Here is a 55,674-nt window from a genome sequence, read left to right on the forward strand (position 1 = left end):
GGGTCAAGAGCGCCCCTTTGCCCGGAATCGGCTCGCCCATGATGACGTCGAAGGCCGACAGGCGGTCGCTGGCGACCATCAGGATGCGGTCGTCGCCGACGGCGTAGTTCTCGCGCACCTTGCCGCGGCCAAGCAGCGGCAGGGAGGTCAGGCTGGATTCGTACAAGGCTTGGGGCATGGCGGCGAGCGGAAGGGCAACGCCGCGGATTTTAGGTGCCCCCTCCGGCCAGATAGCCACGTACGGTTGCAGCAAAGCTGTGCACGTCGATCGGTTTGGTCAGATAACCGTCGCAGCCGGCTGCGCGAAAGCGCACCTCGTCGCCCGGCATGGCAAAGGCGGTGAAGGCAATGACGGGCAGATCGGCGAGGTCGGGCGTAGCCTTGATGGCGCGCACCAGGCTCAGGCCGTCGGTGCCCGGCAACTGGATGTCAACCAGGGCCAGGGCGGGCCGGTAGGCGCGCAGCCGCGCCCAGGCCTCGTCGACGTGCAGAGCGCGGTCGACGATGAAGCCGTCGGCCTCCAGCACGTACTGTGCGAGATCGATGTTGAGCTCGTTGTCGTCGACGATCAGGATGCGTTCGCCAGCCATGTCAACCTTTCGTGAGTCGGCCACGCCGGTCCTGGCGGGCGGCGCGCAGCAGCGCATCGCGCACCTCGGCCAGGGCTTCGGCCTCGCCAGCGCKGGCGATGGCCGCGGCCGAGCGCGCCAGGCTTTCGATGTCCTGCCCACTGAGGGTCAGCGCCGTCCAGACGATGACGGGCAGCTCGGCCCAGCGCGGGTCCCCGCGAAGTTCATGCAGCACCTGGAATCCGTCGATGCCGGGCATCATCAGGTCGAGCACGATGGCCCCGGGCTGCAGGGCGGGCAGGCGCTGCAGCGCCTCGGCGCCGCTGCCGACGGCCACGGCCTCGACGCCCGTGGCCTGCAATGCCGCACACATCAGCTCGCGCGACACCGCCTCGTCGTCGACCACCAGCACCGGCCGGCCCGGACCCAACCGGTCGCGCAGCGGCACGAGGGCACGCGCCAGGGCCGGGCGGCGCAGCGGTTTGGCCAGCACGTCGGATACCGTGAAAGCCACGCCCGCCCCCGTCGGGGGCGTCAGCGCCAGCGCCTTGACGGCCGCGTGCATGGACGGCCCGCCGCTGCGCAGCGCCGCCAGCAATGACAGGCCGGGCGCATCAGGCAGGCCGAGGTCGATGGCCAGTTCGGTGTAACGGCGCGCGCGGGTCAGGCGCAGCACCTCGCCGGCTGTGGACGCGGTGTCGGCGCTCACGCCGGCCCGCGACAGATCACGGGCCAGGCCGTCGCGCAGCGGATGGTCGCGCAGGGCGATGAGCTGCTGGTGGGCCGGCCGCCCGACCGGCTCGCCGGCATCCAGCGGCTGGCGCGGCAGCACGGCGTAGAAGCGGCTGCCGCGCCCGGGCTCGCTGTAGACGCCGACACGGCCGCCCTGGGCTTCCACCAGCCGGCGCGTCAGCGCCAGCCCCAGTCCCGTGCCCTGGTGGCGCTTGGTCAGGCCGTCGTCGAGCTGCTGGAATTCGACAAACAGATGGCCGAGGCGGTCGGCCGGAATACCGATGCCGCTGTCGTCGACCTCCAACCGCCACAGCCGCGGGCCCTCGCCCACCACGCGCAGCTCGACGTGGCCGCCGGCGAGCGTGAACTTGATGGCGTTGGACAGATAGTTGAGCAACACCTGCTTGAGCCGAGCGGGGTCCAGCACCAGGTCTCGCAGCCCCGGTTCGATGGAGGACTTGAGGCTCAGGCCACGCTGCTCGGCGAGCACCGCGACGGTGGCCATCACGTCGTCGACCAGGGCCGGCAGTTCGACCGGCTCGGGATGGAAGTCCATCTTGCCGGCCTCGATCTTGGACAGGTCGAGCACGTCGTTGATCATGGCCAGCAGATGCCGGCCGCTGCTGGCAATGTGCTGCAGCCACTCGCGCTGGCGCGGCCCATCCAGCAGATGCGGCGGATGGGCGCTCATGGTCAGCAGGTCGGCGAAGCCGATGACGGCATTCAGCGGCGTGCGCAGTTCATGCGACATATTGGCGAGGAAGAGGCTCTTGAGCCGGCTGCTTTCCTGCACGCGGCGGTTCTCGGCCGCCAGCCAGATGGACTGCTGGCGGGCCTGCTCGGCGGTGCGCATGGCGGTCACGTCGGCCACGATGCCGACCAGCCGTGGCGAACCGGCGTCGTCGTGGGTGACCCGGGCGTCCAGGCGCAGCCAGTGCACGCTGTCATCGGGCCAGACGACGCGGAACTCGGCATGCCAGGGCCGGTGGCCTTCGGGCAGCGCCGCCAGGCCGGCCTCCACCATGGCCCGGTCGTCGGGATGGACGGCAGCAAGCATGCGCTCGCGGTCCCACGGGCCTTCAGAGTCGGGTCGGCCGAAACATTGGTCGTAGCGGCGCGAACGGTGGATCAGGCCGCTGTCCAGCTCCAGCTCCCAGTCGCCGATGGCCGCGGACTCGAGGGCGAAGCGCAGCCGCGCCTCGCTCTGGCGCAGCGCGGTCTCGATCTGGCGCTGGTGGGTCAGGTCGCGGGCGGATTTGATGCCGCCGATGATGCGGCCGGCCGCATCGCGCAGCGGCGAGACCTGGGCGGAGATCTCGACTCGCCGGCCGTCCCTGGCGATGTGAACGGTGCGGAACGGCGGCACATGCTGGCCCTGGGCGAGACTGGCGAGGATGCGCGTCTCCTCGGCTTCACGTTCGGGCGGGATCAGCATCTGCACCGGCTGCCCGACGACCTCCGCGGCCGTGTAGCCGAACATCTTCTCGGCGCCTGCATTCCAGTTGGTGATGCGACCATCCGGCGTCTTGACGATGATGGCGTCGGCCGAGGACTCGACGACGGCCGCCAGGCGGCGCACCTCGGCCTCGGCTTCAGTCAGGCGGCCCACGTCGCGGAAGACGATGGCGACGCCACGCACGCGGCCGTCGGCGTGGTGGGTCAGGTCGGCGTGAACCTCAACGGGCCGCTGGCTACCGTCTCGTGCGACGCAGACGGCCTGGCGCTGGAAAGCGCCTTCGCGGTTGCGCTCGCGCACGACGTCGATGGGGTTGCGCTCCTTCAGGTCGGCCGGCGTGCCTTCGCGCTGGAAGACTTGCCAGACCGGCAGGCCCAGGGCCTCGCGCGCCGGCCAGCCGGTGATGCGCTCGGCCACGGCATTGATGCGCGTGACCCGGCCGTCGCCGTCGGTCGTGATGAAGCCGGCGTCGATGGCCGACAGCGTGGCGGCCAGGCTCTGCTCGGCTTCCAGCTGATGGTCCTCGGCGCTGTGGCGGCGGTCCATCTCACTGCGAAGCGCCTCGTTGGCCGTGCGCATCTCGTCCAGTGACGGCAGGCCCAGCAGCGTGGGCATCAGGCGCCAGGCCACGGCCGCCGTCAGAACGGACGCGCAGGCGGTGAAGACCTTGCCGGCCGTCTGCAGTCCGTAGTCGGGGCGCCAGATCGTCCAGACGTCCAGCACATGGGTCACGCCGCAGGCGAAGATGAAGATGGCGAACAGCGTCGCGATGCTGCCAAGGTTGACCTGGGGGCGTTGGCGGGCATAGCTGGCGATGGCCAGCGGGATGGAGAAGTAGGCCAGCGCGATGGAAAGATCGGCGCCGACCATGGTCCAGAGCAGGCCGGGCGACCACTGGAAGCAATAGCCGTGGGGCAGGAAACCCGCTCGCGCGACGATTCCGGTCAGCTCGTCCATCCCAGCTCCCGACCCCAATGACCAAGGGGTTATGCCGATGCATTGTGACCCCGCGAACAGGGGGGCATCAGGCGAAAACGTGTCTTATTCCCGGGGCTTCAGCGTGGCGTGATCAGCTCGAAGCCCACATAGCGGGCGATGAAGCGCTCCCGGCCCTCCTGGGCGAAAGCGTCGGCGTCCCAGTCCCCAGGGAGCAGCCGGTCGGCGAACTCGGGGCGGAAGCGGTAGACCTGGGCCAGTAGCGCGTTGCCGTCGGCCAGCGCCACGACGACATCGGCGCGCTCGTACTCGACGCCCTCGAAGGCATCCAGCCGCTCCCAGGCGTCAGCGTCGACGTCGCGATACAGCCGCCCCGGCACCAGGCCGCCGGGCGCGGCCCGCAGGCCGGGATAATCCTGGCCGCGCACCGGGTGGCGCGCATGACCCGCCAGCGAGGCCGGCTCGCTGGCGAATTCACGCCCGCAGACGCGGGCCATGATGTCGGCCCACATCAGTGAGCCGTAGGTGAAGCAGTGACGCGTCACTGAACCCTTATTGGACCTTCTGTGCCAGCTCACCGCGCGCATAGGCGCCAGCGATGTCGACCAGCGTGCGGCCCTTGATCTTGCCGGCCTGGCCTTCGCAGCCGAATTGCATATAGCGCTCCTTGGCGATGACCTTGGCGGCTTCGCGGGCGGGCTTGAGCCATTCGCGGGCGTCAAACTTGTCGGGGTTCTCGGCCAGGAACTTGCGCACCGCGCCCGTCATCGCCAGGCGGATGTCGGTGTCGATGTTGATCTTGCGCACGCCATGCTTGATGGCCTCCTGGATCTCCTCGACCGGCACGCCGAAGGTCTCCTTCATCTTGCCGCCATACTGGTTGATGATGGCCAGCAGCTCCTGCGGCACGCTGGACGAACCGTGCATGACGAGGTGGGTATTGGGGATGCGCGCATGGATCTCCTTCACGCGGCCGATGGCCAGGATGTCGCCCGTGGGCTTGCGGCTGAATTTGTAGGCGCCGTGGCTGGTGCCGATGGCGATCGCCAGCGCGTCGAGCTGCGTGGCCTTGACGAACACGGCGGCCTCCTCGGGGTCGGTCAGCATCTGGCTGTGATCCAGCTTGCCTTCGGCGCCGATGCCGTCTTCCTCGCCGGCATCACCGGTTTCGAGGTTGCCCAGGCAGCCCAGCTCGCCCTCGACGGTGACGCCGACCTGGTGCGCCATCTCGACGACCTTGCGGGTCACTTCCATGTTGTATTCGAAAGAGGCCGGCGTCTTGCCGTCTTCCATCAGCGAGCCGTCCATCATCACGGAGCCGAAGCCCAGATCGATGGCGCCGGCGCAGATCTTGGGGCTGGTGCCGTGGTCCTGGTGCATGACCAGGGGAATGTGCGGGTAGGCCTCGCAGGCGGCCTGGATCAGGTGTTTGATGAAGGGCTCGCCAGCGTATTTGCGGGCGCCGGCGCTGGCCTGAAGGATGACCGGTGCACCGACCTCGTCGGCCGCGGCCATGATGGCCTGCACCTGCTCCAGGTTGTTGACGTTGAAGGCTGGGATGCCGTAGCCGTTTTCGGCGGCGTGGTCCAGCAACTGGCGCATGGAAACGAGAGGCATGGGTTGTCCCCGGTGGAGTTGAGAAATCTGGGCCGACTGCGGTACGCACCCTAGGCCGTAACCGCTTCGTAACTGGTTGGGGATTCTATGGAGGCTGCCGGCCTTTGGGACGGGCGCGCGTTGACCCGCATTCGGGGGTCAGGCAAGGCGCAAAGCGGAGCCGGGTGGGTTACCCGGCGAGCATTTGCAACGCCGCATGAGCCTCGAAGGCGGGTCAACCCGTAGGGCCGGGGCGATTTGCCACGCCATCCAGCGTTGCGCCCGCCTCGTGGGGATGACCCCACAGCGGCGGCCGCGCCTTGTCTGGCATGGCAAATCTCCCCGGCGCGCACCCGTCCCAAAGGCCGGCAGCCTCCAGAGTCGGTAGCGACCCCACCCCCCGTGATTGAAGTAGTCAGCACAATGCGTGCTCATGACAAGACTGGTGTTCGACCACCTCACCAACTGGATCACCGCCGCGGCCAGTGAGCACTCGCTGGCGTTGGCGACCCACATCGAGGAGCGCACCGGGGCCAGCCACCGCGCCGTGCTGTCGGCACTGAAGCGCCTGGTGGACGCCGGCTGGCTGACCCGCTCCGGCACCGGCCGCCGACCGGTGTTCTCGCCTGGCAGCCTGCGCCAGGTGGCGCGCAGTTACACCCTTTACGGCCTGCAGGAAGACCTGCCCTGGCAGCGCGACTTCGCACCCCATTTCGCCTTGCCCAAGCATGTGGAACGCATGGTGCAGCATGGCTTCACCGAGCTCGTGAACAACGCAGCCGACCATTCCGGCGGCAGCAGCGTCACCGTGTCGCTGCGCCAGACGCCCACCCATGTGCAGCTGCTCGTCAGCGATGACGGCATGGGCGTCTTCGACAAGATCTGCAGCGCCTTCCAGCTCGAGGACCCCCAGCACGCGATGCTGGAGCTCAGCAAGGGGCGCCTGACCAGTGCCCCCGATGCCCACACCGGCCGCGGCCTGTTCTTCAGCTCGCAGCTGGCCGATGTGTTCGACATCCACGCCAACAACACCGCCTACCAGCGCCGAGCCTGGGAGAGCGCCGGCTGGAAGAAGGGCCGCGCCCTGCCGCGCCAGGGCAGCTCCATCTACATGGCCATCGCGCTGAACACGACGCGCACGCTTGACGGCGTCATGGAAACCTGGAGCCTGGCAGGCGACGGCATCGAGTTCGACCAGACCCGCGTGCAGCTGCGCCTGCTGACCAGCGAAGGCCAGGCCCTGGACTCCCGCGCCCAGGCCCGCCGCGTCGGCTCCCGGCTGTCGGCCTTCAAGCGCGCCGAGATCGACTTCGACGGCGTGACCGACGTCGGCCACGGCTTCACGGACGAGCTGTTCCGCGTGTTCGCCAAGGCCAATCCGCAGATCGAGCTGGTAGCGGTGAACGCGACGCCGCGGATCGAGGCGCTGGTGAAGAGCGCCCGGGCGGGATGAGGCTGGCCGCCCTGCTCCTGCTGGTGTCCCTCACCGGCCTCGCCCAGGCGCGGCCGGGCGAGGCCTGCACTGACGCCGTCGAGGCCGCGCTGCGAGCTGTGGACCGCAAGGCCGAGATTCCGGGCGACGTGGCGGCCAGCGAATGCCGCCCCTGGCCGGCCGCCCCTGGGCGCATCACCGCGGCGGTAATGGCTTTCGAGAAGCCGGGCAGTGGCGACCTCGACCGCGAATGGCAGGTCGTCATCGCCCTGGTCGACCCGGCCCGTGGCAAGGCCCTGAGCAGCCATCGCGTTTCGGTGCAGGAAGACGCCACCACCTTCATCGGCCCCTCCAGCCTGAGCCTGGACCTCGCTCCCTATCTGCTCAGGCCGGGGGTTCGTGCGCTGGGCCTGCGCTTCAGCAGCGACCAGTACAACCGCTCGGCCAACAGTCGCACCGGCAGCCCGCTGCGCCTCTACGTGCCGGAAGGCCTGCGCCTGCGCCCCGTGTTCTGCCAGGCCATGGGCTGGCAGGACGCAGGCAGCGGCGTCATCGGCCAGGATGCCTGGGATGAGGCCCAAACCACGCTGAGCCTGGTGCCGCGCCAGACCCAGGGCTGGCAGGACCTGCGCCTCACCGAGCAGATCGGCCGCCACACGCCCGATGGCGAGGCGAGCAAGCCGACCCCCTCGCACCGGGAGTGCCACTTAGTCAACGGCGTCTATGGTTGCGCCGCGGGGCGCGCCGATGTCTCCACGGACTGCGATCCCGCGGGCTTGTAGACGCGGTGCCTCTCAGGGCTTTCTGAGCGCCGGCACCGGTGGCACCGGGATGCGCGGGCCGGCATAGCCCTCGACGACGCCGAAACGCCCGCCATCCTCGCGCGCCCAGTCCATGGCCCAGTCCTGCATCTCCGCCGGCTCGCGGCCGACAAAGTTCCACCACAGCAGCGGCGGCTCGGCCCAGGGCTCGCCGCCCAGCAGCAGCAGGCGCGACGCGGCCGCGCAGCGCAGTTCGATCGACTCACAACCGGTGCCGAGATAAAGCAGCGTGCCCGGTGTGATCGTCTCGACCGCGTCATGGCCGGCCGGCGCGGCTTCGACCTCGCCCTCCAGCAGCATCAGCCCATGCTCGAAGCCGGGTTGCAGGGCCAGCACCGCATCGGCCGGGCCGTCGGCGACGAGATCCACGCCCAGTAGCGGCGTGAAGCTGGGCACCGGTGAACGCTGGCCGCCGAACTCACCGACCAGCAGCGTCGCCTCGAAGCCACCCTGGCTGAGCCGCGGCAGTTCGGCGAAATGCTGGAAGCTGGGCGCGCGTTCGCGCTCGGCATCGGGCAGCGCGATCCACAGCTGAGCAAGGTGGATGCGGTCGGAGAGCGATTCCTCGCTGTGCGAGATGCCGTGGCCGGCCGTCATCAGGTTGACTTGGCCCGGCCGCAGCACCTGCTCGGAGCCCAGGCTGTCGCGGTGCAGGATCTCGCCCTCGATCATCCAGCTGAAGGTCGATAGCCCCGTGTGCGGATGCGGGCCGACATTCATGCGCCGCTCGGGCGGCAAGGTGGCCGGGCCGGCATGGTCGGCGAAGCACCAGGCGCTGATGATGCGCCGGGCCTTGTTGGGCAGGGCCCGCTGGATGGGAATGCCGCCCACGTCGCCGATGTGGCTGGCGAGGCGCTCGACGTGGACGCTCATGACGTTCTCTTGCGCACGAAGTCGACAAAGCCGTGGACAAAGGTCTGCAACTGCCCCCGCACCCTGTCATCAACGAGACGGCCGTCGGCGTCGAAGACCGAGCCGGCCTTGGAGACCAGCAGCTCGCCGGCCATCCAGTGGTCGCAGCCGAAAGCATGCAGCACCGGCAACAGCGCGCCCTGGGAGCGCACGGTGCCGAAGCCGCCCGGCGACGCGCCGATCACGGCCGTGGGCCTGCCGCCAAACAGCTTGGCGCCTTCGCCGCTGGGTCGCGACAGCCAATCCAACCCGTTCTTCAGCACGCCGGGGATGGAGTGGTTGTACTCGGGCGTGCTGATCAACAGCGCATTCGCGGCACGGATCTCCTCGCGCAGCTTCGTCACGGCCTCGGGAATGCCCTGGGCCTCGACGTCGCCGTCATACAGCGGAATGCCGTGCAGGGTGCGCAGCTCGATCGTGACGCCCTCGGGCGCCATCGCGATGGCAGCGCGCAGCAAGGCGGTGTTGTAGGACGCGCGGCGCAGCGCGCCGCTGAGGGCAATGATGTGCATGGCGATACCGCAAAGGTGGATGCGGGCATGATGCCAGCGATGCACAGCTTCATCCTGCCCAACATGAGCTGCGGCCATTGCGTCGCCGCCATCACCGAAGCGCTGAAGGCGGCCGACGCCCAGGCGCGCGTCGAGATTGATCGCAACGCCAAGGCCGCCGACGTCGACAGCGACCTGCCCCGCGAGGCACTGGTGGCCGTGCTGACCGAGGCCGGCTACCCGCCGGCGCCGGCCAGCACCTGACTCAAGCGAAGCTGAACGGCAACTCGCGCTGGCGCTTGCCAGTCAGCCGCGCCACCGCGTTGGCGAGCGCCGGTGCCAGCGGCGGCAGCCCCGGCTCGCCCATGCCCTTGGGTGGGTCGTTGCTGGGCACGATGCTGACCGTCATGACCTTGGGCGCGTCGGGCATGCGCGGCATGGCCATGTCATAGAAGTTGTTCTGCTCGACGACGCCGTCCTTGAAGGTCACACGGTGGGTCGGCATCGTCGTGGCCAGGGCCATGATGGCCGCGCCCTGAACCTGGGTCTCGACCGCCTTGGGGTTGACGCACAGGTTGCAGTGCACGCCCGCATGCACTTCCTGCAGCACCGGCTGGCGATCCTTGCCTTTGCCCTTGATGCTGGCGACGACGACATAGGCGACGACCGACTCGAAACTCTCGTGCACCGCCACGCCCCAGGCCTGGCCGGGTTTGAGCTTGCGCTTGCCATAGCCGCTCTTGTCGACGGCCGCCTGCAGGGCGGCGCGATGGCGGTCGGCCTTGGCGTTGCCCTCCATCAGCTTGAGCCGGTAGGCGACCGGGTCCTGCTTGGTGGCAAACGCGATCTCGTCGACCAGGGTCTCCATGACATAGGCCGTGTGGGTGGAGCCCACCGAGCGCCACCACAGCACCGGCACGTTGACGTCCGGGTGGTGGACGCTGAGGTTCATCGGGATCTCGTAGGGATCGCGCATGCCCTCGGTCGTCGTGCCGTCCACGCCCTTCTGATAGCCAAAGCCTTCCAGCGGCGAGCCCTTCAGGATGCTCTGGCTGACGATGCGGTGCTGCCAGCCGGAGATCTTGCCCGCGGCATCGAAGCCGATCTCGGCGCGATGCACCGTCATGGGCCGGTAGTAGCCGGCCTTGACGTCATCCTCGCGGCTCCAGATCACCTTGACCGGCATGGGTTTGCCGGCCTGGGCCAGGGCCACCGCCACGGCTGCCGCCTCGCGCGGCCATTCGGTGGCGGGCGTGGCACGCCGGCCAAAGCCGCCGCCCGCCATCTGCACATTGACCTGCACCTGCTCCGGCTTGAGCCCCACCGTCTTGGCCAGGTTCATCGCATCGATGCCGGGCATCTGGGCCGCGTAATAGAAGTCGCAGCGGTCGGCCTTCAGGTCCACCGTGCAGGCCAGCGGCTCCATCTGGGCGTGGTTCAGGTAGGGGAAGACGAAGTCCGCCGTGATCTTCCTGGGCGCCTTCGCCCAGGCGCTGGCATCGGCCTGGAACTCCGGCTTGGGCGCCGGCGTGCCGGGCGTCTTGGCCAGGGCCAGGTACTGCTTGGTCAGCGCCGCGGTGTCGGGCTTGGCCACGCCACCCAGGTCCCAGTCGACCTTGAGCGCATCACGGCCCTTCTTGGCCGCCCAGTAGCCGCTGGCCACCACGGCCACACCCTGGCCGCCGCGGTCCAGCGCCACCGGCAGCACGGCCTTGACGCCCTTGACCTTGAGCGCCTCGGTCGAATCGAGCTTGGCGACCTTGCCGTTGAAGACCGGCGGCCGCTGGATGACGGCCACCGCCATGCCCGGCAGTTGCACGTCCATGCCGTAGGCCTGGGTGCCGGTGCTCTTGGCCTGGCTGACGACCAGGCCGGTGGGCTTGCCGATCAGCTTGAAGGTCTTGGGATCCTTCAACGTGACGGCCTCGGGCACCGTGCCCTTCATGGCGGCGTCGAAGAATTCGCCATAGCCGGCGCTCTTGCTGGCACCTGAAATGACACCGTTCTCGGCTTTCAGCGATGCGGCCGGCACCCCCCAGCTCTCGGCCGCGGCGGCCACCAGCATGGCCTTGGTGCGCGCACCCAGTTCGCGGTACTGCTGGTAGCTGTTCTTGACCGAGTTGGAGCCGCCGGTCAGGTGGATGCCGAACAGCGGGTCGACGTAGGCGGCCTTCTGGTCGCCGAAGCCGGTACGCACCTTGCTCCAGTCAGCCTCCAGCTCCTCGGCGCAGATCATGGCCAGGCCGGTCTCGATGCCCTGGCCCATGTCCATGCGGTTGCACAGGATGGTGGTGGTGCCGTCCTTGGCGATGGTGACGAAGGCCAGAGGCTGCTCGGTCGGCTTGGACCCGGGCTTGGGCGCCTGGGCGCTCGCCATGCCAGGCAACAGCGCCAGGCCGACGGCGCCGCCGACGGTGGTGGTGACGAAGCTGCGGCGGGAAACTCCAAGGGAGCCCGCGGTCAGTGCCTGGTCGATGCGACGGGGATTCAGCATGTCGGCCTCCTCAGGCGAGCTTGGCCGCAGCCGTGTGGATGGCCGCGCGAATGCGGGTGTAGGTGCCACAGCGGCAGAGATTGCCGGCCATGGCTTCGTCGATCTGCGCGTCACTGGGCTTTTTGTTGCCCTTGAGCAGCGCCACCGCGCTCATGACCTGGCCGCTCTGACAGTAGCCGCACTGGGCCACGTCATGCTCGACCCAGGCGGCCTGCACGGCCTGGCCGACCTTGTCGGTGGCGATGCCCTCGATGGTGGTCACCGGGCCTTGCACCGAGGAGATGGGCGTCAGGCAGGACCGCACCGGCGCCCCGGCCACGTGCATGGTGCAGGCGCCGCACTGGGCCGCCCCGCAGCCGAATTTCGTGCCGGTCAGCTGCAATTCCTCCCGCACGGCCCACAGCAGGGGCATATCGGGCTCGGCGTCCAGCGAGACGGCGCGACCGTTGACGGTCATGTTGATCATGGGATTCCTCAGGGGGGTGGGACGCGGGCGACTCTAGCCAGAAGCAGCGTCCCAGTACATCACTCAGGCATTACGCCGGGCGGGCTGAGGGGCTGAGCCAGTAAAAAGGGGCTCCGAGGAGCCCCTTGTGATCACGCCGCGCCGGTGGGGCGCGATCCATTTCACTTGAACTGGTAGCTCGCCGTGGCGTACCAGAAGCGGCCACGCGGGTCGACGAAGGAACCCGCATAGCCGGTCACGTGCGAGCCATAGCTGGACACGGCGGTGAACGGCGGGTCCTGGTCCAGCAGGTTGCGGGCGCCGACACGCAGGGCCAGCGTGGGCATGGGCTTCCAGCCTAGGCCCAGGTTCCAGCGGCTGCTGTCCTTGACCTTGTGCTCGACGAGCGGGCCGACGTTGGCCTCCACCAGGCCGGCCGATTCCGTCCAGCCCTTGACGAAGATGTTCTCCAGCGTCAGGTTCCAGTTGCCCATGTTCCAGTCCAGGCCCAGAGTGTGCTGCCACTTGGGCACCGGCTGCACGCCGGCGCCGTCGCCGGCCGTGCCCTCATAGGACACATAAGGCGTGCCCTTGCCGTTCTGCTGCTTCCATTGGTTGATGAAGCTGCCGGCGTAGCTGGCGCTCAGGCGACCCATGGAACCCAAGCTCCAGCCCGCCTTCACGTCGAGGTCGATGCCGTTGGTCTTCAGATCGCCGAGGTTCTCGACCGGGGTCTCGATGTAGCTGATGAAGCCGCTGGGCTGCAGGCGGTGGATGCGGGTGTTGTAGCGCTGGTAAAGGATCGGGTCGGACATGATGGCGTCGCCGCCGATGGTGCCGATCTGGTCCTTCTTCTGGATATGCCAGTAGTCCAGCGCGATGGACAGGTCGCGCATCGGCTCGAACACCGCGCCAAAGGAATATTGGCGCGACTTCTCGGGCTTGAGCGAGGGGTCACTGGACAGGCGCACGTTGAACTGCGTTTCGCAGCGCGGGTCGCCGGCCTGGCCGGGCGGGCAGTTCGGGTCGACCAGGGAGTTGGCGGTGTTGGTGAAGGCCGTCGGGCTGTTCACGTCCCACAGCGTCGGGGCGCGGAAGCCCGTGCCGGCACTGGCGCGCAGCAGCACTTCGCGGCTGGGCTGGAAGCGCAGCGTCACGCCCGGGTTGAACGTGCCGCCGAAGTCGCTGTATTTGTCGTAGCGCGCCTTGACCGTGGCCTCCCAGCCCTTGGCGAAGGGCATCGACAGCTCACTGAACACGGCATAGATGGTGCGCGAGGCCACGGTCTTGGGCACCGTGCCTTCGCCGCCGATGTGCAGGCCCAGCTCATAGTCGGCATTCACGGCATGGTCGTCGGCCTTTTCCTTGCGCAGATCGGTGCCGACGGCCAGCATCATCGGGCCGCCGCTCATGGCCATCAGTTCGGTGCTGGCCTTGGCGTCGAAGGCATAGGTCGTGCTCTTGGAACGGCGCATCGGGCCTTCCATGCGCGCGCGGTTCAGCGCGGCCAGTCCAGCTTCATCCTGCGGGCCGAAGGGGTTGATGACCCCGGTGGCCAGTTCGGTGATGAAGCGGCCTTCGTGCAGGTAGTTGTAGTAGTCCAGCGAGCCCTTGGCCTGCGACATCGTCAGGCCGGCGTCGTAGTCCCAGCCCTGGAAGATGCCGGTGGCACCGGCCACGAAGCGGGTCTGCTCGTTCAACACGTTGTTGGTGCGCGGGCCGACCGGCACGGAACGCATCGCGATCTCGGTGAAACCGCCGCCCAGCGTGTCGAACTGCGCCGGCGTGTAGCCCAGGCTGGTCAGCAGTGCCGCCGGGAAGTATTTGCTCGAGATGGGGAAGGCGAAGGACGGGTAGGTGCCGTCGGCCTTCACATGACCCGCCGTCGAGTCAATGGGCACGGCGGCCGTGCGGCCGATGGAGTCGTTGCGTGCGTAGCTGGCCTCGAAGAAGACCTGCGAATCACCGCCCGTGTCCAGCGTCAACCGACCGAAGGCATCGGCCTTCTTGGAGTCGGGCAGGTTCTCCTGCATGGCCGGGTAGATGAAGCGGCAGCGCTTGATCGGCGTGCCGTTGGGGGTCGTCGCGGTCAGCGTCTGGATGGTGTTGAAGTTGGGGTCGCAGGGGCTGAAGTTGGTACCCGCGTTGGCATAGGCGCCCGGCGTGATGTTGAAGTCGACGAGGCGACCTGGGAAGGAGCGGCCCGAGGTGGGGGGATCAGAGCCGGGGATCTCGTCGATGCCGCGCAGATACCACTTCTGGTCGAGGGAGCTGACCTTGGTCTGCTTCTTGACGTTGCCGGTCACGAGCAGGTTGTAGCCATCGGTCTTGAGGCCGCCCATGCCGAAGGCGATGGAGGCGCTCGTCTCCTTGCCGCCAATGCTCTTCTCGGGTGCGCCGTACTTCAGCGTGACGGCGCCCTTGTCGTAGTCCTTGCGGGTGATGAAGTTGATGACGCCGCCGACGGCGTCGGTGCCATACACGGCCGAGGCGCCGTCACGCAGCACCTCGATGCGGTCGATGGCCGCGAAAGGGATGCTGTTCAGGTCCACCGACGAATTGCCGCCGATGGAGCCGAAGGCGAAGTTGGCCAGGCGCCGGCCATTGAGCAGCACCAGCGTCGAGTTGGGGCCCAGGCCGCGCAGGTTGGCGAAACTCTGGGAATAGCCGGCGCCCTGCGTGGTGTCCGACTGCACGGCGGTGTTGGCACCGATGCGGCGCAGGATGTCCTCGACGTTGGTGGCGCCGGTCTTCTCGATCTGGTCGCGCGTCATCACCGACACGGGCAGGGCCGTCTCGGATTCAACCCGCTTGATCGACGAGCCGGTGATGGTGATGCGCTCGAGCTGCTGCTGTTGGGCCGGTGCGTTCTGCGCAGCGGCCGAGCCGGCGATACCGGCGGCCAGCAAGGCCAGCGCCAGTCGGGTGTGGCGGTGTTGCATGGAAGCTCACTCCTGTCAGTTGGGGCCTTGTGAAGGGTCGCCCCCGACCCCCGCCGCGGCGCGGCTTGTTGCCCTCATGCAAAGAAGTGTTGAGCCGCAGTTCATGGCTCCTCCCCTGCGGGAAGTCAGGCTGTGGCGCATTCACAGCACTGCGAATTAGGGCCTGACTTCCTTCACGTCCGCGGCCGGCGCCGCAAGGCTCAGACTCGCGCGTACTTGGCCAGGGCCTGCAGCAGCGCTGCGAGGCTGATGGGCTTGGTCAGGTGCGCGTCGCAACCCGCCGCCAGGGACTGCTGCACATCGGTGTCGAACGCGTTCGCCGTCAGCGCGACGATGGGCGTGCGCTGCCTGCCCTCGGCAGCTTCGATGGCCCGCCATTGCCGAGTGGCCGACAGCCCGTCCAGCCCGGGCATCAGCATGTCCATCAGCACGAGGTCGAAATCACCCTCGCCCGTGCCCTCACGCAGTGCGGCCAGGGCCTGCTCGCCGTCGCGCGCCCGCGTGATGCGGTGGCCCAGGGGCTGCAGCATGCCCTCGATGACGAGCACGTTGACGTCGTTGTCCTCGGCCAGCAGCAGCTCAAGCGGACGGCTCGGCGCCATGCGTTCAGCGCGCGTCTCTGCCGGGTCGGCATGCGGCGGTTGCGAGTCGGGCAGATCCAGCCGCACCTCGAAGCAGCTGCCCTCGCCTACACGGCTGTGCACGCTGAYATCGCCGCCCATCAGCCGCGCCAGCCTGCGCGTGATGGCCAGGCCCAGGCCGGTGCCGCCAAATTCCTGCGCGATGGTCGCGTCCGCCTGGGCGAAGGGTTGGAAGATGCGCTCCAACCCGTCGGGTGCAATGCCGATGCCGGTGTCCTGCACGCTGATCAGCACCTGGCCCTGGGTGCTGCGCGACAGCTCGACCGTCACGCCGCCCGTCTTGGTGAATTTGATGGCGTTGCCAACCAGGTTGGTGACGATCTGCGCGACACGCTGCTGGTCGCCCAGCACCCAGCCCGCCGCTTCGGTGCGCGCGAACACGCGCAGCCACAGGCCCTGGCTCTGGGCGCGCTCGCGCAGCAGCTCCAATTGCAACTCGACGAGGTCGATCAGATTGAAGGGATGCGAGGCCAGCTCCAGCCGGCCGCTCTCGATGCGGGCGTTGTCGAGCAGGTCGTTGATGAGGGCGAACACCTGGCGACCGGCATGGCCCAGCACCTCGACGTAATGGGCCTGATCCGGCTTGAGCGGCGAGCGCGCGAGGATGTCGGAGAAGCCCAGCACGGCGTTCATCGGCGTGCGCATCTCGTGGCTGACCTGGGCCAGCAGCTCGGTCTTGGCGCGGCTGCGCGCGTCGGCCAACTCGCGCTCGCGGGTCAGCTCGCGCTCCCGCTCACGGGCATGGCGCTCGTGCTCGACGGCTGTCAGCAGCAGGGCCAGCGCGAGCAGGTAGAAGCCGGGCGCGAGCGTCGGCAGCGTACCGGCCCACGCGGCACTCCATGACGCGAACAGCAGCGCCGCCATCGCGATGCCTGCCGCCAGCGCCTGGCGACGCAACAGCAGGGGCAACGCACCCAGGGCGAACAACAGTGCATCCACAGCCCACACGCCCGCACCGCGCTCGCGCAGCAGCGCCAGCGGCTCGGCGCCCAGGGCTTCGAAGACGGCAGCGTTCAGCGCCGTCCCCGACAACCGGCCCTGGGGCGTCATGACCTCGTCGGCAAAGAAGGCACTGCTGCCGACGAAGACGCTGCGGCCGGCGAGCAACCGGGCCAGCTCGGCGTCCTCGCTCTCGCCCAGGGCCGCGCGCATCAGGCGCTGCCAGGACACGCGCGGTGGCTCGCCGCCGCCCAACGGCAGGCGCAGGCGCAGCTGGCCGGCCTCGTCCACAGGCCAGCGGCGCGCGCCCGCGACAAGCTCGTCACCCTCGCGCCGCCAGCCAAGCGCACCGTCGGCGCGCAGCCGCGCAGCGAAGGCCAGGCTGGGCAGGCTGCGCCCCTGCACGCGATGCAACAACGGCAGGCGGCGCAGCAGCCCGTCGTCGTCCAGAGCCACCGAAATGACTCCCAGGCTGGCGGGCTCGGCGAGCGCGTCCAGCAGTGCATCGGCCGGCGCCGTCAGCGCATCCCAGTCCAGGCCTGGCGCATGGGCCGCGCCCAGGCGGGTCAGCGCGCGCTGCTCGGCCGCACTGGCTGGCGCGAGTTCGACGCCGGCGCGCTGGCGCGTCGCCAGGCCGGCAGCCGCGAGCACCGTCGGCGGGCCGGCGGCCAAGGTCTGCGCCAGCCGTGTATCGCCTTCGCGCGGGCCGGCGAAGACGATGTCGACGACGACGAGGCGGGCACCGGCCTGGCCGAGGTAGTCCAGCATCAGCGCATAGACCTCGCGCGAGTAGGGCCACTCGCCCAGGGGCTGGCGCAGCACAAGCAGCGAGGCGTCGTCGATGTCGACGATGACGCTGGTGGGTGGCGGTGCCGCGGGCGCGGCGGCACGCAGCAACAGGTCGCCGATGGCGCGGTCGATACGCGGCTGCGCGCCGGTCAGGCTCAGCAGCGCCCAGAGCAGCAGTGCTCCGGGCAGGGCGAGCCAGGGCCAGCGTTTCAAAGGACGGGGATCAGCAGCAAGGGCAGCAGCCACAGCCAGCGCGGATAGGGCTGCTCGATCATCTGCGTCTGGCCCCAGGGGCTTGCCGCGCCGGCGGCGTTGAAGGCCTTGGCGCGCAAGAAGTACTTGCCCGGCGATGGCTTCGGGATCGCGAGCTCGGGCTTGTCCGTTGCAAAGCGCTGCACGTCCGCGCCGTCAAAGGTCTCGGTCTTGGACCATTCCAGTTCGTAGCGCGCGACATCCGGGTCGGCGCGCCAGCGCAGCTTCAACCGGTCGCCGCTGACCTCCGGCTCGGCCGGCGGTGGCGCGGGCGGCGGCGGCCTGATCTCGAAGGTCTGCGGGTCGCCGAATGGCCCGGCACGGCCGCTCGCTTCGACGGAGGCGATGCGCCAGTGATAGAGACCATCAGGCAATCGGGCGTCGTAGTTCGCGCCGTCAATGGGTGAGGGTTGCAGGACCAGGTCCTTGAAGCCGGCATCCCGCGCGATCTGCAGGCGCACATTCGGCGCCACCGTGTTGCGCGTCCAGGCGAAGGCCGTGCCACCGGCGTAGCTGACGGCACCGGGCGCAGGCGCCTGGATGAAGGGCGGCTCGGGCCGGGCCAGCAGGCGGATGCTTGCATCGGCAGCGGCGCCCTCCTGGCCGCGCGCGTCGATGGCGCGCACGCGCAGCGTGTAGTCGCCGTCGGCCAGCTCGCGCACCTCGGGCCAGGTGACGGCCGGCTCGCCCACGACGTCATCCAGCAGCAGGCGGTCGAAGTCACCGCCAACGTACAGCTGCACCCGCCAGGTGGCGGCGCCGGCCGGACCGCCCACCCAGGCCAGGTGCAGCGGCAGCCGCTCCGTCACGGGCACCAGGCCACTCAGATCGGGCGCCGGCAGCAGCGGCGCGACGCTGCGCGCTGCCCCGTCGGCGAGCAGGCCCTGGCCGCTCGCCACGTCGGGGCCCAGGCCACCGGCATGCACGGCGCCGGACAGCACCTGCATGCGGCTCTGCGAACCCGCCGTCTGCACGCGGAACTCGGTGCCGCGCACGCCCAGGTTCACATGCGGCGTGCGCACTTCGTACAGCGGCACGCGCTGTGCGTTGGGCGTCACGCGGCTGTCCGCACCGCCCTGCTGCACGCCGATGCGCACCGCGGGGATGGCGCCGCGGCCCAGCACCAGCAGTTGGTCCAGCGTGATGTCGCTGTCGGGCGGGATCAGCAGCCGCGAGCCATCGGCGAAACGCAGGCTGGCGCTGGACTGAGCGCCGGTCTTGATGCGGTCCCCGCCTTGCAGCGTCGTGCCGGCGGTGAGGGCTTCGCTCGCCGCACCACGCTGGCGCGTGACCTGGCCGCGCGCGAACACGGCCTCGGCGACGCTGGCCTCGCGACGCAGCCAGGCAACGGGCATGCGCAGGGTCGAGCCGGGCATCAGCCGCAGCGGGTCAGGCACGCGGTTGAGCTTTTGCAGGTCGCGCCAGGTCTTGGGCGGCGCCAGCCAGGCGTCGGTCAGTGTGATCAGCGTGTCACCGGGCTGGATGCGGTAGCGCCAGTCGGCGTCGGCCGCCTCCGTCTGCGCAGGCGCCTCGGCGCAGGCCAGCAGCAACAGGCCCATGGCGAGCCAGATTCTCATTGCACTCATCGGCGCCTCCCTTCCCTCGCAGGAGCTTGGATCCTAGCGATGCCTGAGAATGCCGAACACAGGAGGAGTGTGCGCAATGCTCACGATTTCGGGCTTCATCGGCTGGCTGCGCCGCCATCGCATCGCCTGCTTCGGCGTCATGGTGTTGAGCTTCGTCGCTTTCGGGCTGCTGACGCTGGATCTCGTGCGGCTGGTGAGTGCCAACGCGGCCCTGCTGTCGGACTACGGCTGGCAAGGGCTGCAGGACGGCGGCCTGCGCCAGCTGCTGGAGCTGCTTGTCAACACCCTCGCAGCAATGGCGGCCTGGCTGCTGTTCAAGGTCTGCGAGACGGTGCTCGTGCAGTCCTGGACCCGTTAGGCCCCGGCCAGCGCCTCTTGAAGCTGGCCACGCAGCCGGCGCAGCCGCTGCAGCTCCTGGTCGGGTGCCTGCAGCGCCGGCCACAGCAGTGCAACGAGATCGCGGGCGCTGGCCTCCACGTCGATCTGGCGGCCGGTGATGACCACCTCCCACAACATGTGCTCCATCGGCCCGAACACCAGCGAGCGCAGCAGGCGCAGCGGGATGTCGCGCCGCACCTCGCCGGCCTCCTGGCCGCGCGCCAGCAGCTCCATCAGCGGCGCGGTGTAGCGCCGCTGCAGCTCGACGAAGCCTTCGCCCAGGTCCTGGCCCTTGGTTCTGCCTTCCGACAGCACCAGCGCGCACAGCCCCGTGCCCTGGATCAGGAACAGGCGCAGATGCGTCAGCACGACGAACTCCAGCTGCTCGCGCACCGAAGCCTGGCGCGGCAGGCCAGCCTCGATGGCGGCGATGATCTCGTCGTACCAGTCCTGGATGACGCGCATGCAGAGCTCGCGCTTGCCGCGGAAATAGGTGAAGACGGTGGCCTCCGAGATGGCCAGGCGCTGGGCGATCTCGGTCGTCGTCGCGCGCTCGTAGCCGCGCTCGGCGAACACCTCGCGGCCCACGCGCAGGATGTCGCGCACGCGCTGCTCGGCCTTGGGGCCTGCGGGGGATCTGCGCTGGGGCGTGACGGCGACGGTGGTCATCGAGGTCGCATTCTGCGCAATTCTTGAGTAACACTCAAGTCGGCATTGCATCCGTGTTCACCCTGGATTATTCTGGCGCCCCTCACGCGGCTCACGAGGCCGTCAATCAATAAGTTGAGCCCTGCTTAGTCATTGACTCGAGCATGGGTTCGCGGAGACACCATGCCGGTCCTCAATACCCAGCTCAACCCCCGCTCGGCCGACTTCAAGGCCAATGCGGACGCGATGCGCGGCCTCATTGACGACCTGAACGCCAAGCTCGCCAAGATCGCCCAGGGCGGCGGCGACGCCGCGCGCGCCAAGCACACGGCCCGCGGCAAGCTGCTGCCGCGCGACCGCGTCGAGATGCTGCTCGACCCGGGCACGCCCTTCCTGGAACTGGCGCCGCTGGCGGGCCTGAACCTGTATGACAACGCGGCGCCCGGCGGCGGCGTGGTGGCTGGCATCGGCCGCGTGTCGGGCGTGGAATGCGTTGTCGTCTGCAATGACGCAACCGTGAAGGGCGGCACCTACTACCCGATCACCGTCAAGAAGCATCTGCGCGCGCAGGAGATCGCCCAGCAGAACCGCCTGCCCTGCATCTACCTGGTAGACWSSGGCGGCGCCAACCTGCCGAATCAGGACGAAGTGTTCCCCGACCGCGACCATTTCGGCCGGATCTTCTTCAACCAGGCCAATCTGTCCGCCGAAGGCATTCCGCAGATCGCCGTCGTCATGGGGTCCTGCACGGCGGGCGGCGCCTACGTGCCGGCGATGAGCGACGAGACCATCATCGTCAAGAACCAGGGCACCATCTTCCTGGGCGGCCCGCCGCTGGTGAAGGCCGCCACCGGCGAGGTGGTCACGGCTGAGGACCTGGGCGGTGGCGACGTGCACACGCGCCTTTCGGGCGTGGCCGACCACCTGGCCAACAACGACACGCATGCGCTGGCCATCGCACGGCAGTCCGTCGCACGGCTGAACTGGACCAAGGCGAGCCCACTGGCGATGCAGGAACCGAAGGCGCCGGCGCACGACCCCGCCGAGCTGCACGGCGTGATTCCCACCGACACCCGCAAGCCCTTCGACATCCGCGAGATCATTGCCCGCATCGTCGACGGCTCGGAGTTCGACGAGTTCAAGGCCCGCTACGGCGCAACCCTCGTCTGCGGCTTTGCGCACATCGAGGGCATGCCGGTGGGCATCGTCGCCAACAACGGCATCCTGTTCGCCGAGAGCGCCAACAAGGGCGCGCACTTCATCGAGCTGTGCTGCCAGCGCAAGATCCCGCTGGTCTTCCTGCAGAACATCACCGGCTTCATGGTGGGCCGCAAGTACGAGAACGACGGCATCGCCCGCGCCGGCGCCAAGATGGTGACGGCCGTGGCCTGCGCCCAGGTGCCCAAGTTCACCGTCATCATTGGCGGCAGCTTCGGCGCCGGCAACTACGGCATGTGCGGCCGCGCCTACAGCCCGCGCTTCCTGTGGATGTGGCCCAACGCGCGCATCTCGGTGATGGGCGGCGAGCAGGCCGCCAGCGTGCTGTCCACCATCCGCCGCGACGCCATCGAAGCCAAGGGCGGCACCTGGAGCGCCGACGAGGAAGAAGCCTTCAAGGCGCCGCTGCGCCAGCAGTACGAAGACCAGGGCCACCCGTACTACGCCTCCGCGCGGCTGTGGGACGACGGCGTCATCGACCCGGCCGACACGCGCCGCGTGCTGGCGCTGGGGCTGTCGGCGTCGCTGAATGCGCCCATCCCTGAGACGAAGTTCGGCGTGTTCCGGATGTGATGACCCCACGCCTGCGCTCCACGCTGACCTCGCTGCTGGTCAGCCTTACCGTTGCTGCCAACGCCGCCACGCAGGAAGACCTGCGGCGCGTGGACGCCGCGCTGCGCCATGCCGCGTCGCCGTGGTGCGGCCGTCTGGCTGAAATCGACGCGCAGGGCCAGCGCCGCTGCACCGTGTCCTTCGAGAGCGTGGGGCCGATCGGCGCAGGCAACGCGTTCGCGGTGTTCGACATGACCCGCATCTCCGATGAGTTGCTGGCCGTGCTGTCTGAGGACGAACTCGCCGCAGCGATGGGCCATGAGCTGGCGCACGTGGTGTTGGGTCACGGCATCTTCAGGATGCGCCGGCAGATCGCCAAAGCCCCAGACGAGGGGCACGCGATGATGCTGTCGCTCAGTGAACAGTTCGGTATCGAGCCCCACGCAGACACTCCTCAAGACCTGCGCGCCCAGGAGCTGGACGCCGACACGCTCGGCCTGGTCTTTGCCGGCTTGGCGGGGTACGACGTGCATCGCGGCGCGGCACTCTGGCGCACGGCCAGTCAACGCATTCCCGGCATGAAGTCGCATGGCGGGCCCACCCACCCCGACAACGCACGCCGACATGCCAACGCGGCCCAGGTGGCACGCAGCTTCTGCCGGGCGGCCGCCGCATCGCAGCCGCCCTGGCCCGCCACTGAACGGCTGCTGCCTCGCTACGAGCTGTCGCGCGATGAAGCCGCGCGTCAGCTCGATCCGGCCCTGCTCAGCCGCGCCTGCGGCAAGCCCAACCCAGCCCGAATGCTGAAGGGATGACGAGATGGTCACCATCCGCCCGCTGAGCAGCAATGACTGCATGCAAACGCTCACCACGCTGCTGCACCTGTCCTACGCCAGCCTCGCGGCCCAAGGCTGGAACTTCACCGCCGTTGACCAGAGCGTCGACGTGACGCGTGAACGCCTGGCCGGCGCCCAGGGCTTCGTCGCCGAACGGGACGGCCGCTTCGTCGGCACGGTCGCCGTGCGCGGCCCCATGCCTGCCGGCGAGGCCTACATCGCCGACCCACCGCCGCCGCTGTACACGACGGCTGGCACGGCCATCCTGTCCCAGCTGGCCGTCCACCCGGACTGCCGTGGCCAGGGCATCGCCGAGCGATTGATGGATGCCGCCGAGGCCTGGGCCTGCGAACAAGGTTTCGCCCGGCTCGCGCTGGACACCGCCGAGCCCGCCGTCGCGCTGCGCCGCCGCTACGAGCGCCGCGGCTACATCACCGTCGGCGGCGTGCAGTGGCAGGGCAAGACGTATGGATCCGTGCTGATGAGCAAGGCGCTTGGCGAGGCCGGCCGGACAATCCCGCACGGAAGAACACTGCCATGAACACCTGCCTGACCGTCATGATCACGGGCCATGTCGCCCGCGTCACGCTGAACCGCCCCGAGGTTCGCAACGCCTTCAACGAGGTGTTGATCGCCGAGCTGACCGCTGCCTTCACCGAGCTGGGCCAGCGTGCCGACCTGCGCGCCATCGTGCTGGCCGCCGAGGGCAAGGCCTTCTGCGCCGGCGCCGACCTGAACTGGATGAAGGCGATGGCTGGCTACTCCTGGGACGAGAACCATGCCGATGCCACCAAGCTGGCCGACATGCTGTGGGCGATCTACTCGTGCCCGGTGCCAGTCATCGCACGCGTGCAGGGCGACGTCTACGCCGGAGGCGTGGGCCTGGTCGCCTGCGCCGACATCGTCGTCGCTGTGGATGCGGCGGGCTTCTGCTTGTCGGAGGCCAAGCTGGGCTTGCTACCAGCCACCATCGGCCCCTACGTCGTCCGGGCCTTAGGCGAGCAGGCCTCGCGGCGCTACTTCGTGACGGCGGAGCGCTTCACCGCTGGCGAAGCCAAAGTGCTGGGCCTCGTGCACGAGATCGTTGCGGCCGATGCACTGGACGCCAAAGTGGACGAACTGGTCGCCGCCGTCACCGCCAACGGCCCCGCCGCCGCGCGCGCTTGCAAGCAGCTCGTCAAAGACGTGGCCAGCCGCGAGATCACACCTGAACTGCGCGACAACACCGCGCGCCGTATCGCGGACATCCGCGCCAGCGCCGAAGGGCGGGAGGGCGTGCAGAGCTTCCTGAGCAAGTCCAAGCCCTCCTGGCTGGCGAGCTGACGGCTGAGGCCCGCCATGACGATCCTCAACTACAGCTTCTCGTTGACGCAGCCGTCAGCGCCAACGGCTGCGGCCAAGCACTCATACGACGACTCGGAATTCCTGCTCGACCTGGCGCACAAGTGGCGCCAGATCCCGACCGACGAAGACGACGGGCTGAACTTCCAATCGGACGCTGACGGCGCCGCCATCATCATCTCCGCAGACTTCTTCGACATCCCCGACGCCAAGGCCCAGCTCTTCGCCGAGAAGTGCCTCAGCAGCCGCATCGAGGCCATTCAATCGGCCAGCCAGGGGCCCGTGCAGGTGCTGCAGCGGGCCATCAAGCCGCACGCCGGCGGCGTCGGGCTGGAGATGTCTTTCGCGGCGCACGCCGAAGGGGAAGCTGTGCACCTCTACCTGGGCTATGTGACCTCGCGCAAGATCCTGAACTTCTCCATGGTCTGCCAGCCCGGCAAACACGAGGCTGTGGCCTTGTTCAACGCGACGGTGCCGGGCTTCCGGCCGCGCCTGCCCTGATGCCCCAGCTCGACGCCATCCAGTTGCTCGCCCTCGCCGCTGCCCTCGGCTGGGCCAGCGGCCTGCGCCTTTACCTGACGGTGCTGCTCGTCGGCATTGCCGGGCACTGGGGCTGGATCGCGCTGCCACCCGGGCTGCAGGTGCTGGCGTCGCCACTGGTGATGAGCTGCGCCGCGGCGCTGGCATTCGTCGAGTTCCTGGCCGACAAAATCCCCCTCGTCGACAGCGCCTGGGACGCGCTGCACACGCTGATCCGCATCCCCGCCGGCGCGGCGCTCGTGGCCGGACTCGTCAGTGGCTGGGCGGGCGACCATGGCCAGGCCTGGGCTGTCGTTGCAGCGCTGTTCGGCGGTGGCCTCGCGGCTGTGGCGCACACGGCCAAAGCCAGCACGCGCGCGGCGGCCAACACGTCGCCCGAGCCGTTCTCCAACATCGGCTTGTCGCTGATGGGCGATGTGGCCGTGCCGACCATGCTGTGGCTGGCCTGGGCGCACCCTTTCATCTTCTTCCCGCTGCTCGTCCTGGCCCTTGCCGTCATGGGCGCGCTGATCTGGCTGTGCTTCAAGTTCCTGCGCGCGCTGCTCAAGCGCGTGCGCCGCCCCTCTCCCGCATGACCTCTCCCTCCGATCTCGCCGCACGCAGCCGCGCCGCCGTCTGGCACCCCTGCACGCAGATGGCGCGCCTGGCCGACGTGCCGCCCCTGCCCATCGCCCGCGGCGATGGCCCCTGGCTGTTCGACACCGACGGCCGGCGCTATTTCGACGCCAACTCGTCCTGGTGGGTCAACCTGTTCGGCCATAGCGACAAGCCGCTTCACGACGCCATCAAGGCCCAGCTCGACACGCTGCCCCATGTGATGCTGGCCGGCTGCACCCACGAACCCGCCGTGCGCCTGGCCGAACGGCTGTCGGCCCGCACCGGCGGCGCGCTGGGCCACGCCTTCTTCGGCAGCGATGGCGCCAGCGCCGTCGAGATCGCGCTGAAGCAGAGCTTCCTCTCATTCAAGAACCGCGGCCGGCCCGAGAAGCGCGAGTTCGTCTGCCTGAAGAACAGCTATCACGGCGAAACGCTGGGCGCTTTGAGCGTGACCGATGTGCAGGTCTTCCGCGACGCCTACGACCCGCTGCTGATGCGCGCCCACATCGTCGCGTCGCCGGATGGGCGCCTGGGCAACGAGGCCGAGGCTTTGGAAGCCATGCGCGCGTTGCTGGCCGAGCGCCATGACCAGATCGCTGCCGTCATCGTCGAGCCGCTGATCCAGGGGGCGGCGGGCATGGTCATGTACGCGCCGGCCTATCTGAAGGGCCTGCGCGAGCTGACGCACGAGTTCGGCGTCCACCTGATCGCCGACGAAATCGCCGTGGGCTGCGGCCGCACCGGCACGTTCTTCGCGTGGGAGCAAACCGGTGCCGATTGGCCCGACTTCATCCTGCTCAGCAAGGGCATCACCGGCGGCACGCTGCCGCTGTCGCTGGTGCTGACGACCGACGACGTCTTCGCCGCCTTCTGGAGCGAGGACGTCACGCGCGGCTTCCTGCACTCGCATTCCTACACCGGCAACCCGCTGGCCTGTGCGGCCGCGAATGCGGTGCTGGACCGCTTCGACGCCGGCCAGCTCGACGACAACCGCGCCCAGGCCGAACGGCTGACCCGCGCTTTCGCGCCACTGGCCCCGCGCGTGACCCATTTGCGCCAACGCGGCATGATCCTGGCCTTCGATGTGCCGCAAGCGCCACCACGCTTCGCGGAAGCCTTCCACCTGAAGGCGCGCGAGCACGAACTGCTGATCCGCCCGATCGGCAACACCGTCTACCTGATGCCACCCTACCTGATCGACGATGCGACTGCGGCCTTTTTGGCCCAGGCCGTGACGGCGACCTTGAACGATGTCCTTGCTTGATCACCTCCAGGCCAAGCTCCACGCGATTGCCGCGCAGAGCCTGACCCGCACGCTGCGCCGCGCCGACAACGGCACCGCACCCCGCCAGACCATCAACGGCCGGCCACTGCTGATGTTCTGCTCCAACGATTACCTGGGCCTGGCCGCCGAGCCCGCCATCGCCGAGGCGATTGCCGAAGGCGCGCGGCTGTGGGGCGGCGGCTCGGGTGCTTCGCCGCTCGTCAGCGGCCACAGCGCCGCTCACGAGGCCGTCACCGACACGCTTGCGCGCTGGTACGCGCCGCACATCCCGCAGGCGCGAGCCATCGGCTTCTGCACGGGCTATATGGCCAACCTGGCCGTTGTGACAGCCCTGGGCGACGAGCACACCGAGATCTTCTCGGAGCAGCTGAATCACGCCTCGCTGATCGACGCCGCACGACTGGCCAAGGCCCAGGTCACGCGCTACGGCCATGCCGACGTGGCCGGCCTGCGCACGCTGCTGGCGGCCAGCACCGCCAAGGTCAAGCTCATCGTCACCGACGCCGTGTTCAGCATGGACGGCGACCTGGCGCCGCTGCCGGCGCTGCTGGCCCTCGCCAACGAGTTCGACGCCTGGCTCATCGTCGACGATGCCCACGGCTTTGGCGTGCTGGGCGAAAAGGGCCGCGGCTCGCTGGAGCACTTCGGGTTGCACAGCGAACGCCTGATCCTCGTCGGCACACTGGGCAAGGCCGCCGGCCTCGCCGGCGCCTTCGTCGCGGCCCACGCCACCATCGTCGACTACCTGCTGCAGGCCGCGCGCAACTTCATCTTCTCGACCGCCTCCCCGCCGGCCGTAGAACATGCGCTGCTGACCAGCTTCGAGTTGATTGAAGGGCCGCTCGGTGCCGCCCGCCGTGCCAACCTCGTCGCGCTGCAAGCCCAGTTGCGCGACGGCCTGCTGGCGCTGATCGACCAGCACCCGCGCCTGGGCTGGTCGCTGACCGATTCGGCCACGCCCATCCAGCCGCTGATCGTCGGCGGCAATGCCGAGGTCATGGCCCTGGCCGCTGCACTGGAGAGCGCCGGCCTGCGCGTGCCCGGCATCCGCCCGCCCACCGTCGCCGCGGGCACGGCGCGGCTGCGCATCACGCTGTGCGGCACGCACACCGCTGCCGACGTGGACGCGCTGCTGACTGCACTGCAGCGCGCCGCGGCGGCTCAGGAGCAGGCCGCATGACCGCCCTGAGAAGAGGTTTCTTCATCACCGGCACCGACACCGAGATCGGCAAGACCGCCGTCACGGCCGGCCTGGCCCACGCCTTCGCGCAGACCGGCCGGCGCGTCGCCGCGCTCAAGCCCATCTCGGCCGGACAGGACTTCATCGGCGGCCACTGGCTCAACGACGACGTCGAGCGCCTGCGCGCCGCCGGCAACCTGGACCTCACGTCGGCCGAAGTCGGCGCGCTGCAGTTGCGCACCGCCTGCGCACCCCATATCGCCGCCCGCATCGAGAGCGAGGCCATCGCCCGCGAGCCCGTGCTGCACGCGCTGCGCACGGTCGCCTTCCGCGCAGACGTCGCCCTCATCGAAGGCGTGGGCGGTTTTCGCGTGCCGCTCAACGACGAGTGGGACACGGCCGACCTGGCCACTGACCTGGGCCTGCCGGTCATCCTCGTCGTCGGCCTGCGCCTGGGCTGCATCAACCACGCGCTGCTGACAGCCGAGGCGGTGCGCGCACGCGGCCTCACGCTGGCCGCCTGGGTGGCCAACACGGTGGATGAGCGTCAGCCTCACGTCACCGACAATCTGCAAGCTCTGCAGCGCGGCCTTGCCGCCCCCTGCCTCGGCCATGTGCCGCGCCTGGCCCACGCCGACCACGCCACGATGGCACGCCATCTGTCGCTCGAACCTCTGCTCGAACACCTCCCAGCATGAACCAGATCCAGACCCTCACCCCCACCTCCGACGCCGACCGCCGCCAGGCCAAGCCCTGGACCGTGAGCGAGATTGCGGCGCTGTTCGAGCTGCCCTTCAACGACCTGCTGTTCCGCGCCCAGCAGGTCCACCGCGAGCACTTCGACGCCAACGCGGTACAACTCTCGACGCTGCTGTCCATCAAGACCGGCGGCTGCGAGGAGGACTGCGCCTACTGCCCGCAGTCGGCCCACTTCGACACCGGCCTGAAGGCCGAGAAGCTGATCCCGCTGGAAGAGGTCATGGAAGCCGCCCGCGCGGCCAAGCAGAACGGCGCGACGCGCTTCTGCATGGGCGCCGCCTGGCGCAGCCCCAAGCCGCGCCACCTGGACGCCATCGGCGAGATGATTGCCGAGGTCAAGGCCCTGGGCCTGGAGACCTGCCTGACCGCCGGCATGCTGGAAGACGGCCAGGCCGAGCAGCTGAAAAGTGCCGGCCTGGACTACTACAACCACAACCTCGACACCGCGCCCGAGTTCTACGGCCAGATCATCACGACGCGCACCTACCAGGACCGCCTGGACACGCTCGAGCGCGTGCGCCAGCAGGGGCTCAAGGTCTGCAGCGGCGGCATCGTCGGCATGGGCGAGACGCGCCGCCAGCGCGCCGGCCTGATCGCCCAGCTCGCCAACCTCGACCCTTACCCCGAGAGCGTGCCCATCAACAACCTCGTGCAGGTCGAAGGCACGCCGCTGGCCGGCACCGCGCCGCTGGATCCGCTGGAGTTCATCCGCACGATTGCCGTCGCCCGCATCACCATGCCGCGCGCCATGGTGCGCCTGTCCGCCGGCCGCGAGCAGATGCCCGAGACGATGCAGGCGTTGTGCTTCCTGGCCGGCGCCAACTCCATGTTCTACGGCGACAAGCTGCTGACGACGAGCAACCCGCAGGCCGAGAAGGATCGTGCGTTGCTGGAGCGGCTGGGCATGCGCTGTTCGACGGAAGCCGAGCTGACGCCGTCGGACGCCGCGGCCAAGGTACAGGTCTGCACGCACTGACATGAAGCAAGCCCTCCTGCTGATTGCCGTCCTCGCGCTGTCCGGCTGCGCCTTTGTCTACGACCAGGTGCAGGACATCGCGCAGACCCAGTGCGCCGGCAATGGCAACGCGCAAGACCGTCGCGCCTGCGAGAAGCGCAACGCACCGGCCTATGACGATTACGAGGCCCGCCGCAAGCGGCTGCAGGAAGGTAACAAGCCGGGCTGACCGCCCTCGCCTGTTTACCTTGCCTCAGCGCCAGTGATCCTGGCCCCGCCTGAACAACCGTGTAGAAGGTTCACGAGACCGGAGACAAGAAGAGATGTTCAAGAAAATCCTGATCGCCAACCTCGGTGCTCGCGCCGAAGGCGCGGTCGCGCCAGCGACAAATTGCGTGCTGGTCGGCGTAGCCGGACAGGCAGGCGAGTTCACCCCGGGAGCGCGCCATGTTTAAGAAGATCCTCATCGCCAACCGGGGTGAAATTGCCTGTCGAGTTGCGGCCACGGCCAAGCGCCTCGGCATTCAAACCGTGGCCGTCTACTCAGACGCTGACCGCGACGCACGGCACGTGCAGGCCTGTGACGAAGCCGTCCACATCGGCGGCCCGGCGCCGCGCGACTCCTACCTGCAGTGGCAGCGCATCCTCGAAGCTGCCAAGGCGACCGGCGCGCAAGCAGTCCACCCAGGCTACGGCTTCCTGAGCGAGAACGAAGCCTTCGCCCAGGCCTGCGCCGACGCCGGCCTCGTCTTCATCGGCCCGCCGCCCAGCGCCATCCTCGCGATGGGCCTGAAGGCCGAGTCAAAGCGGTTGATGGAAGCGGCCAACGTGCCGCTGGTGCCGGGCTACCACGGCGCCGACCAGGACCCGGCGCTGCTGAAGCGCGAAGCCGGCCGCATCGGTTACCCGGTGCTCATCAAGGCCAGCGCCGGCGGCGGTGGCAAGGGCATGCGCGCGGTCTACAACGCCGACGACTTCGACGCGGCGCTGGCCTCGTGCAAGCGCGAGGCCATCAACAGCTTTGGCGACGACGCGGTGCTGATCGAGCGCTATGTGCAGAAGCCCCGCCACATCGAGATCCAGGTCTTCGGCGACTCGCACGGCGACTGCGTGTATCTCTTCGAGCGCGACTGCTCCGTGCAGCGCCGCCACCAGAAGGTGCTGGAGGAAGCCCCAGCCCCCGGCATGACGCCAGAGCGCCGTGCGCAGATGGGCGAGGCCGCCGTGGCCGCTGCGAAGGCCGTCGGCTATGTCGGTGCCGGCACCGTGGAGTTCATCGCCGAGCAGGACGGCCGCTTCTATTTCATGGAGATGAACACACGGCTGCAGGTCGAGCATCCGGTGACGGAAGCGATCACGGGCCAGGATCTGGTCGAGTGGCAATTGCGCGTGGCCTCGGGCGAGCCCCTGCCGCTGAAGCAACACGAGCTGCGCATGCACGGCCATGCCATCGAAGCGCGCATCTGCGCCGAGAACCCGGACGCCGGTTTCCTGCCCGCCACGGGCAGGCTGGACGTGGCACGCTGGCCCGAGCATGTGGCTTTCCAGCGAGGCAACGTGCGCATCGACGCCGGCGTGCGCGAAGGTGATGCGATCAGCCCCTTCTACGACTCGATGATCGCCAAGCTCATCGTCTGGGGCGAGGACCGCGCGCAGGCGCTGGCCCGCCTGGACCTGGCGCTGCGCGACACGCACATCGTTGGCCTGCACACCAACGTCGCCTTCCTGCGCCGCTGCGCGGCCACGGCCTCGTTCGCGGGCGCCGATCTCGACACCGGCCTCATCGAGCGCGAGAAGGCGGTGCTGTTCGACCAGCCCGGCCTGCCGCTGCGAGTCAGCGCGGCTGCGGTCATCGCGCACACGCTGGCCGTCGAGGGCACGCGGCAAAGCAACGACCCGTGGAGCGCTCGCGATGGCTGGCGTCTCTTCGGCTCGGCGACACGGCGCTTCGATCTGGAGGCCGGCGGCGTGCATCACGAGGTTCTGCTGTCCCGCCACCACCGCGGCGGCATGACGCTGACGGTCGAGAGCGAAGCCATCGAGTTCGCGGTTCAGTCCGCCGACACCGAGACACATGAACTCTTCCTCGGCGCCGATCGCCTCCGCGTGAAGACCTATGCCCAGGGCGAACGCGTCGCCGTCTTCGCCGCGAACGGTTCCGCCGTGCTGACCGAGGTCGACCTCATCGCCCACGCGGGGGACTCGCCCAGCGAAGGCGGCCGCCTCACGGCGCCCATGCCCGGCAAGCTGATCGCCTTCCTCGCCCAGGCCGGCGACACCGTCACCAAGGGCCAACCGCTGGCCGTCATGGAGGCGATGAAGATGGAGCACACCATCTCGTCGCCCCGCGACGGCAGAGTGGCGGAGCTGCTGTTCGCCGTCGGTGATCAGGTCGGCGATGGCGCCGAACTCCTCAAGCTGGACGCCTGAACCATGGCCCTCCCCACCCACGTCAAGATCCTCGATGTCGGCCCGCGCGACGGGTTGCAGAACGAGAAGGAAAACGTCTCGACCGAGCACAAGGCGCGGCTCGTCGCGATGCTGCAGGACGCCGGTTTGAAGGAGATCGAGGTCACCAGCTTCGTCAGCCCGAAGTGGGTGCCGCAGATGGGCGACAACGCCGCCGTGATGGCGGCCATCGAGCGCCGCACCGGGGTGCGCTACTCGGTGCTCGTGCCCAACCTGAAGGGGCTGGAGCCGGCGCTGGCATCCAGGCCCGACGAGATCCTCGTTTTCACGGCCGCGAGCGAAGCCTTCACGCAGAAGAACATCAACTGCTCCATCGCCGAAAGCCTGGAGCGCTTTGCGCCGGTCATAGCAGGCGCACACGCCGCCGGCATCAAGGTGCGCGCCGCGCTGTCCTGCTCGCTCGGCTGCCCTTACGAAGGTGAAATCACCGCCGACCAGGTCGAGCGCGTCGTGAAGCCGCTGCGCGAGCTGGGCGTGGACGCGATCGACATCGCCGACACCATCGGCGTCGGCACGCCGCGCAAGGTGCAGGCGGCCATGGAGCGGGCGCTGAAGCACTTCCCGCTCGCCGAAGTGTCGGGGCACTTCCACGACACCTATGGCCAGGCGCTGAGCAATGTCTACGCGAGCATGGAACTGGGGCTCCACAGCTTCCACGCCAGCGTGGCCGGCCTGGGCGGCTGCCCCTATGCCAAGGGCGCGACCGGCAATGTCGCCACCGAGGACGTGGTGTTCCTGCTCAATGGTCTCGGCATTGAAACCGGCATCGACCTCGACAAGCTCGTGGACGCCGGCGCCTACATCTCCAACGTGCTGGGCCGCCCGCCGGTGTCGCGCGTGGCGCGCGCCGTGCTCGCGAAACGAGCGAGTTAAGCCCGCCGCGCCTTGCGGCGTCAGCCCAGCCGGTCCAGCGCGTTCTCGATCTGACCGCGCTCGTGGTCACCCAGGCCGCGCCCGGCGCGGCGCACGCGCTCAACGAGACCGGCATCGACCGGCTTGGCCTGGCCCAGCTTCTCGGCCACGCGCAGCAACACCTGCAGGCGCTCGAAGCCGCCTTCCATGCTCTCGGCGCTGGCCAGCACGCGCTCCAGGCCTGCGGCCGCCAGCTTGGGCCGGTCCAGCAGGCGGTTCAAGGCCTCGCGCCGTTCGAAGCCGCCCGAGATGCCGCCGGCTGCACGGGCATAGGCGTCGACCAGCTCGGCCTCGTCGCCCTGCATGCGTTGCGCGACGGCGCCGAGGGCCTCGCGCTTCTCGAAATCACTCTGGATGCGCGCCGCCGCCTGCACGGCGGCCGCGAGCACGGCGGGTTGGGGCGTCGCCGACACCTGGTTGTCGATGGCCGTGCGCAGCTCGAAGTCGCCGCCGATACGGCCCAGCGCCTCGGTCCAGGCCGCGAGCACGGCAGGGCTGTCGAGCAGCTTGGGCGCCAGCGCCCCCAGGGCCTCACGGCGCTCGAAGTCGCTGTCGATGCCGGCCACGGCGGCCAGCCAGGCCAGCTGCTGGGGTTCGTTCAGCGGCTGGCGGGCAATGGCGCTCAAGGCCTCGCGACGCTCGAAGGCACCTTGCAGGGTCGTGGAGGCGGTGATCAGGCGGTCCAACGCCACCGCGGGCAGCGGCGCGTCGAGTTGCAGCGCGGCCTCGATGCGGCGGCGGCGCTGGAAGTCCTCCCGGGCACGCTCGATGTCGGTAAGCACCGCATCGACACCGCCCTTGGCGAACAGCTTGCGGGCACGCACCTGCGGGTCGGTCAGGTCCTCGGCCATGCGCTGCACGGCCTTGGCCCACCACTGGCGACCGGCCTGATCCAAAGGCAGGCTCTCGTTGCCGACCCGGTACTCACGCTCGATGCGACCCTCGCCCATGGACTTCAGCACCATCTCGCGCGTCAGCCCGCCCTCGCGCTCCTTCACGGTCAGGGTGCCCGTCAGCGTCTGCACTTCATCCTCGGCGTCGTTGAACACCGCCTTGCCGTCCAGCGTCACGGAGAAGCTGCCGCCGGGATAGCGGCTGTAGATGCGCGTGCCGCGCACCGAGAAGGACATGCCGTCGCTCAGGCCACCAAGGTCGAAGCGATCCAGAAGACTGCGTCCATCGGTGTGGCTGACGACGACCGCCGGCAGCGCGACCAGGGCGATCACCATGGCGCCCACCAGTCCCAGGCGCAGGCCGCGGCGCTCGCGCGGAGCGTCCTCACCCTCGACCTCGGCCTTGAGCAGGCGGCGCACACGGGCGAACAAGGGCGAGCCCGCGCTGGCGGCACCGCAGGCCAGGGCGGGGCCGTGGCCGCCTCCCTGGGCCTTCAGTGCCTCAGCGCAGCGCAGCAGGCTTTGCGCCAGGGCCAGGCGCTGGCCGGTCGGTGCAGCGGCCGCAGCATCGCAGGCCAGCTCGGCCAGCAGGTCCAGGCGCTGCAGCGCGACGCGGTTCAGCACCTGCGGCCACAGCAGGGTCTTCATGACGGCGGCAAGCAGGCGCCAGGCGGGGTCGCGGCGGCGCAGATGAGCCAGTTCATGGCCGAGCACGGCACGAGCTTCGTCGTCCGGCAGGTCCAGGCACCAGGCCGGCAGGCAGAGCACCCGGCCCGGCGCCAGCAGCGGGCTGGCCCAGTTGGCGCGTGCATGGCGCAATGAGGGCAGGGGCAGGCGCATGTCGGCAGCGAGGCGCACGGCCAGGGTTCGCCAACGCGCGTCAGCCAACTCGGGCAGGCAGCGCACGGTGCGGCGCAGCCAGGCCCACTGCAGGGCCAGGCCCAGCAGCATCAACACGGCACCCGCCAGCCACAGCGCCATGAAGCCGATGGCGACGTCATGGGCCTGCGGCGCCAGCGGCGTCGTGATGGGCAAGGCGCCGAGCTGAGCGCTGGGCCGCGCGGCGGCGGGCGCCTCGACGACGATGAGCCGAACATCGGCGGGCACCGGCGCGGCCTCCTGCACGACGACGGCGGGCCGCACGACATCGGCCGGCGCGGTCTGAGGCAACGTGGGCAGCAGCGGCAGGCTGGCGCTGACGAGGCCGCCCAGCAAGGCCAGGCGCCACAGCGTCTCCTGCGTCGACAGGGCCAGGCGGGCCAGCACGCCGGCGCGCTCGGCCGCCCACAGCGCGCCGATCAACAGGCTGCTGTGCAGCAGGTAGCTGCACAGCCAGGTCAGCAGCACATCGGTCATCGCGTCTCTCCCTTGCGTTGTTTCAGCAGCGCCTGCAGCTCGGCCAGTTCGCCGGCATCGACGCCGCGGGCGTCCAGCAGGTGGCTGACGAGGGCGCTGGCGCGGCCGGCGAACAGGCTGTCGACCAGGCTGCCCACCATGGAGCGCTGCACGTCGGCCTGCGTCACGAGGGGCTGATAGAGCAGCGCACGGCCTTCGCGGCGGCTGCTGAGCAGGCCGCGCTTTTCAAGGCGCGTCAGCAGCGTCGCCACCGTCGTGTGCGCGAGATCACGCTCGCCGCGCAGCGCTTCCGCCACATCGGCCGTACTGGCCTCGCCACGCGCCCAAAGCACGCGCATCAGGCTGAGCTGCAGCTCGCTCAGCGACACGTCCCCACTGCCGGTGTCCTCATCCATCACGATCTTCTACAGTTGTCGTACTACAAATGTAGAAGACCGCCATGAAGGCAGCAAGTGTCTTTCGGCAGGGGGTCAGACAGGCGGGTTGCGCAGCCGCTGGCTGAACCACCACAGATGGCCGTCCGGGTCGAGGCAGCCATAGCTGCGGTCGGTCCAGTACTCCGCACCGTAGTCGTTGTCGGTCAGCTCGTAGGTCACGTTGGCGCCGGCCGCGCGGGCCTGGGCGCAATGTGCATCGACGTCGTCGACATAGAGGAACAGCGTCTGCGTGTTGACGCCGTCGACGGCCTTGGGGGAGCGCCCCGCCACGCCAAAGCGCGCCTCGCGCTCGGCGCTGCCCTCGGCCACCATGACGATGGCTTCGCCATAGCGGATCTCGCTGTGCATGACGCTGCCGTCCGGCGCGTCGACGACGATCTCGACCTCGAAACCGAAGGCTTGGCAATACCAGGCGACGGCTTCGCGGGCGTTCTCGCAGTACAGGGCCGACGACAGGCGCGGCCAGCCGGGTGGGGTGGGTTTGGCGAAACCAAGGGTTTTCATCGCGGTCTTGCTGAAGCTGGGGTGCGGTTCAATCCTCGCACCCCGACTGACGCGCCACCACCACCATGAAACTGTTTGAACTGCTTGCCGCCTGCGCTCTCACCCTGCTCTGCGCCCTGCCCGTCCAGGCCCAGGAGGCGCCCATCTACGACGCCGCCAAGGCCCAGGCCTGGGGTGCCAACGACCAGGGCCTGCGTTCGTACACCTTCGTGCTGCTGAAGACCGGCCCCAAGCCCATGCCCGCCGGCCCGGCGCGCGACGAGATGTTCAAGGGCCACTTTGCCAACATGACCCGCCTGGCCAAGGAAGGCCTGCTCGTCTACGCAGGCCCCTTCGACGGCGTAGACGGCTGGCGCGGCCTCTTCATCTTCGCGACGTCGGACATGGACGTCGCCCGCAAGGCCGTGGAGACCGACCCCGTCATCGCCAGCGGCGAGATGGTGGCCGAGCTGCACAAGCACTTCGGCTCGGCAGCGCTGCTGGCCGTGAACGAGTGGCATCCGAAGCTGATCAAGCCCAAGCCGTGAGGGCATTCAGCGCGCCGCTTTGGCCGGCACGGCGCCGCAGGCCGCACTCGGCACCAGTTCGGGCGCGAGCAGCAGGGCCGCCGCTGGCGAAGTACACATCTCGGCCAGCATGTCCATGAAGGCATTTGCCTGCGCGGCGCTGACCCGCTTGCGCACGAGGCCGATGCGATAGGTGTCCGTATGGGCGACGCCCGCCTCCCGCAGCCCCGTCAGGTGCGAGCGGTCTGCCAGATGCCAGGCCACGTCGCGGTTGATCAGGGCGACGCCGTCTTCGCCGTAACGACCGGCCAGCAGCTTGCGCAGCACCGTCGTGTTGTCGGGCTCGACGACCATGGTGTTGGGGTTGGCGGCGACGATGTCCTGGAGCACGGTCGCCGTCCCGGACGGCCCGAACACACCGATGATCCTCTGGGTGCCCAGGCTGGCCGGATCACGGTAGAAGAAGTCCTGCTCGACGCGTGTGAAGAAGACCATCTGGACCCCCACGACGGGCTGGCTCAGGTGGTAGATCTGGCGGCGCTGCGGGGTGTCCAGCAGGGGGAAGATGCCCTCGGCCTCGCCGCGCTCGACAGCGGCCTGGGCGCGACGCCAAGGCAGGACTTCGACCGAGCATTTCCAGCCCAGGCGCGCACAACCCTCCATCACCAGCCGAACGAACGGGCCACGGGCCTGCTGCCCCTCTCGCTCGACGTAGGGCGGAAAGTCCTGGCTCAAAAAGCGCAGCGTGACCTCCGCGGCGGCCGCCGGCCCGGCCATCGCCACCGCGATCGCCAGCAGCAGCCGCGGGGAGATCGGTCTCACGGCTCGCGCCGCAGCACCTTCTCCACCGGGTTCGGCCTCAGCCTGAACGCGTCCGGCATGCCAGAGCCCAGCAGCGGGCGCAGGTAGAGGCGGAAGGCATCGGTCACGTCGGTGCCACTTGCGCTGATGAACTCGTCTTCCATCGTGCGCGTCTTGCCGGCGACGGCGGTGAGGGGCAACAGTTCGTAGTCCACCGCGTAGTAGCCGACGCGCTTGATGGCGACCGAACCGTCGCGGTCGCCGTGGAAGGCGTACTGCACGGCCTTCTCGCCGACCTCGCGGGCCTCGCGTTGGTCCACGTCGGACACGCAGCCCAGGAAGCTGCGCTGCAGATAGCCGAAGGTGTCGCCGCGCACGCGCTTGATGCCGAGCTTGGTCTTGATCTCCTCGCAGAGCAGGTCGGCCAGCGCGCCGGTGCCGCTGAGCTGCACATTGCCGTGGGCGTCGCGCTCCAGGTCACCGGCCAGCTTGGACAGCATCGGCGTGCCGCTGGCGTCGTGGATGCCCTCGCTGACGGCGATGACGCAGCGGCCGAAGCGCTCGTAGGTGGCCTTCACGTCGCGCAGGAACTGCTCGTTGTCGAAGTGGCGCTCGGGCAGGTAGATGAGGTGGGGGCCGTCGTCCTCGAACTTCTTGCCCAGGGCCGCGGCCGCCGTCAGGAAGCCGGCGTGACGGCCCATGACGACGCCGACGTAGACGCCCGGCAGGGCCGCGTTGTCGAGGTTGGCGCCGGCAAAGGCCTGGGCGACGAAGCGCGCGGCGGACGCATAGCCCGGCGTGTGGTCGTTGCCCACCAGGTCGTTGTCGATGGTCTTGGGGATGTGGATGCAGCGCAGTGGGTAGCCGGCCGCCTGCGCCTCCTCCGAGACGATGCGCACGGTGTCCGACGAGTCGTTGCCGCCGATGTAGAAGAAATGCGTGATGCCGTGCGCCTGCAGCACCGTGAAGATCTCGCGGCAATAGGCGGCATCGGGCTTGTCGCGCGTGGAGCCCAGCGCCGAGGCCGGCGTGTTGGCCACCAGCTCGAGGTTGTGGCTGGTCTCCTGGGTCAGGTCGACGAAGTCCTCGTTGACGATGCCCCGCACGCCATGGCGGGCGCCGTAAACCTTGCCCACACCGGCCTGACGCCGCGCTTCGAGCACGACACCGACGAGGCTCTGGTTGATGACGGCGGTGGGACCGCCGCCCTGGGCGACGAGGATCTTGGCGAGACTCATGAACGCTCCTGGCTGTCGTCAATCGACGGCGCGGAGTTTAGGGGTCTCAGCGGTTCATCCAAACTTCAAGTTGGTCCGCGGGCATGGGCCGGGCGAACAGCCAGCCTTGACCCTCATGGCAGCCCAGGCCGATCAGGTACTGGCGCTGCTCCTCGGTCTCGATGCCTTCGGCGATGACGGTCAGGCCCAGGCCGCGGCCGAGGTTGATGACCATCTGGGCGATCGTCGAGCCGGCGGACGAGGCCTGCGCCTCCTGCACAAAGGCGCGGTCGATCTTGAGGCGGTCGACCTGCAGCTGGCGCAGCTGGCTTAAAGATGAGAAGCCGGTGCCGAAGTCGTCGATGGCGACGCTGAAGCCGAGCTGCTTGATGTCGGCCAGCACACGCAGCACGAGGTCGGCGTCTTCCATGGCCATGGACTCGGTGATTTCGAGCTCGATGTTCTGGCCGGCGACGCCGCAGTCCTGCAGCGCGCGGCCCAGCATGTCGATGAAGCCGGGGTGGCGGAACTGCGCCATGGACACGTTGACGGCCATGCGGAAGTCGGCATGGCCCAGGGCCTGCATCTTCTTCAGCTGGGCGCAGGAGGTGCGCATGACGAACTCGCCGATGGGAATGATGAGGCCGCTCTGCTCGGCCAGCGGAATGAACTGGTCGGGCGGGATGAAACGACCATCCAGCGTCTTCCAGCGCAGCAGGGCCTCGGCACCGACGATGCGGCTGCTGCTCAGCTCGACCTGGGGCTGGTAGACGACGAAGAGCTGGCTTTCCTCGAAGCCGGTCCGCAGGCCCTTGAGCAGCTTGAAGCGCTCGCGCGCGTCGCTGCCCATGGCGGCAGAGAAGTACTGAGATGAGCCGCGCTGCTGCTGCTTGGCGCGCTTGAGCGCGATCTGGGCATCGAGCAGCAGTTCGGAGCCGACGGCCTTGGATTCACCCAGGCGCACGAGGCCCGTGGTGGCGGACAGTTGCAGTCGCTCGCCGGCAACGATGAAGGGGTCGGCGAAGACGCTGTTCACGGTCTCGGGGCAGACCTTGGCATGCTCGCCCAGCACGCCAAAGGTGTCGGCGCCAACGCGGGCCATCGCGGTGTTCAGGCCCAGCGTCTCGCTCATGCGGTGCACGACGGCCTGCAGCACCTGGTCGCCGAAGTGGTGGCCAAAGGCGTCGTTGATGTCGGAGAAATCGTCGATGTCGATCAGCGCGAGCGTGACACCGGACGGATCCTTCAGGTTCTTGTCGAGCAGCTCGACGAAACGGTTGCGGTTGGGCAGGCGCAGCAGCGGGTCGTTGTAGGCCTGGTCCAGCAATTGGCTGTAGAGCACCACGTTCTCGAAGCCGACCGAGATGTTGGAGCAGAAGGCGCGCAGCAGCTGCTGGTCGAGCTCGTCGAGCTCGCGGCCGACATCCACGAGCGCTGCCATCGCGCGGCCCTTGCCCATGCCGAAATAGAGGACCGTGCCGTCGTCGTAGAGGTTGCGTTCCTGCTGCAGGCAGCGCTCCAGGCGGTCCCGCACGGTGGCGATCTTGACCTGGGCCAGCGGCCGGTCGATGAGGCCGCTGTACTGGCCGGCGGCCGCGACGATGCGGACTTCGTCGCCGGTTTCGCCGCTGACCTGAGCACAGACCAGGCCCTCGGGCAGGATGCCGAGCAGGGCGCAGAGCTGGGTGACGACGCCCTCGGCGAATCGGGAGAGCCCACGCATGCGCGACAGCGAGGTGCTGCTCTCGACGATCATCTCCAGGCCGCGGCGGTTGGCCTCCAGCGCGCAGATCTGGCGGTAGGAGCGCACCGCGGCCGTCAGCACCGTGTACAGCCGCGTGCGGGTCAGCTCCGACTTGGTCTTGTAGTCGTTGATGTCATAGGCCTGCACCGTCTCGATTTCGGGCGCATAGCCGGGCTGGCCGGTGCGCAGCACGATGCGCAGGGCGTTCAGACACAGCTCATCGCGGATATGGCGCACCAGTTGCAGCCCGGCGTCTTCGCTCTCCATGACGACGTCGAGCAGCACGACGGCGAGGTCGTCCTCGCTGGCCAGCAACTGGCGGGCCTGGGCGGCGGAAGAGGCGTGCAGGAAGACGAGGGGCTGGCCTTCGACGGTCAGGCCCTGCATGGCCAGTTCGGTGGCCTTGTGGACGTCACCGTCGTCGTCAACGATGAGGATGCGCCAGGGCCGGTCTTGCGGGCGATGCTCGCCTTCAGCGTGCTCGGGGTCGTCGAGCAGCTCGAGCAGGTCGTCGTCAACGGCGGGCGTTTCTTGCATGGGGGCGAGGGCTCCGGGGCTGGGGCATCACGGCGCGGCCGCGGCTCCTACTCGTCAAGTAGCCGCAAGCGTACGGCATCCTCGGCCTTGTAGTCACGAAAAGCAGGGGCAAAAGTCCTGCGAATCGCCTCAACGTTTTGCGGGTTTGCCCGGACGCGGCGCGCTGTTACGACTTGCGCCGGTCACGCGCGGCGGCAGGCCAGTGTGCTGGGTCAAGAGCTGGCCCTTGCGTGGGGTGGCCGGCTTCATCGGCGCCGCACTTGCTGGTTTGGCCGCCGGCGTGACGCCGGTCGAGTTCTTGCGCCGCGCGCTTTCGTAGCTGCCGTCGGTGATGGGCTGGTAGCTCGGGATCAGGTGATGCTTGCCGTTGCCGATCAGGTCGGCCCGGCCCATGGCCTTGAGCGCCTCACGCAGCAGCGGCCAGTTGTTGGCGTCGTGGTAGCGCAGGAAGGCCTTGTGCAGGCGGCGGCGGCGCTCGCCGCGCACGATGTCCACGCTCTCGCCGCGCGTCTCGTCACGGCTGATGCCCTTGAGCGGGTTCTTGCCCGAGTGGTACATCGCCGTCGCCGTGGCCATCGGGCTGGGATAGAAGGTCTGCACCTGGTCGGCGCGGAAGCCGTTCTTCTTCAGCCAGACGGCGAGGTTCATCATGTCYTCGTCRCTGGTGCCGGGGTGGGCGGCGATGAAGTAMGGGATCAGGTACTGCTTCTTGCCGGCCGCCGCACTCGCCGCCTCGAACATCTGCTTGAAGCGGTCGTAGCTGCCGATGCCCGGCTTCATCATCTTGGACAGCGGGCCGTTCTCGGTGTGCTCGGGCGCGATCTTSAGGTAGCCACCGACGTGATGCGTGACCAGCTCCTTCACGTACTCAGGCGATTGCACGGCCAGGTCGTAGCGCAGGCCCGAGCCGATCAGGATCTTCTTGACGCCCGGCAGCGCGCGCGCGCGGCGGTACATCTTGATCAGCGGATCGTGGCTGGTGTTCAGGTTCGGGCAGATGCCCGGGTAGACGCAACTGGGCTTGCGGCAGGCGGCCTCGATCTCGGGGCTCTTGCAGCCGATGCGGTACATGTTGGCCGTCGGGCCGCCCAGGTCCGACACGATGCCGGTGAAGCCCTTGACCTTGTCGCGCATCTCCTCGATCTCGCGGATCACGGAGTCTTCCGAGCGGCTCTGGATGATGCGCCCCTCGTGCTCGGTGATGGAGCAGAAAGTGCAGCCGCCGAAGCAGCCGCGCATGATGTTCACGCTGAAGCGGATCATTTCCCAGGCCGGGATCTTGGTCGCGCCGTCGTGGCCGCCCTTCTCGTCCGCATAGCTCGGGTGCGGGCTGCGCGCGTATGGCAGGTCGAAGACGTGGTCCATCTCCGGCGTCGTCAGCGGGATGGGCGGCGGGTTGATCCACAGGTCGCGCTCGCCGTGGCGCTGCACGAGGGCACGGGCGTTGCCAGGGTTGGTCTCCAGGTGCAGCACGCGGTTGGCGTGGGCGTAGAGCACCGGGTCGCTCTTGACCTTCTCGTAGGCCGGCAGGCGCACCACCGTGTGGTCGCGCGGCGGCATGGTGATGCGGCCGGTCTTGTGGATGGTGATGGGCTTCGCCCCATCGGGCGCGTCGTTGGACGCGCAGGCCTTGTTCTCTTCGACGATCTGGTAGGGGCTGATCAGATCGTCAATGCGGCCGGGACGGTCCACCTCGGTCGAGTCCAGCTCGAACCAGCCTTCGGCCGTCGGGTCGTCATCGCGGCGCATGAAGGCAGTGCCGCGCACATCGGTCAGGCTCTCGATGGGCTCGCGGCGCGCCAGGCGGTGGGCGATCTCGATGATGGCGCGCTCGGCGTTGCCGTAGACCAGCAGGTCGGCCTTGCTGTCCACGAGGACGGAGCGGCGCACCTTGTCCTGCCAGTAGTCGTAGTGCGCGATGCGGCGCAGCGAGGCCTCGATGCCGCCGATGACGATGGGCACGTCCTTGAAGGCTTCCTGGCAGCGTTGGGTGTAGACCAGGGTCGCGCGGTCGGGGCGCTTGCCGCCTTCGCCACCGGGCGTGTAGGCGTCGTCGCTGCGGATTTTTCGATCAGCCGTGTAGCGGTTGATCATCGAATCCATGTTGCCGGCCGCGACGCCGAAGAACAGATTGGGTTTGCCCAGGGCCTTGAAGGCGTCGGCGCTGTTCCAGTCCGGCTGCGCAATGATGCCGACGCGAAAGCCCTGCGCCTCCAGCGTGCGGCCGATCACGGCCATGCCGAAGCTGGCGTGGTCGACGTAGGCGTCGCCGGTGACGATGATGATGTCGCAGGAATCCCAGCCGAGCTGCTCCATCTCCGCCCGGCTCATGGGCAGGAAGGGTGCGGGGCCGAAACGCTTGGCCCAGAACGGGCGGTAAGCGGTCAGGGCCTTCGGGGCAGTGACGGGCAAGGCGGACATAAGAGGTGGATTGTCGACGGCGGACCCAGAAAGCACAAAGCCCGCGCAGGGCGCGGGCTTGACTCAACGGCCAAAGCCGTGAGGGATTACAGCGAACGGATGTTTGCTGCTTGCAGGCCCTTGGGGCCCTGCTTCACTTCGAATTCGACCTGGGCGCCTTCAGCCAACGTGCGGAAGCCGCCGTTGTTCTTGATTTCGCTGTGGTGGGCGAACAGGTCCTTGCTGCCGTCGGCCGGCGTGATGAAGCCGAAGCCCTTGCCGTCGTCAAACCATTTGACAGTGCCGGTTTGGAGGGTGCTCATGGAATTTCCTTACTGTTGTCGTGCTGCGTGGCCCGCCCCAGATCGGCTGCGGAATTCACAACGACGTTCAGGAAATCAGACCAACAAAAAGGCGCCGGATGTCGGCGCCGGGGAGCATTCTAGTTCATGCCGCCAGTCGGATCGGGACGACCACCATGCCGCGTGCCCGCGGAGCGGCGCCTTCGACACGACTTTCCTCGAAAACCGCACAGGCGCAGTCCCGGCAGGCGCCGCAGGCCGTGGCCACGCGCAGGTCATCCTGCAGGGCCTCGAAATCCGGGCAGCCGCTGGAGGCGGCAATCGCGATGTCGCGATCAGAGACTCGGTGGCAGACACAAACAATCATGGGTGCGAAGTCTAATGCGAATCGGTCTCATTTGCAGAAAGAGCGGTTTTGCCGTGGGGCTTTCACTGGGGATACTGCGGCTTAATTTCACGATCCGGAGCTCCCCATGAAAGGCGACCCCCAAGTCATCGCCCACCTCAACGCCCAGCTGAAGCTGGAGCTGACGGCCATCAACCAATACTTCCTGCACGCCCGCATGCTGAAGAACTGGGGCCTGCTGAAGATGGCCAAGCACGAGTACGAGGAGTCCATCGAGGAGATGAAGCACGCCGACAAGCTCATCGAGCGCGTGCTGACGCTGGACGGCCTGCCCAATCTGCAGGACCTGGGCAAGCTCTACATCGGCGAGAACGCCGTCGAGACCATGAGCTGCGACCTGATCATCGAAAAGGCCTCGCACGTCCACCTGAAGGAAGCCGTCGCCTACTGCGAGCAGGTGCGCGACTACGTGTCCCGCGAGATCTTCGTGCAAATCCTCGACGACACCGAGGAACACATCGACCACCTCGAAACCCAGCTGGAGCTGGTCACCACCGTCGGTGAACAGAACTATCTGCAGTCGCAGATGAGCGAGCCCAGCTGAGCACCCTCACCCTCGCGCCGAGCCGCCTCTTGCAGGCGGCTTTTTCTTGTCTCAGAGGAAGCGTTCCAGCAGCCGCTTGGAATGCTTGTCCAGCGCCCAGCGATCCGGCACCTGCAACTGCACGCCATGGGTGGACGTGATCAGCAGGCGGCCCTCTTCCAGGCGGCGGATGTCTTCCTCGCTCTTGAGCACGAAGTCGACCTCGCCGCGGTCGGTCTCGATGCGCCAGGTGCTGGGCGTGGCAAAGGTGTTGACCGAAATCAGGCGCTTGAGCGTCGGATGGAATTCGCGGGCGGCCAGTTCGGCCTCTAGCAACCGGCGCGGCCCCTCGGGCAGGGCCGACAGGCGCTCCACCCAGGCCAGTTCATGGCCGTGCGAGCCGACCAGGGACAGGCCCTCGTCCGGTGCCGAGATCGGGTGGGCACGTACCGGCGTGACACCGACATGGCTGTCGCCGTTCAGATCGGTCAGCAGCAACCGGCCAAGGGCGTCCAGATGCAGGTCGCGGAAGGGCAGTGTGGACATTCAGGACTCCGCGGAGGTCGCGATCAGGTCGAGTTCGACCGCCGCGTTCTTGGGCAGCTGCAGCACGCCGACCGAGGTGCGCGTGTGGGCACCAGCCGTGCCCAGCACGCGCCAGACCAGGTCGGAGGCACCGTCGGCCACTTCGCTGTGCTGGGTGAAGCCGGCGTCGCAATGCACGAAGACGGTCATCCTGACCACGGCCTGCAGCCGATCCAGGCTGCCGAGCTCCTGGCGCAGCAAGGTCAGCGCTCGCAGCACGCAGATGGCCGCGGCACGCTTGGCGCGCTCCAGGCTGACCTCAGCGCCGACGACGCCGGCCACGGCAACATGGTCACCGATGCGCGGGATCTGGCCACTCAGGTAGAGGGTTCGGCCGTCACGCACCAGCGGGCTGTAGCGCCCGCCAATCTGCAGGGGAACGGCGGGGTCGAAGCCGTGTTCCGCGCTGGCGGCATCCAGCTCGCGGTCACGGTCGTGCAGGGCGGTATCAAGCATCGGTGGTGTGGGCGCTGGGGTTGGGGGTCACGGCATGTTCCTCCAGGTCTTCCTGGTCCACGCGGCGGACCTGAGCTTCCCAGAGGCGCCAATAGTGGCCCTGGCGGGCGATCAGTTCGTCGTGCGGGCCCAGCTCGACGATCTCGCCGCGGTCCATGACAACCAGGCGGTCGGCCTTGCGCAGCGTKGAMAGRCGGTGGGCRATGGCRATSGTGGTGCGGCCCTTGACGAGGTTGTCCAGCGCGCGCTGGATCTCCTTCTCGGTCTCGGTGTCCACGGCTGAGGTCGCTTCGTCGAGGATGAGGATGGCCGGATCGATCAGCAGCGCCCGGGCGATGGAGATGCGCTGGCGCTCGCCGCCTGACAGGCCCTGGCCGCGCTCGCCGACGAGGCTGTCATAGCCATGCGGCAACCGCAGGATGAACTCGTGAGCATGCGCGGCGCGCGCGGCTGCGACGATCTCGTCGCGCGTGGCCTCCGGCTTGCCGTAGGCGATGTTCTCGGCGATGGTGCCGAAGAACAGGAAGGGCTCCTGCAGCACGAGGCCGATGTGGCGGCGGTAGTCGGTCACCCTGATGCGCCGCAGGTCCACGCCATCGACCTTGATGGCGCCCTCGGTCACGTCATAGAAGCGGCAGATCAGGTTGACGAGCGTGCTCTTGCCCGAGCCGCTGTGGCCCACGAGGCCGACCATCTCGCCGGGGCGGATGTCGAGGTTCAGGTTGCGGATGACCGAGCGCGAACCGTAGCGGAAGTCCAGGCCCTGCATCGAAATCGCGCCGGTCACGTTCTCGAAGGGCTGGGGGTTGACCGGGTCGGGCACGTTGGAGACGTGGTCCAGGATGTCGAAGATGCGCTTGGAGCCCGCCGCGGCCTTCTGCGTGACCGAGACGATGCGGCTCATCGAATCCAGCCGGCCATAGAAGCGGCCGATGTAGGCCAGGAAGGCTGTCAGCGTGCCGACCGTGATGCTCTGGTGCGAGATCAGCCAGATGCCGACACCCCAGACGACGAGCAGGCCCATCTCGGTCAGCAGCGAGACCGTGGGGCCGAACAGGCTCCAGGTCTTGTTGAGGCGGTCGTTCACGACCAGGTTCTTGGCGTTGGCCTCCCGAAAGCGTTGCGCCTCGCGCCTCTCCTGGGCAAAGGCCTTGACGACGCGGATGCCCGGGATGGTGTCGGCCAGGATGTTGGTGACCTCGCCCCAGACGCGGTCGATCTTCTCGAAGCCGGTGCGCAGCCGGTCTCGCACCAGATGAATCATCCAGGCGATGAAGGGCAAGGGCACCAGGGTGGCCAGCGCCAGGCCCGGGTGGATGTTGAACAGGATCGCCGAGATCATCAGCAGCATCAGCACATCGGTGATGAAGTCCAGCGCATGCAGGCTCAGGAACACGCTGATACGGTCGGTCTCGGAGCCGATGCGCGCCATCAGGTCGCCGGTGCGCTTGTTGCCGAAGTATTCGAGCGACAGGCCGAGCAGATGGTCGAAGGTCGCCGTGCGCAGATCGGCGGCAATGCGCTCGGACACCAGCGCCAGCAGATAGGTCTTGGCCCAGCCCAGCAACCACGAGAACAACGCCGCACCCAGCAAGCCACCCAGCAGCGACCCGACCAGCCTGGTGTCGATCGACTGGCCGTTCTGGAACGGGATCAGCACCCTGTCCATCAGCGGCATGCTCAGGTAAGGCGCCACCAGGGTTGCGCCAATCGAGCCGAGCATGAGCGAGAAGCCCAGCAAGAGCTGGCCCCGGTAGGGCCGCGCAAAGCGCCACAGCCGCAGCAGCACCCAGGTGCTCGGTGGTTTGCTGGCCTCGCCGAAATCGAAGGTCGAGTCCTCGCCGTCATCGGCCTCTTCGAGCACGACATGGCCCGAAAGGCGCTGCACCTCGCGGCCGAAGGCGTCGGCAAAGCGCACCGCCGCCGGATTGCAGGCCAGCGTGAAGCGCCAGCGCGCCAGGCGCCGGTCGGCGTCAAACAGCTCCATGAAGGCCAGGCCGCCATGGTCACTGAGCTTGAGGCTCAAGCCCGGCACCAGCGTGTGTTCGACCCAGCTGGCGCTGGTGGGATCGAGGGCCAGCAGGCGTGAATTCGTCAGCGCGATCAGCCCTTGCGCGAAGTGGCCCTGGGCATCCAGGTCAACCTCCAGCAGGGCCACCACGTTCTCGCCAGCCATGAGCCGCCCCTGAAGGACGGCTGTTTGGGGATGAAGCACTGCAGCGGGAGGAAGGTCTTGCATGTTGTTGTTGGCTCTTACGGGCTGCGGCGATTCTCCGCCATGAGTTCAGCGCACAATTCCACGCGATTGCACCGCGCACAACCCCTTACTCGATACGCTCCATGAGCCAGAAGAACGACATCCGCCTGCTGCGCATCAATTACCTGCGCGGGCCCAATATGTGGACCTACCGGCCGGTGCTGGAGGTCTGGCTGGACCTCGGCGAGCTGGAAGACCACCCCAGCCATGTGTTGCCGGGCTTCAACGAGCGGTTGACGGCCGCCCTGCCCAACCTCGTCGAGCACCACTGCGGCGTCGGTGAGCGCGGCGGTTTCCTGGAACGGCTGACCGAAGGCACCTGGTGCGGCCATGTGCTGGAGCACATCGTCATCGAGCTGCTCAACCTGGCCGGCATGCCGACCGGCTTCGGCCAGACCCGCTCCACCAGCCAGCGCGGCGTCTACCGCATGGTGTTCCGGGCGCGTGACGAGCAGGTCGCCCGCGCGGCCCTGGCCGAGGGTCATGCCTTGATCATGGCCGTCATCAACGACCAGCCCTTCGACGCGCCCGCCGCGGTGGCCCGCGTGCGCGACAAGCTGGACGACTGCTACCTGGGCCCCTCCACGGCGGCCATCGTCGCCGCGGCCACGGACCGCCGCATCCCCCACATCCGCCTGAACGACGGCAACCTGGTGCAGCTCGGCCACGGCGCGCGCCAGCGCCGCATCTGGACGGCCGAGACCGACATGACCAGCGCCATTGCCGAAGGCATCGCCAGCGACAAGGACCTGACCAAGACGCTGCTGAAGGCCGTGGGCGTGCCCGTGCCGGAAGGCCAGGAGGTCAAGACCGCCGCCGAGGCCTGGACGGTGGCACAGGACACCGGCCTGCCCGTTGTCGTCAAGCCCAGCGACGGCAACCATGGCCGCGGCGTCTCCCTGGACATCGCGACCGAGGCCGACTGCGAGGCCGCCTTCGCGCTGGCGGCCCGCCACGGCTCCTCGGTGCTCGTTGAGCGCTACATCCCCGGCAATGAGCACCGCGTGCTCGTCGTGGGCGGCCAGGTGGTGGCGGCCGCGCGCGGCGAAGCCGCCTGGGTGCACGGCGACGGCCGCCAGACCGTGGAGCAACTGGTCGAAAGCCAGATCAACACCGATCCGCGCCGCGGCCTGAGCGAGGACTTCCCGCTCAACCGCATCCGCGTGCACGAAGACACCGCCCTGCTGCTGGACCTGCAACGCCAGGGCATGTCGCCCGAGGCCGTGCCCGCGGCCGGCAAGGCCGTGCTGATCCAGCGCAATGGCAACGTGTCCATCGACTGCACGCCCGAGGTCCACCCCGAAGTGGCGCATGCCGTGTCGCTCGCCGCCCGCACCGTGGGCCTGGACATCGCCGGCGTCGACCTCGTCACCGAGGACATCTCCAAGCCGCTGTCCGAGACCGGCGGCGCCATCGTCGAAGTGAACGCCGGCCCGGGTCTGCTGATGCACCTCAAGCCCGCCGGAGGCGCGCCGCAGCCCGTCGGCCAGGCCATCATCGACCACCTCTTCGCCGAGGACGAGACCGGCCGCATCCCCATCGTCGGCGTGGCTGGCTCGCGCGGCGGGCGCCAGATCACGCGCCTGGTCGCCTGGCTGCTGCACCTGAACGGCCGCCATGTCGGCCTGGCCTGCCGTGACGGCCTCTTCCTGGGCACGCGCCGCGTCGAGAAGCGCGACAGCGCCCGCTGGGACGCCGCCCACCGCCTCCTGATGAACCGCGGCGTCAACGCCGTCGTCATCGAGAACGATGCTGCCTCCATCCTGCGCGATGGCCTGGCCTATGACCGCGCCGCCGTCGGCGTCGTCACCGATCTGGACGGCATCGCCGCGCTGGCGGAGTTCGACGTGCAGGACATCGACCAGCTCTACAAGGTGCTGCGCACGCAGATCGACGTCGTGCTCAGCGACGGCGCCAGCGTGCTCAATGCCGCCCACCCGCGCCTGGTGGACATGGCCGAGCTGAGCGACGGCGAGGTCGTCTTCTACGCGGAGGACGGCAGCCTCGAGGCCCTGCAGCACCACCGCGACCGCGGCGGGCGCGCCGTCTTCCTGCGCGGCGGCGCCGCCGTACTGGCCCATGGCCCGGCCGAGACGCCGGGCGCCAACATCGAGGCCCTGCTGCGCCGCTTTGGCGACCAGGCCATCGATGCCTCGACGCTGCTTGCCGCCGTCGCCGCCGCCTGGGCCCTGGGCATCTCGCCCGAGCTGATCGCCGCCGGGCTCGACACCTTCGTGCCCAACCTGCACCTCGCCTGAAAAGAACACGACTCATGGACGTTTCCCGCACCCGCGCGCTGCGCGGCCCGAACATGTGGAGCCGCCACACGGCCATCGAAGCCGTCGTGCATTGCAACGAGTCCGAGCGCTCGCTCGAGCGCCTGCCCGGCTTCGAGCCGCGGCTGCGCCAGCTCTTTCCCTCAGTCGGCGAGCTGCGCAGAGACGCCTCGCTGGCCCAGGTGCTCGAGCAGGCCACGCTGGCCCTGCAGGCCCAGGCCGGCTGCCCGGTGACTTTCAGCCAGACCCATGTCACGCCCGAGGCCGGCACCTATCAGATCGTCATCGAGTACAGCGAGGAAGACGTCGGCCGGCTGGCCTTCGAGCAGGCGCTCAAGCTCGTGCTCGCTGCGCTGAACGGTGGCGAGTTCGATGCCGACGCGACGCTGGCCCGGTTGCGCGAGCTCGACGAGGACATCCGCCTCGGCCCCTCGACCGGTTCCATCGTCAATGCGGCCCTGGCGCGCGGCATTCCCTACCGCCGCCTCACGCAAGGCAGCCTGGTGCAGTTCGGCTGGGGCGCCAAGCAGCGCCGCATCTGGGCCGCCGAGGTCGACGCCACCAGCGCGGTCAGCGAGTCCATCGCCCAGGACAAGGACCTGTGCAAGCGGTTGCTGCAGGCCGCCGGCGTGCCGGTGCCCATCGGCCGGCCGGTCGAATCGGTGGACGATGCCTGGGCCGTGGCCCAGGAGATCGGCCTGCCCGTCGTCGTCAAGCCGCAGGACGGCAACCAGGGCAAGGGCGTGACCGTCAACGTGACGACACGCCTGGGGCTTGAGGCTGCCTACAAGGCGGCCGACGAGATCGGCCCCGTCATGGTCGAGAAGTTCCTGCCTGGCTCCGACTACCGGCTGCTCGTCATCGGCGACAAGCTGATCGCCGCGGCGCGACGCGATCCGCCGCACGTCATCGGCGACGGCGTGCACACGGTCAAGCAGTTGGTCGACAAGGTCAATTCCGACCCGCGCCGCGGTGACGGCCACGCGACGTCGCTGACCAAGATCCGCTTCGACGACATCGCCGTCGCGCGCCTGACCCAGCAGGGCCTGGCGCCGGAGTCGGTGCCCGACAAGGGTCAGCGCGTCATCCTGCGCAACAACGCCAACCTGTCCACCGGCGGCACCGCCACGGACGTGACGGACGACGTCCACCCGGAGGTGGCTGCACGCGCCATTGCCGCGGCCCAGGTCGTCGGCCTGCACGTCTGCGGCGTCGACGTCGTCGCCGAGAGCGTGCTGCGGCCGCTCGAAGAGATCAGCGGCGGCATCGTCGAGGTCAACGCGGCACCGGGCCTGCGCATGCACCTGAGCCCCAGCTATGGCAAGGGCCGCAATGTCGGCGAGGGCATCGTCGGCCATCTGTTCGGCACCGGCAACAAATCGGGCGGCATGGCCGAGGACGGCCGCATCCCCGTCGTCGCCGTCACCGGCACGAATGGCAAGACCACCGTCACGCGGCTGATCGCGCACTTGTTCGCCAGTTGCGGCCTCAAGGTCGGCATGACCAACACCGACGGCGTGTATGTCGATGGCCGCCAGATCGACAGCGGCGACTGCTCCGGCCCCAAAAGCGCCCGCAATGTGCTGATGCACCCGGACGTGGAGGCCGCCGTGCTGGAGACCGCCCGCGGCGGCATCCTGCGTGAAGGCCTGGGCTTCGACCGCTGCCAGGTCGCCGTGGTCACCAACGTCGGCGCGGGCGACCACCTCGGCATGAACTTCCTGCACACGGCGGAAGACCTGGTGCTGGTCAAGCGCGTCATCGTGCAGAACGTCGCGCCCAACGGCTACGCGGTGCTGAACGCCACCGACCCGCTGACGGCCAGCATGAGCTCGGTCTGCCCCGGCCAGGTCATCTATTTCGCCGCCGACCGCCACCACCCGCTGATGGCAACCCACCGCGCCCAGGGCAAGCGCTGCGTCTATGTGGACGGCGACCAGCTCATTGCGGCCCAGGGCGTCTGGCGCGAGAGCATCCCGCTGCGCGACATCCCCATCACGCGTGGCGGCCTCATCGGCTTCCAGGTCGAGAACGCGATGGCTTCGGTGGCCGCGGCCTGGGCCGTGGGCCTGGACTGGGACACCATCCGCCGCGGCGTGGCCAGCTTCGCCAATGACGCCGACAACGCGCCGGGCCGCTTCAACGTCATGGACTACCGCGGCGCCACCGTCATCGCCGACTACGGCCACAACGGCGACGCGATGAAGGCCCTGGTCGGTGCCGTCGCGGCATTGCCGGCCAAGACCCGCAGCGTCGTCATCAGCGGCGCTGGTGACCGCCGCGACGAGGACATCCGCGTGCAGACCGAGATCCTCGGCGGCGCCTTCGACGAGGTCATCCTCTACGAAGACGCCTGCCAGCGCGGCCGCGCGGCCGGCGAGGTCGTGGCCCTGCTGCGTGCCGGGCTGGAAGGCGCGTCGCGCACCCGGCATGTCGAGGAGATCGTCGGTGAGTTCACGGCCATCGACCGTGCACTGGAACGCCTGCAGCCGGGCGACCTCTGCCTGGTGCTGGTGGATCAGGTGGAAGAGGCGCTGGCCCATCTGGCCCAGCGCATTGCCGCGGGCTGAGGTTCAGCGGTACCTGGCCAGCAGGCGATTCAGTTCGCCTTCGCTGACCAGGCCCTGGATTGCGGTGTTCAACGCCGCCAGGCCCACCGGGCTGCTCGGCGACAACGCGCACTGGGCCAGCACTTCCGACACGACCAGCGGCGGATGCAGAGGCAGCTTGAAGTGACCGATGCGCTGCTGGTACTCCAGCACGCGCCGGCCGGTCAACGCATGGCGGATGCGGCCGAGTTCGAGTTTCTGCAGATTGGCCACCGCATCGGGCGCGTCGTCGCGCAGGAAGCCTGATCGCAGTGCGTCGGCCATCTCCGGATAGACGTAGCCGCGCACCGTGCCGATGGGCTGCCCTGTCAACGCTGTCAACGAGGCCGGTGGCGGCACCGCGGCGGCACTGACGAGCAGGGCCTGGTCAGGCAGGAAGGGCCGGCTCCACGCGAAGGCGCCGGGCAGCCAGTCGCTCTGGTAGTCGCACAACAAGTCGCCCTCGCCGCGTTGCAGGGCTTCGGCCAGGCGCTTGCGCGGCGTCGGGCGGGCCACCAGGTCGCGGCCCAGGCGCCGCGCCAGGGCCTGGCCGATGTCCAGGTTCAGGCCTTCGATGACGCGGTCGCCCTCGATGCGGGCATGCGGCATCAGCGCGCTGGTCTCCACCAGCATCACCAGCGGCCGGGCAGGGTCGGCACCGGCAAGCGGGCACAGCAGCAGCGCGGCCATGCCGCCCACTCCCCTTCGCACCCAATATCGCCGCGTCCCGACCATGGGACTGCATCATGCCGTGCCCGCCAATCCAGGGCGAGCGCAGGGTGGCCAGCCGGCCAGCGGACCGTGACCGGCGCACGAAAACCTGCCGACCCGGCACGCCACGCCCAGGGTCGCATCGCTAGACTCGCCGGTCACCTGCCACACCCCCGATGAAGTCCCGCCTGTCGTTCGCCGCCCTCACCCTGGCCTGGGCCCTGGCGGTGCCGTTGGCCCATGCCCAGACGCAGGCCAGCACGGTCCGCCCCGGCGTGGCCCCGATTCCCCACGATGACCTGCTCTACCAGCAGCTCGGCGGCCAGGAAGCCATCCAGCGCTTCACCAACGATTTCTACGACACCCTGCTGCAGGACGCGCGCATCGCGCGCTTCTTCGACGGCATCAACATGAAGCACCTCAAGCGCGTGCTGGCGGACTACTTCTGCGTCGTTGCCGGCGGCCCCTGCGTCTACGACGGCGTGGGCATGAAGGACGCGCACGCCCACCTGGGCATTGGCAAAGGCGACTTCAACACCCTGGTCGAGCACCTGCAGCGCGCCATGGACAGGGCCAACGTGCCCTTCGGCGTGCAGAACCAGTTGCTGGCCCGCATGGCCCATTTCCACCGCGACATCATCACGAAATGAAGCTCCCAGGCCCGGCATTCGCCCAGCCCGACTCACACTGGACGCGGCCCGGCGTTTCCTCATGAGCTTGCCCCCGCACCACCGCAACGGCGGCTTCCAGAACAACCACGGCGACTTCGAGCCCAAGTCGCTGGCGGACGTGATCCGCTGGCGCTGGAACGCCTCCCGTCGCGGCCTGCCACCGCGCCCGGCTGAGCCCATCCCGACGCAGCCGGCCGATCTCGGCTTCATCCGCACCAACCACGGCGCTGCGCAGCAGCCGGCGGTGACCTGGATCGGCCACGCCACCGTGCTGACCCAGCTTGGCGGCCTGAACCTGCTGACCGACCCGATCTTCTCCGGGCGCGCCTCGCCGCTGCCCTTTGCCGGGCCGAAGCGCGAGCAGCCGCCAGGCGTGGCGCTGGCCGAGTTGCCCCACGTCGACGCCGTGCTCGTCTCGCACAACCACTATGACCACCTCGACCTGGCTTCGGTACGCAGCCTCGCGCGCCAGCCCGGCGGCAGCCCGCTCTTCGTCGTGCCACTGGGCCTCAGGGCCTGGTTCCAGGCACGCGGCATCGAGCGCGTCGTGGAACTGGACTGGTGGCAGGCCGAGCGCCTCGCCGGCGTGGACATCGTGCTCGTCCCGGCCCAGCACTGGTCGGCGCGTGGCCTGAACGACCGCATGAAGACGCTGTGGGGCGGCTTCGCCGTGTTCGCACCGGACTGCCAGCTCTTCTTCGCCGGCGACACCGGCTATTCACGCGACTTCGCCGACATCCGCGAGCGCTTCGCCGAGCGCCAGCAGCCTCATCAAGGCGGCAGCTTCGACATCGCGCTGATCCCCATCGGTGCCTACGAGCCGCGCTGGTTCATGCAGAGCCAGCATGTCAACGTAGAGGAAGCGCTGAAGATCCACGCCGACCTCGGCGCCAAGCGCTCGCTGGGCGTGCACTGGGGCACCTTCGAGCTGACCGACGAGGCGCTGGACGAGCCGCCCCGCCAGCTCGAACGGCAGCGCGCGGCGCTCGGGCTGGCTGAGGAAGCCTTCTTCACGTTGGCCATCGGTGAGACACGGCGTCTGCCGCTTCGCCAAATCCGACAGCCGCCCGAGGAACTTGCCGACAGGCTGCCCCCATCCTCGCGGCTAGGCTAGCCGCGCCATGACTCTCCTTGCCCGTCTTCGTCGGCCTTTCCATGAGCTCGGCCCTGGGCTGATCACCGGCGCGGCGGACGACGACCCGAGCGGCATTGCCACCTACTCCCAGGCCGGCGCGCAGTTCGGCTACGGCATGTTGTGGAGCGTCGTCTTCACCCTGCCGCTGATGGCCGCGATCCAGATCGTCAGCGCCCGCATCGGCTATGTATCCGGCCGCGGCCTGGCGGCCAACATGAAGCGCACGTTCCCGCGCCCTGTGCTGCTGGCGCTGGTGGGCCTGCTGCTGGCAGCCAACACGCTGAACATCGCCGCCGACATCGCCGCCATGTCCAGCGCGCTGCACATGCTGGTGGGCGGCCCGGCGCTGATCTACGCGATCGCCTTCGGCGTGGTCAGCGTGCTGATGCAGGTCTTCCTCGCCTACCAGAGCTATGTGCGCTGGCTGAAGTGGCTGACGCTGGCACTGCTGGCCTATGTCGGCGTGGTCATCGTGCTGGGCCTGGACTGGGGCGAGGTGTTGCTGCACACGATACGGCCCGAGCTGAAATGGAACCGTGACACGGTGCTGATGCTGGTGGCGCTGTTCGGCACGACGATCAGCCCCTATCTGTTTTTCTGGCAGGCGGGCCAGGAGGTCGAGGACTGCGCAGGCCGCCCCTGCAAGCCAGCCGACGTGAAGCGCCA

At 68.7% G+C, this 55,674-nt stretch carries 51 protein-coding genes (2 of these 51 running past the window's edge); 25 read left to right on the top strand and 26 right to left on the bottom strand.

Translation table 11 applies throughout. The features are described from left to right. The 5 genes from ACXJKM_RS11820 to fba all read right to left on the bottom strand — a co-directional run. A protein-coding gene (locus tag ACXJKM_RS11820; RefSeq protein ID WP_457352516.1) for a phosphoribosylaminoimidazolesuccinocarboxamide synthase crosses the window boundary here: on the bottom strand, nucleotides 1-178 show its beginning. It extends 719 nt beyond the left edge of the window; the window shows 178 of its 897 coding nt (coding positions 1-178); its start codon is at nucleotides 176-178; its stop codon lies off the left edge, out of view. A 31-nt stretch (nucleotides 179-209) separates the two neighbouring features. Beyond that, nucleotides 210-590, bottom strand: a complete 381-nt coding sequence (locus ACXJKM_RS11825; protein WP_057298198.1) for a response regulator — start codon at nucleotides 588-590, stop codon at nucleotides 210-212. Nucleotide 591: 1 nt separating this feature from the next. Next, a complete protein-coding gene (locus ACXJKM_RS11830; protein ID WP_457352518.1) occupies nucleotides 592-3,714 on the bottom strand; it encodes a PAS domain S-box protein in 3,123 nt (1,040 codons plus the stop codon). A 98-nt stretch (nucleotides 3,715-3,812) separates the two neighbouring features. Then, nucleotides 3,813-4,238 (bottom strand): gamma-glutamylcyclotransferase family protein, encoded by a 426-nt coding sequence (locus ACXJKM_RS11835; RefSeq protein ID WP_457352520.1) that lies wholly within the window; start codon nucleotides 4,236-4,238, stop codon nucleotides 3,813-3,815. A gap of 7 nt (nucleotides 4,239-4,245) precedes the next feature. Beyond that, complete coding sequence (gene fba / locus ACXJKM_RS11840) at nucleotides 4,246-5,310, bottom strand: class II fructose-bisphosphate aldolase (protein WP_056205053.1); 1,065 nt, start codon at nucleotides 5,308-5,310, stop codon at nucleotides 4,246-4,248. A gap of 412 nt (nucleotides 5,311-5,722) precedes the next feature. Between fba and ACXJKM_RS11845 the strand changes: the two genes are divergently transcribed. Both ACXJKM_RS11845 and ACXJKM_RS11850 read left to right on the top strand, forming a co-directional pair. Beyond that, a complete protein-coding gene (locus ACXJKM_RS11845; protein ID WP_457352522.1) occupies nucleotides 5,723-6,742 on the top strand; it encodes an STAS-like domain-containing protein in 1,020 nt (339 codons plus the stop codon). Continuing rightward, nucleotides 6,739-7,503: a PA3715 family protein gene (locus tag ACXJKM_RS11850; protein WP_457352524.1), complete on the top strand. Its 765-nt coding sequence runs from the start codon at nucleotides 6,739-6,741 to the stop codon at nucleotides 7,501-7,503. The genes ACXJKM_RS11845 and ACXJKM_RS11850 overlap by 4 nt, the downstream gene beginning before the upstream one ends. Nucleotides 7,504-7,515: 12 nt before the next feature. On the opposite strand, the gene ACXJKM_RS11855 is transcribed toward ACXJKM_RS11850, so the two are convergent. Then, entirely contained in the window at nucleotides 7,516-8,415 is a 900-nt protein-coding gene (locus tag ACXJKM_RS11855; RefSeq protein WP_457352526.1) for a pirin family protein, read from the bottom strand. Further along, nucleotides 8,412-8,966 (bottom strand): NADPH-dependent FMN reductase, encoded by a 555-nt coding sequence (locus ACXJKM_RS11860; protein WP_457320107.1) that lies wholly within the window; start codon nucleotides 8,964-8,966, stop codon nucleotides 8,412-8,414. The genes ACXJKM_RS11855 and ACXJKM_RS11860 overlap by 4 nt, the downstream gene beginning before the upstream one ends. 27 nt (nucleotides 8,967-8,993) lie before the next feature. Between ACXJKM_RS11860 and ACXJKM_RS11865 the strand changes: the two genes are divergently transcribed. After that, the gene (locus tag ACXJKM_RS11865; protein ID WP_457352528.1) at nucleotides 8,994-9,209 is read left to right on the top strand and encodes a heavy-metal-associated domain-containing protein; all 216 of its coding nucleotides are present in this window, start codon (nucleotides 8,994-8,996) and stop codon (nucleotides 9,207-9,209) included. A 1-nt stretch (nucleotide 9,210) separates the two neighbouring features. Here the strand turns inward: ACXJKM_RS11865 and ACXJKM_RS11870 are convergent, their stop codons facing one another. The 5 genes from ACXJKM_RS11870 to ACXJKM_RS11890 form a co-directional block, all read right to left on the bottom strand. Then, nucleotides 9,211-11,439 (bottom strand): molybdopterin cofactor-binding domain-containing protein, encoded by a 2,229-nt coding sequence (locus ACXJKM_RS11870; protein WP_457352529.1) that lies wholly within the window; start codon nucleotides 11,437-11,439, stop codon nucleotides 9,211-9,213. A 10-nt stretch (nucleotides 11,440-11,449) separates the two neighbouring features. Then, nucleotides 11,450-11,905 carry a (2Fe-2S)-binding protein gene (locus ACXJKM_RS11875; protein ID WP_056205070.1) on the bottom strand — a complete coding sequence of 152 codons (456 nt, stop codon included), beginning with the start codon at nucleotides 11,903-11,905 and terminating at the stop codon, nucleotides 11,450-11,452. A gap of 161 nt (nucleotides 11,906-12,066) precedes the next feature. Further along, on the bottom strand, nucleotides 12,067-14,826 hold the full coding sequence (locus tag ACXJKM_RS11880; protein ID WP_457352531.1) for a TonB-dependent receptor plug domain-containing protein: 2,760 nt from the start codon (nucleotides 14,824-14,826) through the stop codon (nucleotides 12,067-12,069). A 200-nt stretch (nucleotides 14,827-15,026) separates the two neighbouring features. Continuing rightward, complete coding sequence (locus tag ACXJKM_RS11885) at nucleotides 15,027-17,408, bottom strand: CHASE2 domain-containing protein (protein ID WP_457352533.1); 2,382 nt, start codon at nucleotides 17,406-17,408, stop codon at nucleotides 15,027-15,029. Next, nucleotides 17,405-19,033 (bottom strand): FecR domain-containing protein, encoded by a 1,629-nt coding sequence (locus ACXJKM_RS11890; protein ID WP_457352535.1) that lies wholly within the window; start codon nucleotides 19,031-19,033, stop codon nucleotides 17,405-17,407. The genes ACXJKM_RS11885 and ACXJKM_RS11890 overlap by 4 nt, the downstream gene beginning before the upstream one ends. 76 nt (nucleotides 19,034-19,109) lie before the next feature. Here ACXJKM_RS11890 and ACXJKM_RS11895 point away from each other — a divergent pair, with 76 nt between their 5' ends. After that, entirely contained in the window at nucleotides 19,110-19,391 is a 282-nt protein-coding gene (locus ACXJKM_RS11895; RefSeq protein ID WP_457352537.1) for a hypothetical protein, read from the top strand. On the opposite strand, the gene ACXJKM_RS11900 is transcribed toward ACXJKM_RS11895, so the two are convergent. Continuing rightward, nucleotides 19,388-20,080 (bottom strand): TetR/AcrR family transcriptional regulator, encoded by a 693-nt coding sequence (locus ACXJKM_RS11900; protein WP_457352539.1) that lies wholly within the window; start codon nucleotides 20,078-20,080, stop codon nucleotides 19,388-19,390. The two genes, ACXJKM_RS11895 and ACXJKM_RS11900, sit on opposite strands and share 4 nt — an antisense overlap. A 162-nt stretch (nucleotides 20,081-20,242) precedes the next feature. Here ACXJKM_RS11900 and ACXJKM_RS11905 point away from each other — a divergent pair, with 162 nt between their 5' ends. From ACXJKM_RS11905 to ACXJKM_RS11970, 14 genes are all read left to right on the top strand, one after another. Beyond that, complete coding sequence (locus ACXJKM_RS11905; protein ID WP_457352541.1) at nucleotides 20,243-21,850, top strand: carboxyl transferase domain-containing protein; 1,608 nt, start codon at nucleotides 20,243-20,245, stop codon at nucleotides 21,848-21,850. Continuing rightward, on the top strand, nucleotides 21,850-22,644 hold the full coding sequence (locus ACXJKM_RS11910) for a M48 family metalloprotease (RefSeq protein WP_457352543.1): 795 nt from the start codon (nucleotides 21,850-21,852) through the stop codon (nucleotides 22,642-22,644). The genes ACXJKM_RS11905 and ACXJKM_RS11910 overlap by 1 nt, the downstream gene beginning before the upstream one ends. 40 nt (nucleotides 22,645-22,684) lie before the next feature. Further along, nucleotides 22,685-23,206, top strand: a complete 522-nt coding sequence (locus tag ACXJKM_RS11915) for a GNAT family N-acetyltransferase (protein WP_457352545.1) — start codon at nucleotides 22,685-22,687, stop codon at nucleotides 23,204-23,206. Continuing rightward, the gene (locus tag ACXJKM_RS11920) at nucleotides 23,203-23,988 is read left to right on the top strand and encodes an enoyl-CoA hydratase/isomerase family protein (protein WP_457352547.1); all 786 of its coding nucleotides are present in this window, start codon (nucleotides 23,203-23,205) and stop codon (nucleotides 23,986-23,988) included. Before ACXJKM_RS11915 ends, ACXJKM_RS11920 begins: the two co-directional genes overlap by 4 nt. Nucleotides 23,989-24,003: 15 nt before the next feature. Next, on the top strand, nucleotides 24,004-24,507 hold the full coding sequence (locus ACXJKM_RS11925; RefSeq protein ID WP_457352549.1) for a hypothetical protein: 504 nt from the start codon (nucleotides 24,004-24,006) through the stop codon (nucleotides 24,505-24,507). Next, nucleotides 24,507-25,121: a DUF4126 domain-containing protein gene (locus ACXJKM_RS11930; protein ID WP_457352551.1), complete on the top strand. Its 615-nt coding sequence runs from the start codon at nucleotides 24,507-24,509 to the stop codon at nucleotides 25,119-25,121. Before ACXJKM_RS11925 ends, ACXJKM_RS11930 begins: the two co-directional genes overlap by 1 nt. Then, nucleotides 25,118-26,407 (top strand): adenosylmethionine--8-amino-7-oxononanoate transaminase, encoded by a 1,290-nt coding sequence (gene bioA, locus ACXJKM_RS11935; protein WP_457352553.1) that lies wholly within the window; start codon nucleotides 25,118-25,120, stop codon nucleotides 26,405-26,407. Before ACXJKM_RS11930 ends, bioA begins: the two co-directional genes overlap by 4 nt. Next, a complete protein-coding gene (locus tag ACXJKM_RS11940; protein WP_457352555.1) occupies nucleotides 26,394-27,608 on the top strand; it encodes an 8-amino-7-oxononanoate synthase in 1,215 nt (404 codons plus the stop codon). The genes bioA and ACXJKM_RS11940 overlap by 14 nt, the downstream gene beginning before the upstream one ends. Then, the gene (gene bioD / locus ACXJKM_RS11945; RefSeq protein ID WP_457352557.1) at nucleotides 27,605-28,306 is read left to right on the top strand and encodes a dethiobiotin synthase; all 702 of its coding nucleotides are present in this window, start codon (nucleotides 27,605-27,607) and stop codon (nucleotides 28,304-28,306) included. The genes ACXJKM_RS11940 and bioD overlap by 4 nt, the downstream gene beginning before the upstream one ends. Further along, nucleotides 28,303-29,343 (top strand): biotin synthase BioB, encoded by a 1,041-nt coding sequence (bioB, locus tag ACXJKM_RS11950; protein WP_457320134.1) that lies wholly within the window; start codon nucleotides 28,303-28,305, stop codon nucleotides 29,341-29,343. Before bioD ends, bioB begins: the two co-directional genes overlap by 4 nt. A 1-nt stretch (nucleotide 29,344) precedes the next feature. Next, complete coding sequence (locus tag ACXJKM_RS11955; RefSeq protein ID WP_056205118.1) at nucleotides 29,345-29,551, top strand: hypothetical protein; 207 nt, start codon at nucleotides 29,345-29,347, stop codon at nucleotides 29,549-29,551. A 94-nt stretch (nucleotides 29,552-29,645) separates the two neighbouring features. After that, nucleotides 29,646-29,777: a hypothetical protein gene (locus ACXJKM_RS11960; RefSeq protein WP_457352559.1), complete on the top strand. Its 132-nt coding sequence runs from the start codon at nucleotides 29,646-29,648 to the stop codon at nucleotides 29,775-29,777. Next, nucleotides 29,770-31,752, top strand: coding sequence for an ATP-binding protein (locus ACXJKM_RS11965; RefSeq protein WP_457352561.1), 1,983 nt, complete (start codon nucleotides 29,770-29,772; stop codon nucleotides 31,750-31,752). Before ACXJKM_RS11960 ends, ACXJKM_RS11965 begins: the two co-directional genes overlap by 8 nt. A gap of 3 nt (nucleotides 31,753-31,755) precedes the next feature. Then, the gene (locus tag ACXJKM_RS11970) at nucleotides 31,756-32,664 is read left to right on the top strand and encodes a hydroxymethylglutaryl-CoA lyase (protein ID WP_457352563.1); all 909 of its coding nucleotides are present in this window, start codon (nucleotides 31,756-31,758) and stop codon (nucleotides 32,662-32,664) included. Nucleotides 32,665-32,684: 20 nt separating this feature from the next. Here the strand turns inward: ACXJKM_RS11970 and ACXJKM_RS11975 are convergent, their stop codons facing one another. The 3 genes from ACXJKM_RS11975 to ACXJKM_RS11985 all read right to left on the bottom strand — a co-directional run bounded on the left by ACXJKM_RS11975 (nucleotide 32,685) and on the right by ACXJKM_RS11985 (nucleotide 35,893). Further along, complete coding sequence (locus ACXJKM_RS11975) at nucleotides 32,685-34,952, bottom strand: M56 family metallopeptidase (protein ID WP_056205126.1); 2,268 nt, start codon at nucleotides 34,950-34,952, stop codon at nucleotides 32,685-32,687. Next, the gene (locus tag ACXJKM_RS11980) at nucleotides 34,949-35,347 is read right to left on the bottom strand and encodes a BlaI/MecI/CopY family transcriptional regulator (protein WP_056205129.1); all 399 of its coding nucleotides are present in this window, start codon (nucleotides 35,345-35,347) and stop codon (nucleotides 34,949-34,951) included. Before ACXJKM_RS11980 ends, ACXJKM_RS11975 begins: the two co-directional genes overlap by 4 nt. A gap of 75 nt (nucleotides 35,348-35,422) precedes the next feature. Continuing rightward, nucleotides 35,423-35,893: a VOC family protein gene (locus ACXJKM_RS11985; protein WP_056205131.1), complete on the bottom strand. Its 471-nt coding sequence runs from the start codon at nucleotides 35,891-35,893 to the stop codon at nucleotides 35,423-35,425. Nucleotides 35,894-35,958: 65 nt separating this feature from the next. On the opposite strand from ACXJKM_RS11985, the gene ACXJKM_RS11990 reads away from it, so the two are divergent. Further along, on the top strand, nucleotides 35,959-36,420 hold the full coding sequence (locus ACXJKM_RS11990) for a YciI family protein (protein ID WP_056205133.1): 462 nt from the start codon (nucleotides 35,959-35,961) through the stop codon (nucleotides 36,418-36,420). Between the two features lie 6 nt (nucleotides 36,421-36,426). Here ACXJKM_RS11990 and ACXJKM_RS11995 read toward each other — a convergent pair whose 3' ends face one another. The 6 genes from ACXJKM_RS11995 to ACXJKM_RS12020 form a co-directional block, all read right to left on the bottom strand. Further along, nucleotides 36,427-37,221: a substrate-binding periplasmic protein gene (locus tag ACXJKM_RS11995; protein WP_157282191.1), complete on the bottom strand. Its 795-nt coding sequence runs from the start codon at nucleotides 37,219-37,221 to the stop codon at nucleotides 36,427-36,429. After that, complete coding sequence (locus tag ACXJKM_RS12000; protein ID WP_056205139.1) at nucleotides 37,218-38,438, bottom strand: 6-phosphofructokinase; 1,221 nt, start codon at nucleotides 38,436-38,438, stop codon at nucleotides 37,218-37,220. The genes ACXJKM_RS11995 and ACXJKM_RS12000 overlap by 4 nt, the downstream gene beginning before the upstream one ends. 46 nt (nucleotides 38,439-38,484) lie before the next feature. After that, the gene (locus ACXJKM_RS12005) at nucleotides 38,485-40,698 is read right to left on the bottom strand and encodes a putative bifunctional diguanylate cyclase/phosphodiesterase (RefSeq protein ID WP_056205140.1); all 2,214 of its coding nucleotides are present in this window, start codon (nucleotides 40,696-40,698) and stop codon (nucleotides 38,485-38,487) included. Nucleotides 40,699-40,827: 129 nt separating this feature from the next. Next, nucleotides 40,828-43,119 carry a YgiQ family radical SAM protein gene (locus ACXJKM_RS12010; protein ID WP_457352566.1) on the bottom strand — a complete coding sequence of 764 codons (2,292 nt, stop codon included), beginning with the start codon at nucleotides 43,117-43,119 and terminating at the stop codon, nucleotides 40,828-40,830. Between the two features lie 86 nt (nucleotides 43,120-43,205). Next, entirely contained in the window at nucleotides 43,206-43,421 is a 216-nt protein-coding gene (locus ACXJKM_RS12015; RefSeq protein WP_056205145.1) for a cold-shock protein, read from the bottom strand. A 124-nt stretch (nucleotides 43,422-43,545) separates the two neighbouring features. Beyond that, a complete protein-coding gene (locus ACXJKM_RS12020; protein WP_457352568.1) occupies nucleotides 43,546-43,767 on the bottom strand; it encodes a (2Fe-2S)-binding protein in 222 nt (73 codons plus the stop codon). Nucleotides 43,768-43,873: 106 nt separating this feature from the next. On the opposite strand from ACXJKM_RS12020, the gene bfr reads away from it, so the two are divergent. Continuing rightward, nucleotides 43,874-44,350 carry a bacterioferritin gene (gene bfr / locus ACXJKM_RS12025; protein WP_056205148.1) on the top strand — a complete coding sequence of 159 codons (477 nt, stop codon included), beginning with the start codon at nucleotides 43,874-43,876 and terminating at the stop codon, nucleotides 44,348-44,350. Nucleotides 44,351-44,401: 51 nt separating this feature from the next. Here bfr and ACXJKM_RS12030 read toward each other — a convergent pair whose 3' ends face one another. The 3 genes from ACXJKM_RS12030 to ACXJKM_RS12040 are packed head-to-tail and all read right to left on the bottom strand — an operon-like array spanning nucleotide 44,402 to nucleotide 47,609. After that, nucleotides 44,402-44,875, bottom strand: coding sequence for a cyanophycin metabolism-associated DUF1854 family protein (locus tag ACXJKM_RS12030; RefSeq protein WP_056205159.1), 474 nt, complete (start codon nucleotides 44,873-44,875; stop codon nucleotides 44,402-44,404). Then, nucleotides 44,876-45,370, bottom strand: a complete 495-nt coding sequence (locus ACXJKM_RS12035) for a RidA family protein (RefSeq protein ID WP_056205161.1) — start codon at nucleotides 45,368-45,370, stop codon at nucleotides 44,876-44,878. Further along, nucleotides 45,363-47,609: a cyanophycin metabolism-associated ABC transporter gene (locus tag ACXJKM_RS12040; protein WP_056205165.1), complete on the bottom strand. Its 2,247-nt coding sequence runs from the start codon at nucleotides 47,607-47,609 to the stop codon at nucleotides 45,363-45,365. The genes ACXJKM_RS12035 and ACXJKM_RS12040 overlap by 8 nt, the downstream gene beginning before the upstream one ends. A gap of 101 nt (nucleotides 47,610-47,710) precedes the next feature. Here ACXJKM_RS12040 and ACXJKM_RS12045 point away from each other — a divergent pair, with 101 nt between their 5' ends. Both ACXJKM_RS12045 and cphA read left to right on the top strand, forming a co-directional pair. Beyond that, entirely contained in the window at nucleotides 47,711-49,885 is a 2,175-nt protein-coding gene (locus ACXJKM_RS12045; protein ID WP_056205168.1) for a cyanophycin synthetase, read from the top strand. Between the two features lie 14 nt (nucleotides 49,886-49,899). Beyond that, the gene (gene cphA, locus ACXJKM_RS12050) at nucleotides 49,900-52,473 is read left to right on the top strand and encodes a cyanophycin synthetase (RefSeq protein WP_457352571.1); all 2,574 of its coding nucleotides are present in this window, start codon (nucleotides 49,900-49,902) and stop codon (nucleotides 52,471-52,473) included. Nucleotides 52,474-52,476: 3 nt separating this feature from the next. Here the strand turns inward: cphA and ACXJKM_RS12055 are convergent, their stop codons facing one another. Next, nucleotides 52,477-53,181: a substrate-binding periplasmic protein gene (locus tag ACXJKM_RS12055; protein WP_457352573.1), complete on the bottom strand. Its 705-nt coding sequence runs from the start codon at nucleotides 53,179-53,181 to the stop codon at nucleotides 52,477-52,479. A gap of 197 nt (nucleotides 53,182-53,378) precedes the next feature. On the opposite strand from ACXJKM_RS12055, the gene ACXJKM_RS12060 reads away from it, so the two are divergent. The 3 genes from ACXJKM_RS12060 to ACXJKM_RS12070 form a co-directional block, all read left to right on the top strand. Beyond that, nucleotides 53,379-53,852, top strand: coding sequence for a group I truncated hemoglobin (locus ACXJKM_RS12060; protein ID WP_056205179.1), 474 nt, complete (start codon nucleotides 53,379-53,381; stop codon nucleotides 53,850-53,852). A gap of 61 nt (nucleotides 53,853-53,913) precedes the next feature. Continuing rightward, nucleotides 53,914-54,987 carry an MBL fold metallo-hydrolase gene (locus ACXJKM_RS12065; RefSeq protein WP_457352575.1) on the top strand — a complete coding sequence of 358 codons (1,074 nt, stop codon included), beginning with the start codon at nucleotides 53,914-53,916 and terminating at the stop codon, nucleotides 54,985-54,987. 7 nt (nucleotides 54,988-54,994) lie between these two features. Further along, nucleotides 54,995-55,674: the 5' portion of an NRAMP family divalent metal transporter gene (locus ACXJKM_RS12070; protein WP_056205184.1), read on the top strand. 568 nt of this gene lie beyond the right edge of the window; only the first 680 of its 1,248 coding nucleotides appear in the window; the start codon lies at nucleotides 54,995-54,997; the stop codon falls past the right edge of the window.

The organism is Roseateles sp. P5_D6 (genome assembly GCF_054049415.1).

Coding starts and splice junctions, on each gene's coding strand:
- ACXJKM_RS11825 (WP_057298198.1), bottom strand. CDS start 590: ATGGCTGGCGAACGCATCCTGATCGTCGACGACAACGAGCTCAACATC.
- fba (WP_056205053.1), bottom strand. CDS start 5,310: ATGCCTCTCGTTTCCATGCGCCAGTTGCTGGACCACGCCGCCGAAAAC.
- ACXJKM_RS11845 (WP_457352522.1), top strand. CDS start 5,723: ATGACAAGACTGGTGTTCGACCACCTCACCAACTGGATCACCGCCGCG.
- ACXJKM_RS11850 (WP_457352524.1), top strand. CDS start 6,739: ATGAGGCTGGCCGCCCTGCTCCTGCTGGTGTCCCTCACCGGCCTCGCC.
- ACXJKM_RS11855 (WP_457352526.1), bottom strand. CDS start 8,415: ATGAGCGTCCACGTCGAGCGCCTCGCCAGCCACATCGGCGACGTGGGC.
- ACXJKM_RS11860 (WP_457320107.1), bottom strand. CDS start 8,966: ATGCACATCATTGCCCTCAGCGGCGCGCTGCGCCGCGCGTCCTACAAC.
- ACXJKM_RS11865 (WP_457352528.1), top strand. CDS start 8,994: ATGATGCCAGCGATGCACAGCTTCATCCTGCCCAACATGAGCTGCGGC.
- ACXJKM_RS11870 (WP_457352529.1), bottom strand. CDS start 11,439: ATGCTGAATCCCCGTCGCATCGACCAGGCACTGACCGCGGGCTCCCTT.
- ACXJKM_RS11875 (WP_056205070.1), bottom strand. CDS start 11,905: ATGATCAACATGACCGTCAACGGTCGCGCCGTCTCGCTGGACGCCGAG.
- ACXJKM_RS11880 (WP_457352531.1), bottom strand. CDS start 14,826: ATGCAACACCGCCACACCCGACTGGCGCTGGCCTTGCTGGCCGCCGGT.
- ACXJKM_RS11890 (WP_457352535.1), bottom strand. CDS start 19,033: ATGAGTGCAATGAGAATCTGGCTCGCCATGGGCCTGTTGCTGCTGGCC.
- ACXJKM_RS11895 (WP_457352537.1), top strand. CDS start 19,110: ATGCTCACGATTTCGGGCTTCATCGGCTGGCTGCGCCGCCATCGCATC.
- ACXJKM_RS11900 (WP_457352539.1), bottom strand. CDS start 20,080: ATGACCACCGTCGCCGTCACGCCCCAGCGCAGATCCCCCGCAGGCCCC.
- ACXJKM_RS11910 (WP_457352543.1), top strand. CDS start 21,850: ATGACCCCACGCCTGCGCTCCACGCTGACCTCGCTGCTGGTCAGCCTT.
- ACXJKM_RS11915 (WP_457352545.1), top strand. CDS start 22,685: ATGCAAACGCTCACCACGCTGCTGCACCTGTCCTACGCCAGCCTCGCG.
- ACXJKM_RS11920 (WP_457352547.1), top strand. CDS start 23,203: ATGAACACCTGCCTGACCGTCATGATCACGGGCCATGTCGCCCGCGTC.
- ACXJKM_RS11925 (WP_457352549.1), top strand. CDS start 24,004: ATGACGATCCTCAACTACAGCTTCTCGTTGACGCAGCCGTCAGCGCCA.
- ACXJKM_RS11930 (WP_457352551.1), top strand. CDS start 24,507: ATGCCCCAGCTCGACGCCATCCAGTTGCTCGCCCTCGCCGCTGCCCTC.
- bioA (WP_457352553.1), top strand. CDS start 25,118: ATGACCTCTCCCTCCGATCTCGCCGCACGCAGCCGCGCCGCCGTCTGG.
- ACXJKM_RS11940 (WP_457352555.1), top strand. CDS start 26,394: ATGTCCTTGCTTGATCACCTCCAGGCCAAGCTCCACGCGATTGCCGCG.
- bioD (WP_457352557.1), top strand. CDS start 27,605: ATGACCGCCCTGAGAAGAGGTTTCTTCATCACCGGCACCGACACCGAG.
- bioB (WP_457320134.1), top strand. CDS start 28,303: ATGAACCAGATCCAGACCCTCACCCCCACCTCCGACGCCGACCGCCGC.
- ACXJKM_RS11955 (WP_056205118.1), top strand. CDS start 29,345: ATGAAGCAAGCCCTCCTGCTGATTGCCGTCCTCGCGCTGTCCGGCTGC.
- ACXJKM_RS11960 (WP_457352559.1), top strand. CDS start 29,646: ATGTTCAAGAAAATCCTGATCGCCAACCTCGGTGCTCGCGCCGAAGGC.
- ACXJKM_RS11965 (WP_457352561.1), top strand. CDS start 29,770: ATGTTTAAGAAGATCCTCATCGCCAACCGGGGTGAAATTGCCTGTCGA.
- ACXJKM_RS11970 (WP_457352563.1), top strand. CDS start 31,756: ATGGCCCTCCCCACCCACGTCAAGATCCTCGATGTCGGCCCGCGCGAC.
- ACXJKM_RS11975 (WP_056205126.1), bottom strand. CDS start 34,952: ATGACCGATGTGCTGCTGACCTGGCTGTGCAGCTACCTGCTGCACAGC.
- ACXJKM_RS11980 (WP_056205129.1), bottom strand. CDS start 35,347: ATGGATGAGGACACCGGCAGTGGGGACGTGTCGCTGAGCGAGCTGCAG.
- ACXJKM_RS11985 (WP_056205131.1), bottom strand. CDS start 35,893: ATGAAAACCCTTGGTTTCGCCAAACCCACCCCACCCGGCTGGCCGCGC.
- ACXJKM_RS11990 (WP_056205133.1), top strand. CDS start 35,959: ATGAAACTGTTTGAACTGCTTGCCGCCTGCGCTCTCACCCTGCTCTGC.
- ACXJKM_RS12000 (WP_056205139.1), bottom strand. CDS start 38,438: ATGAGTCTCGCCAAGATCCTCGTCGCCCAGGGCGGCGGTCCCACCGCC.
- ACXJKM_RS12005 (WP_056205140.1), bottom strand. CDS start 40,698: ATGCAAGAAACGCCCGCCGTTGACGACGACCTGCTCGAGCTGCTCGAC.
- ACXJKM_RS12015 (WP_056205145.1), bottom strand. CDS start 43,421: ATGAGCACCCTCCAAACCGGCACTGTCAAATGGTTTGACGACGGCAAG.
- ACXJKM_RS12020 (WP_457352568.1), bottom strand. CDS start 43,767: ATGATTGTTTGTGTCTGCCACCGAGTCTCTGATCGCGACATCGCGATT.
- bfr (WP_056205148.1), top strand. CDS start 43,874: ATGAAAGGCGACCCCCAAGTCATCGCCCACCTCAACGCCCAGCTGAAG.
- ACXJKM_RS12030 (WP_056205159.1), bottom strand. CDS start 44,875: ATGTCCACACTGCCCTTCCGCGACCTGCATCTGGACGCCCTTGGCCGG.
- ACXJKM_RS12035 (WP_056205161.1), bottom strand. CDS start 45,370: ATGCTTGATACCGCCCTGCACGACCGTGACCGCGAGCTGGATGCCGCC.
- ACXJKM_RS12045 (WP_056205168.1), top strand. CDS start 47,711: ATGAGCCAGAAGAACGACATCCGCCTGCTGCGCATCAATTACCTGCGC.
- cphA (WP_457352571.1), top strand. CDS start 49,900: ATGGACGTTTCCCGCACCCGCGCGCTGCGCGGCCCGAACATGTGGAGC.
- ACXJKM_RS12055 (WP_457352573.1), bottom strand. CDS start 53,181: ATGGCCGCGCTGCTGCTGTGCCCGCTTGCCGGTGCCGACCCTGCCCGG.
- ACXJKM_RS12060 (WP_056205179.1), top strand. CDS start 53,379: ATGAAGTCCCGCCTGTCGTTCGCCGCCCTCACCCTGGCCTGGGCCCTG.
- ACXJKM_RS12065 (WP_457352575.1), top strand. CDS start 53,914: ATGAGCTTGCCCCCGCACCACCGCAACGGCGGCTTCCAGAACAACCAC.